The 56,977-nt window shown below is 71.4% G+C and carries 50 protein-coding genes, 1 tRNA gene and 1 pseudogene (1 of these 52 only partly in view); 26 read left to right on the top strand and 26 right to left on the bottom strand.

From position 1 onward, the window contains the following. Positions 1-4: 4 nt before the first annotated feature. The 3 genes from QFW96_RS09925 to QFW96_RS09915 all read right to left on the bottom strand — a co-directional run bounded on the left by QFW96_RS09925 (position 5) and on the right by QFW96_RS09915 (position 2,294). Complete coding sequence (locus tag QFW96_RS09925; RefSeq protein WP_281455289.1) at positions 5-748, bottom strand: hypothetical protein; 744 nt, start codon at positions 746-748, stop codon at positions 5-7. A gap of 109 nt (positions 749-857) precedes the next feature. Beyond that, the gene (locus QFW96_RS09920; protein WP_281455288.1) at positions 858-1,817 is read right to left on the bottom strand and encodes a hypothetical protein; all 960 of its coding nucleotides are present in this window, start codon (positions 1,815-1,817) and stop codon (positions 858-860) included. Between the two features lie 159 nt (positions 1,818-1,976). Further along, positions 1,977-2,294: a hypothetical protein gene (locus QFW96_RS09915; RefSeq protein WP_281455287.1), complete on the bottom strand. Its 318-nt coding sequence runs from the start codon at positions 2,292-2,294 to the stop codon at positions 1,977-1,979. Positions 2,295-2,419: 125 nt separating this feature from the next. On the opposite strand from QFW96_RS09915, the gene QFW96_RS09910 reads away from it, so the two are divergent. Together QFW96_RS09910 and QFW96_RS09905 are read left to right on the top strand one after the other, a co-directional pair. Further along, on the top strand, positions 2,420-3,181 hold the full coding sequence (locus QFW96_RS09910; RefSeq protein ID WP_281455286.1) for a 3-hydroxybutyrate dehydrogenase: 762 nt from the start codon (positions 2,420-2,422) through the stop codon (positions 3,179-3,181). A gap of 48 nt (positions 3,182-3,229) precedes the next feature. Further along, on the top strand, positions 3,230-4,546 hold the full coding sequence (locus QFW96_RS09905; protein WP_281455285.1) for an MFS transporter: 1,317 nt from the start codon (positions 3,230-3,232) through the stop codon (positions 4,544-4,546). 48 nt (positions 4,547-4,594) lie between these two features. Here QFW96_RS09905 and QFW96_RS09900 read toward each other — a convergent pair whose 3' ends face one another. After that, positions 4,595-4,903, bottom strand: a complete 309-nt coding sequence (locus QFW96_RS09900) for a chorismate mutase (protein WP_093414032.1) — start codon at positions 4,901-4,903, stop codon at positions 4,595-4,597. A gap of 316 nt (positions 4,904-5,219) precedes the next feature. Between QFW96_RS09900 and QFW96_RS09895 the strand changes: the two genes are divergently transcribed. Further along, a complete protein-coding gene (locus QFW96_RS09895; RefSeq protein WP_281455284.1) occupies positions 5,220-7,664 on the top strand; it encodes a UvrD-helicase domain-containing protein in 2,445 nt (814 codons plus the stop codon). 168 nt (positions 7,665-7,832) lie between these two features. Here QFW96_RS09895 and kynU read toward each other — a convergent pair whose 3' ends face one another. From kynU to QFW96_RS09880, 3 genes are all read right to left on the bottom strand, one after another. Further along, positions 7,833-9,071, bottom strand: a complete 1,239-nt coding sequence (gene kynU, locus QFW96_RS09890; RefSeq protein ID WP_281455283.1) for a kynureninase — start codon at positions 9,069-9,071, stop codon at positions 7,833-7,835. 146 nt (positions 9,072-9,217) lie between these two features. Further along, the gene (locus QFW96_RS09885) at positions 9,218-10,843 is read right to left on the bottom strand and encodes a class I SAM-dependent methyltransferase (protein WP_281455282.1); all 1,626 of its coding nucleotides are present in this window, start codon (positions 10,841-10,843) and stop codon (positions 9,218-9,220) included. Positions 10,844-10,941: 98 nt separating this feature from the next. Continuing rightward, entirely contained in the window at positions 10,942-11,598 is a 657-nt protein-coding gene (locus tag QFW96_RS09880) for a M23 family metallopeptidase (RefSeq protein ID WP_281455469.1), read from the bottom strand. 677 nt (positions 11,599-12,275) lie between these two features. On the opposite strand from QFW96_RS09880, the gene QFW96_RS09875 reads away from it, so the two are divergent. From QFW96_RS09875 to QFW96_RS09830, 10 genes are all read left to right on the top strand, one after another. Further along, complete coding sequence (locus QFW96_RS09875; protein WP_281455281.1) at positions 12,276-13,994, top strand: hypothetical protein; 1,719 nt, start codon at positions 12,276-12,278, stop codon at positions 13,992-13,994. A gap of 254 nt (positions 13,995-14,248) precedes the next feature. Then, positions 14,249-15,415, top strand: coding sequence for an ADP-forming succinate--CoA ligase subunit beta (sucC, locus tag QFW96_RS09870; RefSeq protein WP_281455280.1), 1,167 nt, complete (start codon positions 14,249-14,251; stop codon positions 15,413-15,415). A 7-nt stretch (positions 15,416-15,422) separates the two neighbouring features. After that, on the top strand, positions 15,423-16,307 hold the full coding sequence (gene sucD / locus QFW96_RS09865) for a succinate--CoA ligase subunit alpha (RefSeq protein WP_281455279.1): 885 nt from the start codon (positions 15,423-15,425) through the stop codon (positions 16,305-16,307). Positions 16,308-16,464: 157 nt separating this feature from the next. Next, positions 16,465-17,379 carry a DUF5336 domain-containing protein gene (locus QFW96_RS09860; RefSeq protein WP_281455278.1) on the top strand — a complete coding sequence of 305 codons (915 nt, stop codon included), beginning with the start codon at positions 16,465-16,467 and terminating at the stop codon, positions 17,377-17,379. Between the two features lie 273 nt (positions 17,380-17,652). Next, positions 17,653-19,047, top strand: a complete 1,395-nt coding sequence (locus tag QFW96_RS09855; protein ID WP_281455277.1) for a cell division protein PerM — start codon at positions 17,653-17,655, stop codon at positions 19,045-19,047. Positions 19,048-19,194: 147 nt separating this feature from the next. Beyond that, complete coding sequence (purN, locus tag QFW96_RS09850) at positions 19,195-19,812, top strand: phosphoribosylglycinamide formyltransferase (protein WP_281455468.1); 618 nt, start codon at positions 19,195-19,197, stop codon at positions 19,810-19,812. Beyond that, the gene (purH, locus tag QFW96_RS09845) at positions 19,809-21,374 is read left to right on the top strand and encodes a bifunctional phosphoribosylaminoimidazolecarboxamide formyltransferase/IMP cyclohydrolase (protein WP_281455276.1); all 1,566 of its coding nucleotides are present in this window, start codon (positions 19,809-19,811) and stop codon (positions 21,372-21,374) included. The genes purN and purH overlap by 4 nt, the downstream gene beginning before the upstream one ends. A 370-nt stretch (positions 21,375-21,744) precedes the next feature. After that, entirely contained in the window at positions 21,745-22,524 is a 780-nt protein-coding gene (locus QFW96_RS09840) for a hypothetical protein (protein WP_281455275.1), read from the top strand. Further along, positions 22,521-24,191, top strand: a complete 1,671-nt coding sequence (locus tag QFW96_RS09835) for a DNA polymerase Y family protein (protein ID WP_281455274.1) — start codon at positions 22,521-22,523, stop codon at positions 24,189-24,191. The genes QFW96_RS09840 and QFW96_RS09835 overlap by 4 nt, the downstream gene beginning before the upstream one ends. Positions 24,192-24,265: 74 nt before the next feature. Continuing rightward, positions 24,266-27,538, top strand: coding sequence for an error-prone DNA polymerase (locus tag QFW96_RS09830; RefSeq protein WP_281455273.1), 3,273 nt, complete (start codon positions 24,266-24,268; stop codon positions 27,536-27,538). Between the two features lie 256 nt (positions 27,539-27,794). Here QFW96_RS09830 and QFW96_RS09825 read toward each other — a convergent pair whose 3' ends face one another. Continuing rightward, positions 27,795-29,069: an ArgE/DapE family deacylase gene (locus tag QFW96_RS09825; RefSeq protein WP_281455272.1), complete on the bottom strand. Its 1,275-nt coding sequence runs from the start codon at positions 29,067-29,069 to the stop codon at positions 27,795-27,797. A gap of 149 nt (positions 29,070-29,218) precedes the next feature. Here QFW96_RS09825 and QFW96_RS09820 point away from each other — a divergent pair, with 149 nt between their 5' ends. After that, positions 29,219-29,680, top strand: coding sequence for a universal stress protein (locus QFW96_RS09820; protein WP_125092946.1), 462 nt, complete (start codon positions 29,219-29,221; stop codon positions 29,678-29,680). Between the two features lie 57 nt (positions 29,681-29,737). On the opposite strand, the gene QFW96_RS09815 is transcribed toward QFW96_RS09820, so the two are convergent. Further along, positions 29,738-30,088 (bottom strand): VOC family protein, encoded by a 351-nt coding sequence (locus QFW96_RS09815; protein WP_281455271.1) that lies wholly within the window; start codon positions 30,086-30,088, stop codon positions 29,738-29,740. A gap of 44 nt (positions 30,089-30,132) precedes the next feature. Between QFW96_RS09815 and QFW96_RS09810 the strand changes: the two genes are divergently transcribed. After that, positions 30,133-30,723 (top strand): pentapeptide repeat-containing protein, encoded by a 591-nt coding sequence (locus QFW96_RS09810; protein WP_281455270.1) that lies wholly within the window; start codon positions 30,133-30,135, stop codon positions 30,721-30,723. Positions 30,724-30,775: 52 nt separating this feature from the next. Here the strand turns inward: QFW96_RS09810 and QFW96_RS09805 are convergent, their stop codons facing one another. Beyond that, on the bottom strand, positions 30,776-33,370 hold the full coding sequence (locus tag QFW96_RS09805) for a glycohydrolase toxin TNT-related protein (RefSeq protein ID WP_281455269.1): 2,595 nt from the start codon (positions 33,368-33,370) through the stop codon (positions 30,776-30,778). Positions 33,371-33,703: 333 nt separating this feature from the next. Between QFW96_RS09805 and QFW96_RS09800 the strand changes: the two genes are divergently transcribed. Genes QFW96_RS09800 through QFW96_RS09790 form a run of 3 tightly spaced genes read left to right on the top strand, consistent with a single transcriptional unit; the run spans position 33,704 to position 36,110 of the window. Beyond that, on the top strand, positions 33,704-34,918 hold the full coding sequence (locus QFW96_RS09800) for an MFS transporter (protein ID WP_281455268.1): 1,215 nt from the start codon (positions 33,704-33,706) through the stop codon (positions 34,916-34,918). Between the two features lie 6 nt (positions 34,919-34,924). Further along, the gene (locus QFW96_RS09795; protein ID WP_281455267.1) at positions 34,925-35,776 is read left to right on the top strand and encodes a bifunctional methylenetetrahydrofolate dehydrogenase/methenyltetrahydrofolate cyclohydrolase; all 852 of its coding nucleotides are present in this window, start codon (positions 34,925-34,927) and stop codon (positions 35,774-35,776) included. A 43-nt stretch (positions 35,777-35,819) separates the two neighbouring features. Further along, the gene (locus tag QFW96_RS09790; RefSeq protein ID WP_281455266.1) at positions 35,820-36,110 is read left to right on the top strand and encodes a DUF3017 domain-containing protein; all 291 of its coding nucleotides are present in this window, start codon (positions 35,820-35,822) and stop codon (positions 36,108-36,110) included. Positions 36,111-36,278: 168 nt separating this feature from the next. Here the strand turns inward: QFW96_RS09790 and QFW96_RS09785 are convergent, their stop codons facing one another. Both QFW96_RS09785 and QFW96_RS09780 read right to left on the bottom strand, forming a co-directional pair. Then, a complete protein-coding gene (locus tag QFW96_RS09785; RefSeq protein WP_281455265.1) occupies positions 36,279-37,115 on the bottom strand; it encodes a DUF4253 domain-containing protein in 837 nt (278 codons plus the stop codon). Positions 37,116-37,211: 96 nt separating this feature from the next. Beyond that, entirely contained in the window at positions 37,212-38,216 is a 1,005-nt protein-coding gene (locus QFW96_RS09780) for a medium chain dehydrogenase/reductase family protein (protein WP_281455264.1), read from the bottom strand. 90 nt (positions 38,217-38,306) lie between these two features. Between QFW96_RS09780 and QFW96_RS09775 the strand changes: the two genes are divergently transcribed. Further along, the gene (locus QFW96_RS09775; protein ID WP_281455263.1) at positions 38,307-38,981 is read left to right on the top strand and encodes a TetR/AcrR family transcriptional regulator; all 675 of its coding nucleotides are present in this window, start codon (positions 38,307-38,309) and stop codon (positions 38,979-38,981) included. Here QFW96_RS09775 and QFW96_RS09770 read toward each other — a convergent pair. The 3 genes from QFW96_RS09770 to QFW96_RS09760 form a co-directional block, all read right to left on the bottom strand. Continuing rightward, the gene (locus QFW96_RS09770; RefSeq protein ID WP_281455262.1) at positions 38,978-39,178 is read right to left on the bottom strand and encodes a DUF1918 domain-containing protein; all 201 of its coding nucleotides are present in this window, start codon (positions 39,176-39,178) and stop codon (positions 38,978-38,980) included. The genes QFW96_RS09775 and QFW96_RS09770 overlap by 4 nt on opposite strands. 58 nt (positions 39,179-39,236) lie before the next feature. Beyond that, positions 39,237-39,665 carry a hypothetical protein gene (locus tag QFW96_RS09765; RefSeq protein ID WP_281455261.1) on the bottom strand — a complete coding sequence of 143 codons (429 nt, stop codon included), beginning with the start codon at positions 39,663-39,665 and terminating at the stop codon, positions 39,237-39,239. A gap of 126 nt (positions 39,666-39,791) precedes the next feature. Then, entirely contained in the window at positions 39,792-40,625 is an 834-nt protein-coding gene (locus tag QFW96_RS09760; protein WP_281455260.1) for a metal-dependent hydrolase, read from the bottom strand. Positions 40,626-40,861: 236 nt separating this feature from the next. Between QFW96_RS09760 and QFW96_RS09755 the strand changes: the two genes are divergently transcribed. Then, positions 40,862-42,082, top strand: coding sequence for an NADP-dependent isocitrate dehydrogenase (locus QFW96_RS09755; protein WP_281455259.1), 1,221 nt, complete (start codon positions 40,862-40,864; stop codon positions 42,080-42,082). A gap of 168 nt (positions 42,083-42,250) precedes the next feature. Here the strand turns inward: QFW96_RS09755 and QFW96_RS09750 are convergent, their stop codons facing one another. Next, complete coding sequence (locus tag QFW96_RS09750) at positions 42,251-42,448, bottom strand: MerR family transcriptional regulator (protein ID WP_281455258.1); 198 nt, start codon at positions 42,446-42,448, stop codon at positions 42,251-42,253. Positions 42,449-42,942: 494 nt separating this feature from the next. On the opposite strand from QFW96_RS09750, the gene QFW96_RS09745 reads away from it, so the two are divergent. From QFW96_RS09745 to QFW96_RS09735, 4 genes and pseudogenes are all read left to right on the top strand, one after another. Beyond that, positions 42,943-43,248, top strand: coding sequence for an SH3 domain-containing protein (locus tag QFW96_RS09745; protein ID WP_281455257.1), 306 nt, complete (start codon positions 42,943-42,945; stop codon positions 43,246-43,248). Between the two features lie 73 nt (positions 43,249-43,321). Continuing rightward, positions 43,322-43,396: transfer RNA gene (locus QFW96_RS09740), tRNA-Val, on the top strand. 420 nt (positions 43,397-43,816) lie between these two features. After that, positions 43,817-44,263, top strand: a pseudogene (locus tag QFW96_RS30210) (GDSL-type esterase/lipase family protein); the annotation flags it as partial. Between the two features lie 20 nt (positions 44,264-44,283). Beyond that, on the top strand, positions 44,284-44,514 hold the full coding sequence (locus QFW96_RS09735) for a hypothetical protein (protein WP_281455256.1): 231 nt from the start codon (positions 44,284-44,286) through the stop codon (positions 44,512-44,514). Positions 44,515-44,672: 158 nt separating this feature from the next. On the opposite strand, the gene QFW96_RS09730 is transcribed toward QFW96_RS09735, so the two are convergent. From QFW96_RS09730 to QFW96_RS09685, 10 genes are all read right to left on the bottom strand, one after another. Continuing rightward, positions 44,673-47,156, bottom strand: coding sequence for an MFS transporter (locus QFW96_RS09730; RefSeq protein ID WP_281455255.1), 2,484 nt, complete (start codon positions 47,154-47,156; stop codon positions 44,673-44,675). Further along, positions 47,153-48,115, bottom strand: a complete 963-nt coding sequence (sbnA, locus tag QFW96_RS09725) for a 2,3-diaminopropionate biosynthesis protein SbnA (RefSeq protein WP_281455254.1) — start codon at positions 48,113-48,115, stop codon at positions 47,153-47,155. The genes QFW96_RS09730 and sbnA overlap by 4 nt, the downstream gene beginning before the upstream one ends. A 251-nt stretch (positions 48,116-48,366) precedes the next feature. Continuing rightward, positions 48,367-48,849: a hypothetical protein gene (locus QFW96_RS09720; RefSeq protein WP_281455253.1), complete on the bottom strand. Its 483-nt coding sequence runs from the start codon at positions 48,847-48,849 to the stop codon at positions 48,367-48,369. 228 nt (positions 48,850-49,077) lie between these two features. After that, positions 49,078-49,950 (bottom strand): oxidoreductase, encoded by an 873-nt coding sequence (locus tag QFW96_RS09715; RefSeq protein ID WP_281455252.1) that lies wholly within the window; start codon positions 49,948-49,950, stop codon positions 49,078-49,080. Positions 49,951-50,084: 134 nt separating this feature from the next. Next, positions 50,085-50,843: an anti-sigma factor gene (locus QFW96_RS09710; RefSeq protein ID WP_281455251.1), complete on the bottom strand. Its 759-nt coding sequence runs from the start codon at positions 50,841-50,843 to the stop codon at positions 50,085-50,087. Then, positions 50,840-51,433, bottom strand: a complete 594-nt coding sequence (sigK, locus tag QFW96_RS09705; protein WP_281455250.1) for an ECF RNA polymerase sigma factor SigK — start codon at positions 51,431-51,433, stop codon at positions 50,840-50,842. Before sigK ends, QFW96_RS09710 begins: the two co-directional genes overlap by 4 nt. Before the next feature lie 39 nt (positions 51,434-51,472). Next, positions 51,473-52,726 (bottom strand): class I SAM-dependent methyltransferase, encoded by a 1,254-nt coding sequence (locus tag QFW96_RS09700; protein ID WP_281455249.1) that lies wholly within the window; start codon positions 52,724-52,726, stop codon positions 51,473-51,475. Further along, the gene (locus QFW96_RS09695; protein WP_281455248.1) at positions 52,723-53,451 is read right to left on the bottom strand and encodes a DUF1365 domain-containing protein; all 729 of its coding nucleotides are present in this window, start codon (positions 53,449-53,451) and stop codon (positions 52,723-52,725) included. Before QFW96_RS09695 ends, QFW96_RS09700 begins: the two co-directional genes overlap by 4 nt. Continuing rightward, positions 53,445-54,707, bottom strand: coding sequence for an NAD(P)/FAD-dependent oxidoreductase (locus tag QFW96_RS09690; protein ID WP_281455247.1), 1,263 nt, complete (start codon positions 54,705-54,707; stop codon positions 53,445-53,447). The genes QFW96_RS09695 and QFW96_RS09690 overlap by 7 nt, the downstream gene beginning before the upstream one ends. Continuing rightward, on the bottom strand, positions 54,704-55,270 hold the full coding sequence (locus tag QFW96_RS09685) for an alpha/beta hydrolase (RefSeq protein WP_281455246.1): 567 nt from the start codon (positions 55,268-55,270) through the stop codon (positions 54,704-54,706). The genes QFW96_RS09690 and QFW96_RS09685 overlap by 4 nt, the downstream gene beginning before the upstream one ends. A 187-nt stretch (positions 55,271-55,457) precedes the next feature. Here QFW96_RS09685 and QFW96_RS09680 point away from each other — a divergent pair, with 187 nt between their 5' ends. Further along, a complete protein-coding gene (locus tag QFW96_RS09680; RefSeq protein ID WP_281455245.1) occupies positions 55,458-56,741 on the top strand; it encodes a class I SAM-dependent methyltransferase in 1,284 nt (427 codons plus the stop codon). Beyond that, positions 56,738-56,977 carry the 5' end (the start) of a DUF1295 domain-containing protein gene (locus QFW96_RS09675; protein ID WP_281455244.1) on the top strand. The gene runs 519 nt beyond the window's last position, so 240 of the gene's 759 nt are visible here — the first part of the coding sequence; it begins with the start codon at positions 56,738-56,740; its stop codon lies beyond the right edge, outside the window. The genes QFW96_RS09680 and QFW96_RS09675 overlap by 4 nt, the downstream gene beginning before the upstream one ends.

Raw genomic sequence — 56,977 nt, 5'->3', positions numbered from 1 at the left:
CGGCTCAGCCGGGCGGCAGCTGGTGCGCGCTGCGCAGCTCGGCTCCGACGATGCGCGGCAGCGGCCCGGGGGAGACGTGCAGGTGCTGGTCGAGGAGCACCCGGCGGCCGTCCGGGTAGACGGCCTCGACCTGAGCCGACACCGACGCGTCGGACTCCCTCCGCAGGCCCACGACGCGCACCGCGCTGACGGCCTCCCACGCCCGGCGCAGCTCCTCGGCCTGCCCGAGCTCGGGCGCGATGAGTTCGCCGAGCCGGTCCGGGGCGTCCTGGGCGCGGCGGTAGAAGTCCTCGACGAGGCCGATGGTGGTCTCGGCGCTGCCCGCGGCCGGGTTGGCCAGGTGCGCGTTGTCCGGTTCGGCGGCGACGACGGCGCTGCTTCCCTCGGTGGCGGCGTTGAAACCGCCGTTGTCGTGGAACGGCCACGCGGCCTGCAGCACCAGGTCCGGGCGCAGCGCCAGGGCGCCGCTGATGGCCGCGGCGGAGTCGGTGGGGCGCGGCAGCTGCGCGGGCTTGGCCATGACCAGGGCGCCCGCTCCAGCGGCGGAGACCAGCAGGAGCACGCCGAGCACGGCCAGCGCGACCAGCCCGCCCAGCGGCGGCGAGGCGGAGGTGAGGTCGGGGCGCTCGTCGAGGTCACCGGCGAGCAGGCCCTGCTCGGGGGCGTGCGGTCCGCGCCGGATCAGCTCGGCGACCGTGACGGTGTCGCCGAGCCCCGGGTCGCTGAGATCGCTGGGGTGGTCGTCCACGGCCTGAAGACGTACCCGCCTGCTGCGGTCAGGGGAAGACTTCGCGCAGGAATCACCGGATGGGGTGGCACCGAAGATCACGAACGGAGTAGTCGATCACGATCCGTGGTCACGAGAGCTGCTCGTCGGACGCGATCAGCGGGCGATCGGCCATCTCGTAGCGCAGCACGCGGCGCTCGGTGCGCTGCGAGCCGTCGGGGAGCGTCAGCCGCAGCGCGTGCGTGGTGCTGGTGGGCGTCACGTAGACCTCCGTGACCTCGACCTTCGTCGCGTGCGAGTAGCGGGCGGCGAAGGACTCGTAGCCCTCCTCGCGCAGCCGACCGGTGGTCAGGGCGTAGGCGCCCGGCAGGTCGCCCGCGGCGATCGCGTCGTAGTACTGCTCGCTGCTGCGCTGCATCCCCTCGGTGTCGGTCAGCTTCAGCAGCTGCGGCGCCTCGGTGGTGGGCGGCCTGCTCGTGGTCGGCGGGCTCGGGACGTCCGCGCCGGGAACGCCGCCGCCCGGCGCCTCCGGCAGGTCGTCGCTCGCCTCCTCGCCGGGATCCGGGGTCGCGGTGCCGGTCGGCAGCGGGCCCGCGGCCAGGCGGTTCGGGCTGCTCGGCGGCCGCGGCGCGGCACCCGAGGTCGTGGGCCGGGTGGGGTCGCCGGTGAGGAAGTACGGGTCGCGCAGCAGCGGGGGGTAGGCGCCGCCGCGCGGCATGCTCGGCAGGTCCAGGCCCTCGATGCGGGTGGTGTGGCTGGACACGAGCGTCGTGGCGAACACCAGACCGCCCAGCGCCGCCACCGACGAAGCGATGGCGAACCAGGCCGCGCGGCGCCACGACCGCGGCGGCGTCACCGAGGCGGGCACCATGCCGAGGTCGAACTTGTGCAGCCCGCCCACGGGCGCGGTATCGATCAGCGGGTCGATCACCAGCCGTGGCGAGGAGTCCTCGGACGCGGTCCGCTGCGCGGGGACCGGAGCCCAGGCGGCTCCGGCGTCGGTCTTGCGATGCCGGCCAGGTGCCGGTTCCGGGGGTGGCGGCGGCCCATCGAGTGAGCCGCTCCAGCCGATGGTTCTGCCGCTGTGCATCGGAGTCTCGACTTCCTGCAAGTCGTGAGGGTTCACGGCGAGCTTCGCGTGAGGAAGATCGGTACTCCGAATGGAGCTCTTGATGCATCGAACGGGTGATATCAGCGCAGATCCACCCGGACGAACGTCACCGAAAGGCGCGTCCGACGTGCGGAGAGGTCAGAACTCGCCCTTGCGGAAGCGGCTCTGCGTGGTCCCCAGCGCCTTGAGCGACCCCGCGCCGCCGCCGAGCGCCAGCAGCGTCGCGAAGACGTCCGCGCCCACGCCACCGCTGCTGATCACCAGCGCCAGCAACGTGACGCCGAGGCCGACGCCCGCGACCGGGTAGCGCTTCTTGGCGAACTCGACGGCCGGCTGACCGCCGGGACGCTTCTTCGCAGCCGAGGTCAGCATCGCCAGATAACCCGCGTGCCCCGCCGCCGCGATCACCGCGGCGATCGTCACCAGGAGCGCGACCAGACCGATAACCATGCCCATGCCGACAGTCTGCTCCTTGACGAGGCATGTCCGATATGGGGGATCGCCCTGATTCCGGGATCGGTTCGAAAAGGTTGTGAATCAAGTCTGGTTTGAGATCGTCGTCACGCCTAGGTTCTGTCGCTATGAGCGAGCGAACCGGTCTCGATCTGAACGGCAAGCGGGTCCTGGTCACCGGGGCTGCCAGCGGTATCGGAGCCGCTGTGAGCAGGAGATTCGCCGCGGCGGGAGCCGAGGTGATCGCGGTCGACCGGAACGCCGATGCGGTCGCGGCGCTCGCCGACGAGCTGGGGGCGCGGGCCCGCGTCGTCGACCTCGCCGACCCGGACGACGCCGACGGCCTGGGCGAGGGTGCCGACGTCGTGGTCAACAACGCCGGGCTGCAGCACGTCGCGCCGCTGCACGAGTTCCCGACCGAGGTCTTCGGCACGATCCTGCGCGTCATGGTCGAGTCGCCGTTCCGCATCGTCCGCTCCGCCCTGCCGGGCATGTACCGCAGCGGGTGGGGGCGGGTCATCAACATCTCGTCGGTGCACGGGCTGCGGGCCTCGGCGTTCAAGAGCGCCTACGTCACCGCCAAGCACGCCATCGAGGGCCTGTCCAAGACGATCGCGCTGGAGGGCGCCTCCTACGGCGTCACCTCCAACTGCCTGAACCCGGGGTTCGTGCGCACCCCGCTGGTGGAGCGGCAGGTCGCCGAGCAAGCCCGGCTGCACCGGGTTCCCGAGGAGCAGGTCACCGAGGACGTGCTGCTGGCCCGAACCCCGGTGAAGCGGCTGGTCGAGCCGGACGAGGTCGCCGAGTTCGCCGCCTGGCTGTGCGGTCCCGGGACCACGTCGATCACCGGAGCGTCGCTGTCCATGGACGGGGGCTGGACGGCGAACTGACCCAGGTTTTCCCGAGGTGACCACGGCCCGTCAAGGAGGACGCCAGCCATGACAACCGAGCCCGCTCCCGCCAGATCCTCGACCACCCGGGTCGTGCTGGCGAGCCTCGTCGGCACCACCGTGGAGTGGTACGACTTCTTCCTCTACGGATCAGCCGCCGCGCTGGTGTTCAACAAGCTGTTCTTCCCGGCGGGCGACCCGCTGATGGGCACCCTGCTGGCGTTCATCACCTACGCCGTCGGCTTCGTCGCGCGGCCGCTGGGCGGGCTGGTGTTCGGCCACTTCGGCGACCGCATCGGCCGCAAGAAGCTGCTGGTGCTGAGCCTGGTCATGATGGGCGGCGCGACGTTCGCGATCGGCCTGCTGCCCACCTACCAATCGGTGGGCGTGCTGGCTCCGCTGCTGCTCACGGCCCTGCGGCTGATCCAGGGCTTCGCCATCGGCGGCGAGTGGGGCGGGGCGGTGCTCATCGTCTCCGAGCACGGGTCCGGCGACCGCCGCGGCTTCTGGGCGTCCTGGCCGCAGGCCGGGGTGCCGCTGGGCAACGTCTTCGGGACCGCGGTGCTGGCCGTGCTGGCGGCGGTGCAGTCCGACGAGGCGTTCATGGCCTGGGGCTGGCGGATCGCGTTCCTGCTCTCCGGCGTGCTGGTGCTGATCGGGCTGTGGGTGCGGTTGGCGGTGGCCGAGTCGCCGGTGTTCCTGGAGGCCCAGCGCAAGGCGCAGGAGGCCGGTGCCGAGCAGAAGCCGCCGATCCTGGAGGTGCTCAAGCGGTACCGGAGCGAGGTGCTGACCGCGATGGGCGCCCGGTTCGCCGAGAACGTCGTCTACTACGTGCTGACCTCGTTCGTGCTCACCTACGTGTCCACGTTCCTGGACCTGCCGCGCGGCGTGGCGCTCAACGCGGCGCTGATCGCCTCGGTGCTGCACTTCATCAGCATCCCGATCTGGGGCGCGCTGTCGGACCGGTTCGGGCGGCGGCCGATCTACCTGCTGGGCACGGTCGGCACGGGCGTGTGGGCGTTCTTCTTCTTCACGATGCTCGACACCAAGTCGTTCTGGGTGATCACCTTCGCGACCACCGTGGGCCTGGTGTTCCACGGCGCGATGTACGGGCCGCAGGCGGCGTTCTTCGCGGAGCTGTTCGGCACCCGGGTCCGCTACTCGGGGGCGTCGATCGGCTACCAGCTGGCGTCGATCGTGGCCGGGTCGCTGGCGCCGATCATCGCGACGGCGCTGCTGGCCGCGTTCGGCTCGTCGGTGCCGATCTCGATCTACGTGGCGCTGTGCTCGGTGGTGACGCTGTTCGCGGTGCTGCGCGCCCCGGAGACCCGGGAGCGCGACCTGGCCGCCGACCACGCGGTGTGACGACGCCGAAGGGCGCCTTCGACCAGGTCGGAGGCGCCCTTCGGGGTGTCAGGAGTGGCCCAGCCGACCCCGGCCGAGGCGGAGCAGGATCATGGCGATCTCGCGTCCCTCCGGCCCGAGCTCGCGGTAGCGGGCGAGCACGTCCATCTCGCGGTTGTAGACGATGCGCGGGCCGCCCGCGGCCATGCGGGCCTGCCCGACCTGCTGCGAGACCTCGGCGCGCCGCTTGATCAGGCGCAGGATCTCGGCGTCGAGGTAGTCGATCTCCTCGCGGAAGTTGGTGATGGCCTCCGCGGCGGCCTTCTCAGCCGAGGGCTTCTCGGACTGCGGTTGGTCACCGTCCACAGTGGCGTTCATCGGACGTATTCCTCCGGCTCCGGCCCCGTTCCCGTCCCGGAACGCGAAACGCCCCGAGTCCGAGGACTCCGGGGCGTCGTAGTGGTTTTCGTGCTCACGCAGCTACGGGCGCCGGAGTCCCGGGCCCGTAGAAAAACTCGTACTGCTGCGTCCGCACGACACCAGTCTGCCACAACCCGGACGACCGATCCACCACTCGGTCGTGGCGTCCCACGAGGTGGAATCCCTCACCCGGTCGAGGGGGCCTGGGCTTGATCGTGTTGCGAGCTCGGCAGATTCGGGGGCCGTCAGGGTGGTTCGGTAACGTTGTCAGGCGATGAGCACCCCTCTCGATCTCGAATTCCAGGGCGACGAGCCCGCGCAGCCCGCCCGCCGCTCCGGGCCGGACCCGGACGCGCTGCTGGCCGGGCTGAACCCGCAGCAGCGCGAGGCCGTGACGCACACCGGCTCGCCGCTGCTGGTCGTGGCCGGTGCCGGGTCGGGCAAGACGCGGGTGCTCACCAACCGCATCGCCCACCTGCTTGCCAGCGGCGCGCACCCCGGCCAGATCATGGCCATCACCTTCACCAACAAGGCCGCGGCCGAGATGAAGGAGCGGGTCGCCGACCTGGTCGGGCGCCGGGCCAACGTCATGTGGGTCTCGACGTTCCACTCGATGTGCGTGCGGGTGCTGCGCCGCGAGGCCAAGACGCTGGGCATGTCGTCGAACTTCTCGATCTACGACTCCGACGACTCCAAGCGTCTGATCACCCTGATCGCCCGCGAGCAGGACCTCGACTCCAAGCGCTACCCGGCGAAGACGCTGTCGATCCACATCTCGAACCTGAAGAACGAGCTGCTCACGCCCGAGGACGCCGCGCAGCAGGCGGGCAACGACGTGGAGCGCAAGGTCGCCCAGGTCTACGCCGCCTACCAGCGCAGGCTCGCCGAGTCCAACGCGATGGACTTCGACGACCTGATCATGCGCACGGTCGAGCTGCTGCAGCAGCACCCGGCGGTCGCCGAGTACTACCGCCGCCGCTTCCGCCACGTGCTCGTCGACGAGTACCAGGACACCAACCACGCGCAGTACGTGCTGGTCAGGGAACTGGTCGGGACGGAGCCGACGGAGAGCGGGGTGGAGCCGGCGGAGCTGTGCGTGGTCGGCGACGCCGACCAGTCGATCTACGCGTTCCGCGGCGCCACGATCCGCAACATCGAGGAGTTCGAGCGGGACTACCCGCAGGCCCGCAGCATCCTGCTGGAGCAGAACTACCGCTCCACGCAGACGATCCTGTCCGCGGCGAACGCGGTGATCAAGCGCAACCCGAACCGCCGCGACAAGCGGCTGTGGAGCGATGCGGGCGACGGCGAGCCGATCGTGGGCTACGTCGCCGACAACGAGCACGACGAGGCCGCCTTCGTCGCCGGTGAGATCGACCGGCTCGTCGACCAGGGCGAGGCCACGTTCAACGACATCGCGGTCTTCTACCGCACCAACAACCAGTCGCGCGTGTTCGAGGAGGTGTTCATCCGCCTCGGCCTGCCCTACCGGGTCGTCGGCGGGGTGCGCTTCTACGAGCGGCGCGAGGTCCGCGACGCCCTCGCCTACCTGCGGGTTCTCGACAACCCGGACGACACGGTGAGCGTGCGCCGGATCCTCAACGTGCCCAAGCGCGGCATCGGCGACCGGGCGGAGGCCGTGGTCGCGGTGCACGCCGAGCAGGAGCGGATCTCGTTCACCAGCGCCCTGCGCAGGGCCGCCGCCGGTAAGGTGCCGCTGCTCAACACGCGCGCCCGCAACGCGATCTCGGGCTTCGTGGAGCTGCTCGACGAGCTGAACCGGGTCGCCGCCGAGAACGACGTCGCCGAGACCCTCGACACCGTCCTGGAGCGCACCGGCTACCGGGGTGAGCTGGAGGCCAGCGACGACCCGCAGGACGCGACGCGGCTGGAGAACCTGACCGAGCTGATCACCGTCGCCCGCGAGTTCACCGAGGCCCGCGCGGGCGCGCCGCTGCCGGTGGACGCCGAGGCCTCGCCCTCGGCGGAGGCCGTGGTGTCCGGTGTCGGGCCCGACGAGGACGACGAGAACCCGATCGCCGACGACTCGCTGGCGGCGTTCCTGGAGCGCGTCTCGCTGGTCGCCGACGCCGACTCGCTGCCGGAGACCGGCGACGGCCTGGTCACGCTCATGACCCTGCACACCGCCAAGGGTCTGGAGTTCCCGGTGGTGTTCTCCGGCGGCTGGGAGGACGGCGTCTTCCCGCACACCCGCGCCCTGGGCGACCCGGCCGAGCTCGCCGAGGAGCGGCGGCTGGCCTACGTCGGCATCACCCGGGCCCGCCAGCGGCTGTACCTGTCGCGCGCCATGATGCGCTCGGCGTGGGGGCAGCCGATGACGAACCCGGCGTCGCGGTTCCTCACCGAGATCCCCGAGGAGCTGATGCACTGGCGCCGCATCGAGCCCGAGCGCGCCGCGCCGCAGGTCCGCAGCACGTGGGGCAGCCGCGGCGGCGGGGGCTTCGACCGCACCGGTGGGGACTCGGCTCAGGCGGGCCTGTCCGAGCGCGGCATGCGCAGCACCGGCATGAAGGGCTGGAAGGACACGGTCGCCCTCAAGCTCGAAGCCGGCGACAAGGTCACCCACGACAAGTACGGCCTCGGCACGGTCGTGGCCACCGACGGCGAGGGCCCCCGAGCCACGGCCACCATCGACTTCGGCACGGCCGGCACGGTCAAGCTCATGCTCATCGGCAGCGTCCCCCTCACCAAGCTCTGACCCCTGGTCCCTGGTCCCTGGTCCCGGGTGCCTGGTCCCGGATGGGCGCGCACGTCGCCTGGCGACAGTTTTAGCCATAATTGCGCATGATCAATGTCCGAAATGTCGGGACAATTATGGCTAAAACTGTCCACCGCCGGGGACCGTCGGGGCGGGGGAGCTCTCGGGTCAGGTCACCGCGCCGGGGCGGTTCGGGGTCGGGTCGTAGGCGCCCGTCGTGGTCGTGCGGTGGAGCCGGGTGCACGCCGCGAGGACGTCTTCGTGGGTGGTGTAGAGGGCGTTGACCCCGAAGCGGAGGACGTCCGGGGCGCGCATGTCGGCTATGACGCCCTCGGCGGCCAGGGCTTGGACGAGGCCGTAGGCGTGGGGGTGGCGGAGGGAGACCTGGCTGGCCCGGACGTCCGGGTTCGACGGGGTGATCGGGTCGAAACCCTCCGGCACCAGCAGGTCTTCCGCGCAGCGGAGGAAGAGGTCGGTGAGGGACAGGCTCTTCGCGCGGACCTGGGTGAGGTCGACGCCGTCGAAGGCGGTCAGGGCTGCTTCGAGGGCGAGCAGCGAGAGGATCGGCGGGGTGCCGATCCGGGCGCGGGCGATGCCCGCAGCGGGGGCGTAGTCGGCGTGCAGGCCGAAGGGTTCGGCGTGGCCGGTCCAGCCGTGGAGCGGGGTGCGCCAGGAATCGTGGTGGCGTGCTGCGGCGTAGAGGAACGCGGGGGCGCCGGGGCCGCCGGAGAGGAACTTGTAGCCGCAGCCGACCGCGAAGTCCACCTCCCACTCGTCGAGGTGCACCGGCATCGCCCCGGCCGCGTGGCACAGGTCCCACAGCACCAGCGCGCCGACCTCGTGCGCGGCGGAGGTCAGCGCGATCACGTCGTGCAGCTCGCCGGTGCGGAAGTCGACCGGCGAGTAGCTGATCACCGCGACCCGATCGCCGTGCGAGGCCAGGAACTCCGGCAGGTCCGCGGGCGCGACCCGGCGGACCTCGCGGCCGTGCAGCCGGGCCACCGAGTCCGCCAGGTACCGGTCGGTGGGGAAGTGCTCCGGGTCGGTGACCAGCAGCGACCGGTCGGGGCGCAGCTCGCACGCCGCGCTGAGCGCGGTGTACAGCTGCACGCTGGTGGAATCCCCGGCCACCACCTGACCCGGCGCGGCGCCGATCAGCGAACCGACGGCGTCGCCGACGCGCAGCGGCGACTCCCACCAGTCGTTGTCGTTCCACGAGCGGATCAGGTCGGTGCCCCACTGGCGGTGCACCACGTCCTCCAGCACCGGCGGCACCGCGGCCGGCAGCGGGCCCAGCGAGTTCCCGTCGAGGTAGATCACGCCCTCGGGCAGCAGGAAGCGGTCCCGGACGTGCGCCAGCGGGTCGGTGGCGTCGAGGTGGTCGGCGAGCTCGGCGAGTTCGGTCATCAGGAGCACTCTCCCGCATCGTCGTCGCGTTCCCGGGACAACCGCCGCAACACGTCGGCCACCGCGGCCGCGGCCGGGTTGTCGGGTTCGATCAGCGCGTAGTGGCCGGTGTCCGGCAGCCTGGCACCCCTCCGCCGCGTGAGCCGTCAGAAGCGGTAGTGGAGGATTCGGCCGAGGCGGTTCAGCGTCGGGATCTTCGACATGGCGCGGAAGACGAGCCGGGCCGGAAGCGGGTAGCCGGCCAGCTCCGGGGCGTCCAGGAACGAGATCTCCGAGACCAGCCGCAGGCCCAGGGGTTCCAGCCCGCGCGGGTCGTCGATGCCCCAGTGCAGGCGTGAGCCGGAGCGGGTCACCGCCGGGTTGGCCACGTTGTTGAGGTGGATGCTCACCGTGTTGAACGCGTCGAACAACAGCTGCCCGCTCGGGAAGCGGTCGACGATCCGGCGCACCAGCGATTCCCCGTCCTGCCTGGTCAGGTACATCGTCAGGCCCTCGGCGACGACGAGCACCGGCCGGTCCGCGGGGATCTCGTCCAGCAGGCCGGGATCGGTGACGGAGCGTCCCAGCGCGCGGCGGTTCGGCGACGACGCGAACAGCTGCTCGCGCAGCTCGATCACCGCGGGCTGGTCGACGTCGTACCACTGGACGTCGGCGGGCGGGTTCACCCGCTCGAAGCGGCTGTCCAGCCCGCATCCCAGGTGCAGCACCGCCATCCCCGGCCGCAGCGCGGCGCGCACCTGCTCGTCGAGGGCCTTGGCGCGGATCGCCACCGAGATCGCGTTGTTCGCGCGCAGTCCCAGCCGGGTGAAGTCGTAGTCGAGGCGCCGCACCGCCGCGTCCGCCCAGCGGTCGGCCAGCACCGGTTCCGGCGAGCGGTTGTCCAGGGCGCGCAGGTGCAGGGTCGCGAGCATGGTGGCCGCCGGGCCGGTCAGATCGACCGGGATGCGCTTCTCGCGCTCGAAGTCGAAGCGCAGCACCCGCATCGCGTCGCGCAGCGGCGGCACGGCGTTCATCGCACCGGCGATGCGCCGGTCGCGCGGCTCGACCTTCGCGACCCCGGGCAGCGCGGTGACCGGCACCGACCCGCGCAGGTGCAGCCCCGGCACCTTGATCTCCAGGTCGTGCGGATCGCCAACGCCCCAGTGGAAGCGGGCGCCGGTGCTGCGCAGGAACCCGGAGTGCTTGGCGGCGCGCACGGTCCACGGCGCCACCACGTCGAAGAGCATCGCGCCGCTGCCGAACCGCTCGACGAGCCGCCGCAGCAGCGCGATCCCGTCCTGCTCGGACAAGTACGGCGTGAGGCCCTCGGCGATGACCAGCGTCGGCCGGCCCGGGGGGACCTCGTCCAGCCAGCCGGTCTCGGTCACCGACGCGGCGAGGGTGCGGTGGTTGTCGCGCAGCTGCGGGTAGAGCCGGTCGCGGAGCTCGACGACGTCCGGCATGTCCACGTCGAACCACCGCGCCTCGTCGGGGATTTCGAGTCGGAACGGCCGGGAGTCCAGGCCGCACGCCAGGTGCAGCACGACCGCGTCCGGGTGCGCGGCGAGGAAGTCGCGGGCTCGGTCGTCGATCTCCTTTGCGCGCAGGACCACGGCCATCCGGTCGGCGGAGTCCATCCGCAACCGGCGGAAGTCGAAGTCGATGCGCGCGGCCAGTTCGTGGGCCGCGTGGTCCCCCAGCACCGGATCGGCGCGGAGGCTGTCGAGCGCGCGTGCGTGCAGAGGACCGAGGAGCGTCTGCTGCGCCCCGGTCAAGCGGATCTGTTCGGCCACGGTGCAACGCTACTGCCCGCCTGGGCGGCGGGAGCGTCAACATCGCGTGAAGAAGCGGCTCGGCGACCGCGCTGGTCGCCGAACCGCTCGAAGCCCGATCAGGTGGGGGAGATGCCCCGCTCGCGCATCCACGGCAGCGGGTTGATCTTCTTGCCGGACGAGTTCCACACCTCGAAGTGCAGGTGGGTGCCGGTGGAGAAGCCGCGGTTGCCCATGGTCGCGATCTGGTCGCCCGCCTTGACCCTGTCGCCCTCGTCCGCCGTGATCGTGTTGACGTGGCCGTAGACGGTGATCGTGCCGTCGTCGTGCTGAACCCGGACCCACAGGCCGAAACCGCTGGCCGGACCGGCTTCGATGACGACGCCGTCGGCGACCGACATGATCGGCGTGCCCTTGGAGTTGGCGATGTCGATGCCGTAGTGCGTGGTGCCCCAGCGGCCGCCGAAGCCGGAGGTGAAGTTGCCCAGCGCGGGCACGTGGAACTTCGGCTGCTTGGCGGCTTCCTCGGCCGCGCGGCGAGCCGCGTCGCGGGCCTCGGTGATGCGCTCGCTCTTGGTCAGCTTCTCCATCTCGGAGCTGACGTCGGAGGTCTTGGCGACCGGGAGCATCGCCGGCGCGGGAGCGCTGCCGCCCATCCCGTTGTAAGCGGGGGAGGACGAATTGCCCTCGGACATCGCGGTGTTGAACGACCCCGCGGCGTCGGAGGCGTTGAAATCATCGCTGTCGGGGGAGGCGTTTCCCTCGCCCGCTGCCAGCGACTGGCCTGCCGCTGCGAACGCACCCGCCGCTACTGCGGCGACGACGACGCGACCGCGCCAAGCCGATGCTGTCGATGCACCCCGGCTCCGATCCCGGGTGGAGGGGTCGTCGGGGGACGCCTCCGGGTGACCGGGAAAGGGTCGTGCGCCGCCGGGGGAGCGGTGGTGAGCCAATGCCTGCCCTTCCGTCTCGGGGAGCCTGATCGCGCGGGCCCGGAACGGGGAATTTCCGGGTGCCGGTCGGGGAACCGGCCGAAGGTTGTCCTTCGTGATCAGACCGTGACAACGGACCGGGGGACAGTAGCGAAGCCGATCCCCTAGGGGCAACTCCCGATCTGTGACGCGTCGGCGACCGCTCGTGTTCGAAAGGTCCGCTGCGAAGCGGATTGTCAGCCCCGTCCGGATACTGCGCGTGGTCGTCGCTCAGCGGAGCCACCTGCGGGTTCGTGATCAGGACGGGGTGTGCCGATCGGCCCAGCGGGGCTCGATCTCGGAACCGATTCGGACACGCGCGGGAACCGCGTTGTGCGGCACGTCACACCCCAAGAGCGTCTTGTCGGCGATCCGAAGATGCTCCGTTCGGGTGCTCCCCGGGCGTGTCGGGACGCACCGACCCCGAGGGAGGGCTCCGGGTGGTGTCCCGAAACGGTCACCCGGTTGCTAGCGTCTGGCCGGTGACTGCGCGGCCCGACCTCCCGTCCGGTTCGTCTGCCTCGGCCCCGGCCCTGGCCACGGACCCGCAGCCAACGCTCGGCACGCCGGCTCGCCTGCGCGCCGCGATCGGGCTCTCCCTGATCGGCGCCGCGCTCACCGGCCTCGGACCGCTGCTCGGGCTGACCAGCCCGGCCGTCCCCGCCGCCTACCCCGCCTGGCCGCTGCTGCTGGTGCTCGCGCTGCTCGCCCCGGTGGCGGCCGCGGTGTTCGCCCGGCGCGGGCGCCCGGTCGTGGCCGCCGCGCTGCTGGTCGGCCCGGCCGCCTTCGCGCCGGGCAGGCTCGGGCAGGACGTCCAGTTCGCCGCCGACGCGGGCATGGCCGCGCGCCCGGAGCTGCTGCGCGCCACCTCATTGCTGAACTTCGAACCGGGCGTCGGCTGGTGGCTGCTGGCCGCCGGGCACGTGCTCGCGCTGGTCGCGGGCGTGCTCGCCACCTGGGGCACCCGCGAGTCGGGCGACGGTTCGCACCGCCAGGGCCTGCTCGCGATGGCGCTGTGCGCGGGAGTGCTGGGCGCGGTCGCGGTGCTCATGGCCCCGTTCTCCTCCGACGACCCCTACCTGCCCGCCGAGACCGCCCTGGACGGGCCGCTGCCGGTGCTCATCGGCAGCGCGCTGCTGGCCGTCGCGGTGCCCTGCGCCGCCGGCCTGCTCGCCGGGTCCACCGACGCGGAGTTCGCCCGCGGCGGCCTGCTCGGCGTGGCGTTCTCGCTGATCGCGGTGGCCGTGCCGCCGCTGGTGTCGGTGCTGGTGCTCGACGAGCTCAGCTTCGCCTGGGGCCCGCTGCTGGGGCTGCTGGCCGCCGCGGCGCTGCTGGTGCTGGCGGTGCGGGCCGGGCGCGGCGAACCGGCCGAGGACGTCGACGACCTGCGCCTTCCCGCGCTGACCAGGCTGCTCACCCTCGCCGGGGTGTTCGCGCTGCTGGCCGGAGCCGTCGCGGTGCTCGCGGCGCTGACGCCGCACGTCGCCATGCCGTACGGGCTGCGCGACCCCTCGGAGTACCCGGCCCGGATGCTGGTTCCGGCCGGGATCCTGCTGGTCGTGGTGGGTGCCGGGATGCTGCTGCCGAAGCTCGCGCTGCCGCTGCGGCCGGTGCTGACCGTGCTGTGGGCGGTCGTGCCGCTGGCCGCGGCCGGATCGCTGGACGCGGTGTTCACCGCCGTGCAGGCGGCCGGAGCCGGAGCGGGCCTGGGAGCCTGGGCGGCCGGGCTGTCGGTGCTGCTGGCGGCCGTGTCCGCGGTGCTCGCTGCGCTGGCCGGGGCGGTCGAGCGCGACGACGTCGACCTCACCGAGATGGCGATGCGCCGACTCGTGCTGATCCCGTCGCTGGTCGCGCTGGTGCTCGGCGCCGGGGCGTTCAGCCTGCCGGTGCTCACCGCGCCCGACTACAGCGCGCCCGGCGTGTTCACCGACTTCGGCACCACCTCGTGGGGCCTGGTGCTGGCGCTGGCCGCCGTCGTCGGCGCGACCGCGCTGGCGCCGATGTGCCGTCCGGGCCCGGCCGCGGCGCTGCTTTTCGGCGCGGCGCTGCTGGTCGCGGTGCGCGCGCTGGAGTTCCCGCTGACCGCCGGTCGCCTGACCGGCGCCGCCCCGGGGCTGGGCCTGTGGTGCGCGATCGGGTGCGCGGTGGTGCTGCTCGGCACCGCTCTGGCGGCCCGCACGACCGCCGAACCGAGCAACTGAGTTCACTCGCCCGGACGTCTTGTGACCGCTCGCGCGGTGCCCGAGACTGGCTGCACGCCGTCACGGCGTCTGTTCCGTTCGTCACGCGAACGCAGATATCGCTCCTGCCGAAACAGGCGAATCCCCGTGTTGGACGGGTCGACCCAGGCAGACGCCCTACCTCAGGTGAGGCAGTTCACCAGGTGCGCCGCCCCATGCGTCATCGCAGGTCGATATCGTCACCGAGTCCGACACCGACGTCGCAGGAGAGTCGAGTGGACCTGTACGAGTACCAGGCGAAGGAGCTCTTCGCCTCCCACGGCGTGCCGACGCTGCCCGGCGCCGTGGCGACAGACCCGCAAGGGGCCAAGGCAGTCGCCGAAGAACTCGGCGGGCCCGTAGTCATCAAGGCCCAGGTCATGACCGGTGGCCGGGGCAAGGCCGGCGGCGTGAAGCTGGCCGAGAACCCGGACGAGGCCCAGGCCAAGGCCGAGGCCATCATCGGTCTCGACATCAAGGGCCACATCACCAACAAGGTGCTGGTCACGACCGCCTCCGACATCGCGGAGGAGTACTACTTCTCCTTCTTGCTCGACCGCGCGAATCGCAACTTCCTCGCGATGGCCTCGGTCGAGGGCGGTATGGAGATCGAAGAGGTCGCGGCCACCAACCCGGAGGCCCTGGCCAAGATCGCGATCGACCCGATCGAGGGCGTCGACCAGGACAAGGCGAAGGAGATCGTTTCCGCCGCCAAGTTCCCGGCCGAGGTCGCCGACCAGGTCGCCGACGTGATCGTGAAGCTGTGGGAGACCTTCGTCGCCGAAGACGCCACCCTGGTGGAGGTCAACCCGCTGGTGAAGGACCCCGAGGGCAAGATCATCGCCCTCGACGGCAAGGTCACCCTCGACGAGAACGCCGCGTTCCGCCAGGCCAAGCAGGCCGAGCTGGTGGACAAGGACGCGGAGAACCCGCTCGAGGCCAAGGCCAAGGAGAAGGGCCTCAACTACGTCAAGCTGGACGGCGAGGTCGGCATCATCGGTAACGGTGCCGGTCTGGTCATGTCCACCCTGGACGTCGTGGCCTACGCCGGTGAGAACCACGGCAACGTGAAGCCGGCGAACTTCCTCGACATCGGCGGCGGCGCCTCCGCCGAGGTCATGGCCGCGGGCCTGGACGTCATCCTGGGCGACCAGGACGTCAAGTCCGTGTTCGTCAACGTCTTCGGTGGCATCACCGCCTGCGACGCCGTGGCCAACGGCATCGTGCAGGCGCTGAAGATCCTCGGCGACGAGGCCACCAAGCCGCTGATCGTGCGTCTCGACGGCAACAACGTCGTCGAGGGGCGTCAGATCCTGGCCGAGGCCAACCACCCGCTGGTCACGGTCGTGGACACGATGGACGGTGCGGCCGACAAGGCCGCCGAGCTGGCTGCGGGGGCGTGAGGCGATCATGGCTATCTTCCTCAACGAGAACAGCAAGGTGATCGTTCAGGGCATCACCGGCTCTGAGGGCACCAAGCACACCGCCCGCATGCTGCGCTCCGGCACCAACATCGTCGGCGGTGTCAACGCCCGCAAGGCCGGGCAGACCGTCGAGATCGAGGGCAAGGAGCTCACGGTCTACGGCAGCGTTCAGGAGGCGATGAAGGAGACCGGCGCCGACGTGTCGGTCGTCTTCGTGCCGCCGAAGTTCGCCAAGGACGCCGTGATCGAGGCGATCGACGCCGAGATCGGCCTGGCCGTCGTCATCACCGAGGGCATCCCGGTGCACGACTCGGCCTACTTCTGGGCGCACGCCAACGCCACGGGCAACAAGACCCGGATCATCGGGCCGAACTGCCCCGGCATCATCTCGCCCGGCAAGTCCAACGCCGGCATCATCCCGGCCGACATCACCGGCCCGGGCAAGATCGGTCTGGTGTCCAAGTCGGGCACGCTGACCTACCAGATGATGTACGAGCTGCGGGACATCGGTTTCTCCAGCGCCGTCGGCATCGGTGGTGACCCGATCATCGGCACCACCCACATCGACGCGCTGCAGGCCTTCGAAGAAGACCCGGAGACCGAGGCCATCGTGATGATCGGTGAGATCGGTGGCGACGCCGAGGAGCGCGCGGCCGACTACATCAAGGCCAACATCACCAAGCCGGTGGTCGGCTACGTCGCGGGCTTCACCGCGCCGGAGGGCAAGACCATGGGTCACGCGGGCGCCATCGTCTCCGGTTCGTCGGGCACCGCCTCGGCGAAGAAGGAGGCCCTGGAGGCCGCGGGCGTCAAGGTCGGCAAGACGCCGAGCGAGACCGCCAAGCTGATGCGCGAGATCGTCAAGGGCTGACACCCTCCGACCTCGCTCGTTTCGGGGCCGGGTTCCCCTCGGGAACCCGGCCCCGAACGCTCTTCCGGCCCAAGCAGGCGGGCCGCCCTGGCCGTCGCCGGGGTTCGGTACCGTCGATCAGCACGCCCGATCGAGTGCTTTCGAGGAGTCCGATCCCATGTCCGCCCCGTATCCGCAACAGCCGAGCACCGGCGGCGACCGCCGATCGTTCGAGCTGAGAGAAATCCTCGCGATGGGGGCCGCCGGTGCCGGCGTTGTCGGCTACCTGCTCGGGTTCTTCGACGACGGCGTCGGCGCGCTGATGGGCAGCATGGCCGGTGTCGGCCTGATCTCCACCGCCGCGCTGGCGGGCATGCGGTTCCTGCCGAAGACGCCGGACGCGCTGTTCGTCGCCGTCCCGCTGTCGGCCTACGCGGCGCTGGCGCTGCTGCAGGACGTCGTCCGCAACACCGCGTCGGGCCTGGTCCCGGTGCTGATGGTGCTGGCGTTCGCGCAGCTGGCCGCCGTGCTGGGCGTGCTGCTCGTCGAGGGCGGTGTGATCAAGCCCGGCAGCAGGTCCGGCGACGGTTCCTCGCGCCCGGGGACCGGTCCGCAGCCGTACGGCCAGCCCCCGTTCCCGCAGGGTCGGCCGCAGCGCGGACCGGGCGGACCCGGAGGACCGCGACCCGGCCCCGGTGGCCCGGGCTGGAGCCCGCAGGGTCAACCCGGAGCTCAGTTCGGCGGTCCACCCCCGTGGAACCCGAACACCGGCGGCCAACCCGCTCAGCAGCAGTCGCAGTCACCGGCGGATTCCCAGCAACCGGGCGGTTGGAACCCGTCCTCGGGCGGCGTCCCCACCCCCGGCCCGGACTCGAGCGGCCCCCACCAGAACCGCCCCAACGCCCAGCCCGGCCCCAACGCCCAGCCCGGCCAGCAGAACGTCCAGCCCCCACAGCAGCCCCAAAGCAGCCCGAACACCCAGCCGCCCCCGAGCACCCAGCACGCTCAGCAACCGAAATCCGACCAGGACGGCGGCGGCCCGCAGGGAACCCGGCAGATGCCCCACCCGGGCACCAACCCACCCGCCTTCTGACCCCCCGCTTTCTGACCCACTCGCCTTCTGAGCGGCTCGCCTTCTGAGCCGTCCGTCTTCTAACTGCCCCGCGATCTCGCCGAGCGTCGAGCGGACGTTGCCAACGGTCGTTGGCAGGGGACAGTTTTAGCCATAATCACCCATGATCAAGATCCCTTTTGTCCGGGTAATTATGGCTAAAACTGTCCCGCTCCCAGCCCACATCCCCCGATGGGCGGATGCGCTGGCGTGTTCGAGGCCGTTCGGAGCAGCGGTGGTGCGACATTCGGTCGCGTGTCTGCGCTGGATCCGATCCCCCATGCCGTGGCCGCCGGCCCTTCCGACCGGAAACCGGGTCTCCGCCGGTGGCTGTTCATCGCCGTGGTCGGCGCGGTGCCGCTGATCGGCTTCCTCGCCGTCGCGGCGCTGCTCGCCCTGGTCGTCGGCATCGCCAGCGGCACGAGCTTCGACCCGCTGCTGGTCCTGATGGCCGCGCTGCCCGGCTGGCTGATGCTCTACCAGTCGCCGCTGGTGATCTCCGGCGCGCCGCTGAGCGTGCTGCCGATGCTGCCCACGATCGGCGTCGTGCTGCTGGTCGCGGCGGCCTCGGCGTTCGTCGCCCGCCGCTGCCGGCTGCGCCGCCCGGACCAGGCGTGGCCGGTGATCGCGACGATGGCGCTGGTGCACGCGTGCGTCGGCGCGCTGTTCGCCATGCTGCTCGGCGGCCCGTTCAGCGCGGTCCCGGTCGAGGCGTTCCTGAGCTGCGGCCTGACCGCCGCGATCGCCGCGACCGCCGGGGTGGCCAACCGCTGCGGCCTGTTCTACCTGCTGTGGGAGCGCACCGACGCCTACGTGTGGACCGGGCTGCGGATCGGTCTGCTGACGATCGCCACCGTGGTCGCGGCAGGCGCGTTCGTGCTGCTGGCCGGGGTCGTGCTCGCCGCACCGGAGATGGCCGCGTCGATGGAGCGGATGGGCGGCGCGGGCGACGCCGTCGGGGCCACCGTCCTCTCGCTGCTGTACCTGCCCAACGCGATCCTGGCGGGCTGGTCGTTCGCCGCGGGCAGCGGTTTCGCGATCGGGGCCCAGACCGTCCAGCCGCTGAACCACGCGCCGGGACCGCTGCCGGACCTGCCGCTGCTGGCGGTGCTGCCGCACGACGGACCGGCGGTGTGGTGGTCGGTGGTGCTGCTGCTCCCGCTGCTGGTCGGGATGTTCCTGGGCCTGGTCGCGCGACGCGTTCCCGGCCCGCTGGTGCGCCGTCTCGTCGTCGTGCTGGTGGCGGCCGGGGTGGCGACGCTGGCGGTGCTGATCCTGGCGGTGGTCGCCGGCGGTCGGCTCGGCAACGGCCCGATCGGCGACGTCTCGTTCCACCCGGTGGGCCTCGCGCTGGCGACGCTGTGCTGGCTGGCGATCCCCGCGCTGGCGATGACCTGGCTGGGCGGCGCGGAGGAGCCCGACGACCCGGCGCTGGCCGCCTTCGCCACCGACGCGTTCGACGACGAGGACATCGATCCAGAGCCGGATCCGGAGTCGCCGGAGGAGGACTTCGACTACACCGACCTCGACGACCTGGTCTCCGAAATCCCGGTCGCCCGCGCGGAAAGCGACGCCGAACCCGAGGTCGAGGCGGACGAGTTCGACGCCGAGCCGGACGAGGAGGAGTCCGCGCCGCGCGACCGGGGGTGAGCGCTGCGCCACTCGCCCGGCCCCTGCCGGAGCCGACCCCGCAACCAGGTCTTACGCTGCGGGGGAGATCGTGCCGAGGCATGTCAGGAGCGAACGCTGAACCCGAGTACGCCCGACCAGCCGAGCACCGCCGCGCACCCGAACCGGATCACGACCGCCACCCCGGCGCGGGTGGTCGTGCTCGTCTCCGGTTCCGGCACCCTGCTGCAGGCCCTGCTCGACGCCACCAGCGAACCCGACTACCCGGTCCAGGTGGTCGCGGTGGGTGCCGACCGCGGCGGCATCGAGGGACTGGCCCGCGCCGAGCGCGCCGGCATCCCCACGTTCGTCCGCAAGGTCGGTGACCACGCCTCCCGCGAGGAGTGGGACCGCGCGCTGACCGAGGCCTGCGCCGAGCACGAGCCGGACCTGGTCGTCTCCGCCGGGTTCATGAAGCTCGTCGGCGCCGACTTCCTGGCCCGCTTCGACGGCCGATACCTCAACAGCCACCCGGCGCTGCTTCCCTCGTTCCCCGGCATGCACGGGGTGCGGGATGCGCTGGAGTATGGAGTCCGCGTCACCGGCTGCACCCTGTTCGTGGTGGACGCCGGCGTGGACACGGGGCCGATCCTGGCCCAGGAAGCCGTCGAGGTGCTGCCCGAGGACGACGAGGCGAGCCTCCACGAGCGGATCAAGGCCGTCGAGCGGCGGTTGCTGGTCGGCACTCTGCAGAAGCTGGCGTTGCACGGGTGGACCGTGCAGGGACGGAAGGTGAATATCCCGTGACCGCGAACTCCCAGGAGCGGCGCCCGGTTCGCCGCGCGCTGATCGGCGTGTCGGACAAGTCGGGCCTGCTGGAGCTGGCCACCGGGCTGCACGCGGCCGGGGTGGAGATCGTCTCCACCGGCGGCACGGCGCGCGCGATCGCCGACGCCGGCGTGCCGGTCACGCCCGTCGAGGAGCTCACCGGCTTCCCGGAGGCGCTGGACGGCCGGGTCAAGACGCTGCACCCGCGGGTGCACGCGGGCCTGCTCGCCGACCTGCGTCGCGACACCCACGCCCGGCAGCTGGAGGAGCTGGAGATCGCTCCGTTCGACCTGCTGGTGGTCAACCTGTACCCGTTCGTGCGGACGGTGGCCTCGGGCGCCGCGCAGGACGAGGTGATCGAGCAGATCGACATCGGCGGTCCGGCGATGGTGCGCGCGTCGGCGAAGAACCACGCCAACGTGGCCGTCGTGGTCGACCCGAGCCGCTACGAGTGGGTTCTCGAGGAGGTTCGCGCGGGCGGTTTCTCGATGGCCGACCGGACCGAGCTGGCGGCCGAGGCGTTCCGGCACACCGCGTCCTACGACGTGGCCGTGGCGTCCTGGATGAGCAAGGTCCCGACCGGTGACGACGCCGCGTTCCCGGGCTGGATCGGCGAGACCTGGCAGCGCCGCTCCGCGCTGCGCTACGGGGAGAACCCGCACCAGCCGGCCGCGCTGTACGTCTCGGGCGGGGAGGCCACCGGCCTGGCCGCGGCCGCGCAGCTGCACGGCAAGGAGATGTCCTACAACAACTACGTCGACGCCGACGCCGCGTGGCGTTCCGCGCACGACCACGACGAGCCGTGCGTGGCGATCATCAAGCACGCCAACCCGTGCGGCATCGCGGTCGCCGACGACATCGCCGCCGCGCACCGCAAGGCGCACGAGTGCGACCCGGTGAGCGCGTTCGGCGGCGTGATCGCCACCAACCGCGAGGTGACGGTGGCGATGGCCGAGCAGGTCGCGGAGATCTTCACCGAGGTCGTGGTGGCCCCCGGCTACGCCGAGGGCGCGGTGGACGTGCTGAACAAGAAGAAGAACATCCGCATCCTGACCGCCCAGCCGCCGCAGAGCGGCCGGGTCGAGATGCGCGCGATCTCCGGCGGCATGCTGGTGCAGGGCTCGGACGCCATCGACGCCGACGGCGACGACCCGGCGAACTGGACGCTGGCGACCGGTTCCCCGGTGGACGCGGCGACGCTGGCGGACCTGAAGTTCGCCTGGCGCGCCTGCCGCGCGGTGAAGTCGAACGCGATCCTGCTGGCCGACGCGGGCGCGACGGTCGGCGTGGGCATGGGCCAGGTGAACCGGGTCGACTCGGCCCGCCTGGCGGTCGCCCGCGCGGGTGACCGCGCCAAGGGCTCGGTCGCGGCCTCGGACGCGTTCTTCCCGTTCCCGGACGGCCTGCAGGTCCTGCTCGACGCCGGTGTCCGCGCCGTCGTCCAGCCGGGCGGTTCGGTCCGCGACGGCGAGGTCATCGCGGCGGCGGAGGCGGCCGGAGTCCCGGTCTACCTCACGGGCACCCGCCACTTCGCCCACTGACGACGCTCATCCACGACGAGCCCCGAGGCCCTCGGCCTCGGGGCTCGTTCTTTTGCGCTCTGGGGCGGGCGGAGTGCGAAACGCACTCGTGGGAGGGCGGGAGCAGAGCCCCGGATCACTCTTTCGAACGAATGTTCCCTTGGTCCTTGACTTGGCTCTCCGAGCAGGGTTAACTGGACTTGTTCGAACGAAAGTTCGAGATTGGGGACGGCCGGTGTCGGGGTCGGCCGCTCCGATGGGGTTCGGCGCTGTGGTCCGGGTGCAGGCGCAGCGCTGACTCCACCGCTGCCTTCCCCGCAGCGGCTGTGTTCGTGGGTGCCCGCGCCGGGGTCGGGCACCCACCGCGGTCACGTATGTGGGGAGGGCGGCGATGTCCGCGATGGTGTCTTCGACGCCGCTGAGCGCGCCCACGGCTGACGGGGTGTCCGTGGGTGTGCCGCGCGTCGAGGCGGGCGGTGTCCCGGGTGCGGGCCGGGTGCTGCCGACGCGGGCGGAACTCGCCGCCGTGCTGCCGTGGCCAGGTTTGCGCCGCGGCAGCACGGTGGCGGTGCACGGATCGGTGTCACTGCTGTTCGCGCTGCTGGCGGAGGCCACGGCGAACGGTTCCTGGGCGACCGTGGTGGGCCTGCCCGGCATCAACCTGGTCGCCGCCGCCGAGGCGGGGGTGTCGCTGGAGCGGCTGGCGGTCGTGCCGCAGCCGGGATCCGATCCGGCGGGCGTGATCGCGGCGCTGCTCGACGGCGTCGACCTGGTCGTGGTCGGCGGGACCGGGTGGGTGCTCGACGCCGATGCCCGCAGGCTCTCCGCGCGAGCGCGCCACCGCGGTTCGGTGCTGCTGCCCTTCGGGCGCTGGCCGGGCGCGGAGGTGCAGCTGCGCTGTTCCGGGGCCCGCTGGCGCGGACTCGGGCACGGCCACGGTCACCTGCGCGAACGTGAGATCGCGGTGCACGCCGAAGGGCGTGGCGCGGCGTCGCGCCCGCGTTCCTGCCGAGTGCTGCTCCCCTCCCGCGACGGTGCGATCGCCCCTGTCGAAAGCTCCCTTGTCGAAACCTCGGCTGTCGAAACCGCCGCCGTTGCAACCGTTTCCGACGTCGCGGCTGCCGGAGAACGCCCGGCCGCTCGGGCTCACCTGCGCGCGGTGGCGGGGTGAGCGACGTGCCGGCCCGCAGGATCGTCGTGTGGTGCCCGGACTGGCCGGTGGTGGCCGCCGCGCGCGCCGCCGAGCTCGCGCCTCTCGTGCCCGCAGCGGTTTTCGCCGCGAACCGGGTCGTCGCCTGCTCGGCGACCGCCCGCGAGGGCGGTGTGCGCCGGGGGATGCGCCGCCGCGAGGCGCAGGGGCGCTGCCCGGAACTCGTCGTGTGCGAGCACGATCCGGCGCGCGACGTGCGGTTCTTCGAGCCCGTCGTGGTCGCCGTCGAGGAACTCGTGCCCGGGGTCGAGGTCGTCCGCCCGGGCCTGGTCGCCGTGCCCGCCCGGGGGCCTGCGCGCTACTTCGGCGGAGAGGAGGCCGTCGCGGAGAAGCTCGTCGACCACATCGACGCGCAGACCGGCGTGGAGTGCCGGATCGGCGTCGCCGACGGGCTGTTCGCCGCGATCCTCGCCGCCCGGCACGCCCGGCACGTCGAACCCGGTGGCAGCCGGGGCTTCCTCGCCCCGCTGCCGATCGAGGAGGTCGAGCAGCTCGCCGACCGGCTCGGCCCGAAGCAGGTCGCGCAGCAGCCCGAGCTCGTGGACCTGCTGCGCCGCTTGGGGATTCGCACCCTCGGCGAGTTCGCCGCGCTGGGCCCGGCGGACGTGGCGACCCGGTTCGGGCAGGCCGCTCTGCTGGCCCACCGGTCGGCGGGAGGGCAGGAGGAGCGCCCGGTCAAGCGGCGTCGACCACCGCCCGAGCTGATCGTCACCGAGGAGCTCGACCCGCCGGTGGACCGGGTGGACCGCGCGGCGTTCGTCGCCAAGGCGCTCGCCGACGACCTGCACGCCAAGCTGGGCGATCTCGGCCTGGCCTGCACCCGATTGGGCATCTCGGCGCGCACCGAGAACGGCGAGGAGCTGCACCGGGCGTGGCGCTGCGCGGAACCGCTGACCCCGGCCGCCACCGCCGACCGGGTCCGCTGGCAGCTCGACGGCTGGCTCAACGGCCGCACCGGTCGTCCCACCGCGGGCCTCGGCGAGCTGAGCCTGAGTCCCGAGGAGGTCGTGGGCGCGGGCGGTCTGCAGCTCGACCTGCTCAGCTCCGCGACCGGCGAGGCCACCGCCCGCGCGGGCCGGGCCTTCGCGCGAGTGCAGGGCATGCTCGGCCCGGAAGCGGTGCTGACCGGCGTGCTCGGTGGCGGCAGGGACCCTCGTGACCAGGTGCGATTCGTGCCCTGGGGCGACGAGCGCCGCGCGACGCTGCCCGCCGAACCGCCGTGGCCGGGCCGGATCCCGGCGCCGTCGCCGACGGTGGTGCCGGGCGAGCCGTGGCCGGCGCGGGTGCTCGACGCCTCGGGCGAGCCGGTGTGGATCACCGACCGGACCGGTCTGTCCGCCGCTCCGGACCGGGTCGAGGTGGCCGGCGGGAAGTCCCGCGCCGTGGTCGGCTGGGCCGGTCCGTGGCCGGTGACCGAGCGCTGGTGGGTCGAGCTGCTGGCCACCGGGTCCGGCCGGACCGCGCCGGAATCGCAGGTGCCGCCGCGGGCCCAGGTCCGCCTCCAGGTCGTGCTCGCGCCGGAATCCCCGGCGGGGCCCGGCGATGCGGGGTCCGGCGATGCGGACGAGGTCGCGCTGCTGCTGGTGCACGAGCGCGGTGACTGGTGGGTCCAGGGCACCTACCGGTAGCAGGGGAACACTCGTTCGAGTGGATGTCGTCCCAGCTGGTAGCGCCACGGTTCGAACAGGAGTTCACTAGGTCCATGAGTTGGTTCAACCCGCCCCAGAGCTGGTCCGAGCTGGAGAAGGCCCTCTCCGGCACGATGACGCCGCGCCGCGACGAGGGTCCCGCGGCACGCCCCCGCGCCGAACATCGACGACGAGGCCGCGGCCTGTCGCCGCCGGGCGAGAAGGTCCCCTACGCCGAGCTGCACGCGCACTCCAACTTCAGCTTCCTCGACGGCGCCGCGCACCCCGAGGAGCTGATCGAGGAGGCCGCGCACCTCGGACTGGAGGCCATCGCGCTCACCGACCACGACGGGCTCTACGGCGTCGTGCGGTTCGCCGAAGCCGCCAAGGAGCACGACGTGCGCACCGCGTTCGGCGCCGAGCTGAGCCTGGGGCTCACCCAGTCGCAGAACGGCGTCCCCGACCCCGAAGGCGGGCACCTGCTGGTGCTGGCCCGCGACCTCGACGGCTACGCCTCCCTGTGCCGGGCGATCAGCACCGCGCAGCTGCGCGGAGAGGAGAAGGGACGCCCGGAGTACCGGCTGGAGGAGCTGGCCGCCGACGCGGCCGGGCACTGGCAGGTCCTCACCGGCTGCCGCAAGGGCGCGGTCCAGGCGGCCCTGGCCGCGGGCGGGACGGACGCCGCCGCGGTCGAACTCGACCGGCTGGTCGGGCTCTTCGGTCGCGAGCACGTCACCGTCGAGCTCACCGACCACGGCCTGCCCACCGACTCGGTGCGCAACGACGCCCTAGCCGAGCTCGCCGACCGGGCCGGGCTGTCCACGGTGGCCACCACCGGCGCGCACCTGGCGCGCCCGGACCGGGCGCGGCTGGCGAGCGTCGTCGCGGCCGTCCGCGCGCGACGCAGCCTGGACGACATGGACGGCTGGCTGCCCGCCTGGGCCGGCAACCACCTGCGCTCCGGAGCCGAGATGACCGAGCGCTTCGCCCGCTACCCGGGTGCGGTGCAGCGGGCCGCCGAGCTCGGCAAGTCCTGCGCGTTCGACCTGAGCCTGGTCGCCCCCCAGCTGCCCCCGTTCGACGTGCCGCGCGGCCACACCGAGACCAGCCACCTGCGGGAACTGGTCTACCTCGGCGCGCTCGACCGCTACGGGCCGCCGCAGGCCGCGCCGGAGGCCTACCGGCAGATCGAGCACGAGCTCGCCGTCATCGAGGAGCTCGAGTTCCCCGGCTACTTCCTGGTCGTGCACGAGATCATCGACTTCTGCCGCCGCGAGGACATCCTGTGCCAGGGCAGGGGATCGGCGGCGAACTCGGCCGTGTGCTTCGCGCTGCGCATCACCAACGCCGACCCGGTGCGCTACCGGCTGCTGTTCGAGCGGTTCCTCGCACCCGAGCGGGACGGGCCGCCGGACATCGACATCGACATCGAATCCGGCCGCCGCGAGGAGGTCATCCAGCACGTCTACGCCAAGTACGGCCGCACCCACGCCGCCCAGGTCGCCAACGTCATCGGCTACCGCCCCAAGTCCGCGGTGCGCGACGTGGCCCGCGCGCTCGGCTACTCGCCCGGCCAGCAGGACGCCTGGAGCAAGGAGATCGAGCACTGGGGACCGCTGCCCGAGGACTCCGAGATCCCCGGCGCGGTGCGCGATCTCGCCGACGAGCTGATGGGATTCCCGCGCCACCTGGGGATCCACTCCGGCGGCATGGTGATCTGCCACCAGCCGGTCAGCGAGGTGTGCCCGGTGGAATGGGCGCGGATGCCCGGCCGGACGGTGCTGCAGTGGGACAAGGACGACTGCGCCACCGTCGGCCTGGTCAAGTTCGACCTGCTCGGCCTGGGCATGCTCTCGGCGCTGCACCACGCCATCGACATGACCCGCGAGCACCACGGCATCGACGTCGACCTCGGCGAACTGGACCTGTCCGATCCCGAGGTCTACGCGATGCTGCGCCGAGCCGACGCCATCGGGGTGTTCCAGGTGGAGAGCCGCGCGCAGCTGGCCACGCTGCCCCGGCTCAAACCCCGCGAGTTCTACGACCTGGTGGTCGAGGTCGCGCTGATCAGGCCCGGCCCCATCCAGGGCGGATCGGTGCACCCCTACATCCGCCGCCGCAACGACGAGGAGGAGTGGGACTACGAACATCCGCTGATGGCCGGTGCGCTGGCCAAGACGCTGGGCGTCCCGCTGTTCCAGGAGCAGCTGATGCAGCTGGCGGTCGACGTCGCCGGATTCAGCCCGGCCGAGGCCGACCAGCTCCGCCGGGCGATGGGTGCAAAGCGCTCCGCCGAACGCATGGAACGCCTGCGCGACAGGCTCTTCGAAGGCATGGCCGCCAACGGCATCGGCGAAGAGCTGGCCGAGCACATCTACCAGCGGATGCTGGCCTTCGCCAACTACGGGTTCCCCGAGAGTCACGCGCTGAGCTTCGCGCTGCTGGTGTTCGCCAGCGCCTGGTTCAAGCGCTACTACCCGGCCGCCTTCTGCGCGGCGCTGCTCAAGGCCCAACCGATGGGGTTCTACTCGCCGCAATCGCTGGTCGCCGACGCGCGCAGGCACGGCGTCGTGGTGCGCGGACCCGACATCAACGCCAGCCGAGTGCACGCCGATCTGGAACCCGACACCACCAGCGCCGGACGGCAAGCCGTGCGCATCGGTCTGTCCGCGGTGCGCAAGCTCGGCGAGGACCTCGCCGAGGAGCTGGTCGCCGAACGCGCCGAGAACGGGCCCTTTGCCGACATGGCCGACGTGGCGCGGCGCGTGCGCCTGACCGCGCCCCAGATGGAAGCCCTGGCCACCGGAGGCGCGTTCGACGGGTTCGGCCTGACCCGCCGCGAAGCGCTGTGGAACGCCGCCGCGGCCGCCCGCGAACGACCAGACCGGTTGCCCGGCACCACCGTCTCCTCCGACGCCCCTGCCCTGCCCGGGATGGACGGCGTCGAGAAGGCCGCCGCCGACGTGTGGGCCACCGGAGTCTCACCCGACAGCTTCCCGCTGCAGTTCGTCCGGGCGCGCCTCGACGAGCTCGGGGCGCTGCCCGCTTCTCGTCTGTCCGAAGTGGAGCACGGGACCCGGGTTCTGGTGGGCGGGGCCGTGACTCACCGGCAGCGGCCGGCCACCGCTGGCGGGATCACGTTCCTCAACCTCGAGGATGAGACCGGGACCGTCAACGTCGTGTGCTCGCCCGGGCTGTGGGCTCGGTACCGGAAGGTCGGACGTACCAGTGCTGCTCTGTTGGTTCGGGGGGTTGTTGAGCGGGCTGGTGAGGTGGTGAACCTGCGGGCCGATCGACTCCAAAAACTGGATATTCGGGTGCCTTCGGAGTCTCGGGATTTTCATTAGGTCTGTGGCTGTTTTTGGACGTCATCGGTGTGGTCGTGCGGGTTTTCGTCTACTGACACGACTCCGTGATCTTGTTGCTTGGCGGTGCCAGAAGCGGAACCTGAGCGGCTCTCTGGCTCCGGGATCCGAGGCTTGTGCCAATACACGACACGTCGGCTGTCCTCCCCAGAGAGCCGCTCAGAACCCGCGGCGGTGCCAGTTGCCTAGGTGGGGTGCTGAGAAACCGCCTGCGGCGGTTGCCTGACGGTGTTTGGGGTCAGGCGATTCCGCAGCGGTTGATTGCTAGGAGGACGAAGGTTCTGGCGCACTGCTCCAGGTCTGCGATGGTGACGTGTTCGTCGTCCGCGTGGGCGTAGCGGACGTCGCCCGGGCCGTAGGTGAGCGTGGGCATTCCGGTGGCCGCGTACTGGCGGAGGTCCGAGCCGTAGGGGGCGCCCAGGACCTCCGGGTCGGGGCCGCCCGCTGCGACGATCGCTTGCCGGGTCTCCTCCAGCAGCGGGTGACCCTCTGGGAAGCGGCCGCTGGCGAAGATGCCGCCCGGCCAGGTCACCCGGACCGGGTGCTCGGCCAGCCACGGGTCGGCTGCGCAGGCCTCGGCCACGGCGGCGGCGAACTCGGCCTTGGCCTGCTCGACGGACTCGCCGAGCCGCACCCCGTAGCGGCCCTCGGCGACCGCGAGGTCCGGGACCGTGCTCGCCCAGTCACCGACGTGGGCCTTGCCGACCGACAGCGGGTACGGGATCTCCAGGTGCTCCACCAGCGGGTCCGGGTCGACGTTGCGCCGGGACTCCAGCTCGCGCAGCACCGGCAGCAGCTCGGCCAGCTTGTCGAGCGCGTTGACGCCCCGGTAGCGGGTCGAGCCGTGCGTGCTCTGACCCGGGACCTCCAGCCGGAACGTCAGCGAACCGCCGTTGGCCGCCACGATGGTGTTCTGCGTCGGTTCGGCGATCACGCACGCCTCACCGCGGTGACCGCGCTGCAGCGTCGCGAACGCGCCCAGCCCGCCGTCCTCCTCGGCGACGACCGAGTGCACCGCGACCGGCCGGGCCAGCTCCACACCCGCCGCGCGCAGTGCCTGCAGGGCGCCGAGGAACGCCACCACGCCGCCCTTCATGTCGCAGGTGCCGCGACCGGCGGCGATGCCGTCGTCGATGCGCAGGGCGTACGGGTCGCGGTCCGGCCAGCGGTCCAGGTCGCCCGGCGGAACAACGTCGGTGTGCCCGCAGAACACCAGCGCCGGATCACCCTCGCTGCTGACCCCGACGCAGCCGTACGCCTCGTCCCGCTCGGCCTCCTGGCCGGGGAACTCGGGGTGCCGGGCGAGCTCGTCGACGTCGATGCGCCAGTGATCGACCCGGTGGCCCAGCCCGGCGAGCTTGTCGGCGCACCACTGCTGCGCGTCGTGCTCGGCCGCGGTGCCGCCGACGCTGGGGATCGCCACCAGTTCGCGGAGATCACCGACGATGGCGTCGACGTCCACGGCGTCCAGGGCGCGCTGCTCGGCTTCGGTGCGGGGTTCCACTGCGGTCACGTCGCAGAACCTAACGCGCGGCCCCCGGCACCGGACACCCCCGGTCGGCGCAGCACTCACGGCGCAGCACCCCGCACGGCGCAGCACCCCCGCACGGCGGAACGAACAGCGACGGAACAACGGTCCCGGGCACTGAGTACCATTCCGGCGTGGCCGAAGGCGACAGCACCGAGCGTGAATTCGAGATCGGCAAGGACGGCCTGGGCGGCATCGTCGTGGGCATGGACGGCAGCCCGGCCAGCTTCCACGCCGCCGCGTGGGCGGCGGGTCTCGCCCGCCGCGAACGCGCGCGTCTCGTGCTGGTCTACGTCGAGGCGGTGGGCGGCGTCGCCTACTGGTCCCCGATGGGTGTCGCGGTGGCCAGCGAAGCCGCCGAATCCCTCGTGGAGGAGCTCAAGCAGGAAGTCGTGTCGCACCTGAAGTGGGTGGACATCGACTGGGACTTCGTGCACCACCGAGGCGACCCCGCGGTCGGCCTGGAGCAGGTCGCCGAGCAGTACCGAGCCGACCTCATCGTCGTCGGCCGCTCCCGCCGCCGAGGCGGCCTCCTCGGCACGGTCCCGGCGACCCTGGTCGTCGAAGCGGTCCGCCCGGTGGTCGTCGTCCCGTAATCAGCGGTGGGACCAGCGACTGACGGTGGGACCCGCGACTACCGGTGGGACCCGCGACTACCGGTGGGACAGCGTGTTGACCACGGTTCCGCTCGGGTCGCGGTGGAAGAACCGCCGCACGCCCCACGGCTCGTCGGTCAGCGGGTGCACGATCTCCGCACCGGATTCCACCGCGGCCGCGTAAGCGGCGTCGACGTCGTCCACCTCGATCGAGATGTCCGGGTGCTCGGGCGCCGTGGCGTCCTCGGTGATCAGGCTGAACTGGCGCATCCGGTCCTCGGGCGAGCTGAGGGTGACGATCCAGTCCATGTCCATCACCACCTCGAAGCCGAACACCCGCACGTAGTGGTCCCGCGTCGCCGCGAGATCGGTGGTCTTGAGATTGGGCACTACCCGGTGGATTCGCATGGCGCCTTCCCAGGACGTCGGGCGCTCGTGCCAGGGTGTGTCCCATGACGAGCGCGGTCGGCGAGGACTTCCAGGACGCGATGTTGCCGGATCAGGAGTGGTCCGGCCGGGTTTTCGAGCAGTGCGATTTCACCGACGCCGACCTGACCGGGCTGAGCACCCGCAACTGCGTGTTCACCGACTGCGACTTCACCGGTGCCGATCTCAACGGTTCGCAGCACGTCGCGAGCGCGTTCCGGTCCTGCAAGTTCGAGCGCACGGTGTTCGGGAAGAGCTCCTTCGAGGGCTGCAGCCTGCTCGGCTCCAGCTTCGTCGACTGCCGGTTGCGCTCGCTGAAGGTCGGAGAGACCGACCTGACCCTGGTCGCGATGGGCCGCTGCGACCTGCGCGACGTGGACCTGCACGGCGCCCGGTTCCGCGAGGCCAACCTCACCGAGTGCGACCTGCGCCGCTGCGACCTCCGCGAGGTCGACTTCTCCGGTGCCCGGATGCTCGGCGCCCGGCTCGACAACGCCGACCTGCGGGACGCCCGCCTCGACGCCGACGCCCTCGTCCAGGCCCACCTCCGGGGCGCCCGGGTCGACACGACGCTGGCCCTGTCCTACGCGGCGGCCCACGGCCTCCAGCTCGACTGAAGCGCGAAAGAGGGCCCCTCCCAGGTGGGAAGGGCCCTCTCTCAGCTCTCGCTCACTCCATCGGCGGGCGCTCCGGCGACGGCACCTCGGCGAGCGTGCCGTCCGAGAGCAGGTCGCTGACCGCTGCCGGGAGCACGAACGCCGTGCCACCACCGGGCTGCTCGAACCACGCGACCGCGGTGCCCCGCAGCGCCTGGATCGGGCGCTGCACCCGGTAGGCCGCGTAGGTGCGGTTCGCCCACTGCGGCGGCAGCGAGCGGTGCGTGTACGGCGTGCGCACCGCGTACATCACGTTGCCGTTCGGCTCGCCGAAGCGGTCCAGCTCGGTGCCCGGCTGCAGCATGACGATCCGGCGGTCCCGGTACAGCGTCAGCGGCGGTTCGCCGTTGAGCGGCTGGATCTGCTGCCCCTGCGGCGGCTGACCGTTGGGCGAACCCTGCGGCTGGCCCTGCGGAGGCTGGCCCTGCGGCTGACCCTGCTGCGGACGCGGCGGTCCGGGCGGCGGGCCCTGCCGCTGCGGTCCGGCCATGCCGGGACCACCCGGTCCGGGACGGCGGTCGGCGCCACCGGACGGGCCCTGAGCGGGTCCGCCGTTGCCGGGACCGGCCGGGGGCACCGGCGCGTTGCTGTCCCGGCGGGGCTGGCGCTTGGGCAGCGGGTTCGAGCCCGGAGCACCGCCCTGCGGCTGCACCGGGTTGCCCACCGGCGGCGACTGCGGTGCCTGCGGCGGCAGCGGCCGGTCCATCGAGGGCGCGGGCTGGAACCGGGTCGCCTCGTCGGCGGGTGGCGCCGACGGGCTCTGCGGAACCGGGTCCTGCGGGGCGGATTCCTGAGCCACCGGTTCCTGGGCGGGCGGGGCCGCGTCCTGGTTCGCGGTGAACAGCGGGTTCCCGCCGGTGCTGGGCCCGGACTGCTCCGGCTCGCGCGCGGCGCGCTGGGGCAGTTCGGACGCCTGCGGCGTGCGCTGCGGCAGACCCGAGGACGGTTCCGGGTTCCGCTGCGGCAGGTCGGATTCCGGTGCGCCCCGCTGGGGGAGCTCGGCGGATTCCGGCGTGCGCTGCGGCAGATCGGTCGGCTCCTGCGCGGAGCGCTGCGGGAGCTCGGGCTCCGGAGCACCGCGGCGCGGCAGGTCGTCGACGGGCTCGGAGCTGCCGGGCAGCAGCTCGTCGACCGACGCGGCGTTGCGCTGCGGCAGGTCGTCGACGGGCTCGGAGGTGCGCTTCGGCAGGTCCGCCTCGGGGGCCACCGGGGAGGCCGGGACCGACGCGGGTGGCTGGTCCATCAGCAGCTGGCCCAGCAGGTACGCGGCGGCGTGGTCGACGCGGGCGAAGCGGACGTCCTCGGTGCCGGTGACGACCCAGTCGTCGCCGTCCTGCACGAGGCAGAGGGCGTCCGTGCTGCGGCTGCCCAGCCGGTAGGAGTCGCTGTCGATCTGGAAGTCGGTGAGCCGGTCGTGCAGCTTGGCCAGCACTTCCTGCGAGTCCGGGGCGTCGTCGTCCTCGTCGAGGACGTGCCGCGAACCGGAGGCGGCCGGCACGGCCTCCTCCTGGATCGGGGCGGCGGGCTCGTCGAGCTCCTCCGGCTCGTCCGAGGAGGACTCGGTCCCGGCACCCGAGATCCCGGCAGCAGCGGCCCCGACGGCGGCGGCGCCGACGGCAGCGGCCCCGGCACCCGCGGCGGCGGCACCGGTCGACACCGAGGAGTCGACCCCGGCCTCGTCGACCGGCTCGTCACCGGACTGGTCCGGGAGGGGCTGGTCCACGAGCTCGCTCACGGCCGCTTCGCGGGTCTCGTCGTCGACCTCGCCGACGGTGAAACCGCGGCTGCGGGCGTGCTCGACCAGCGCGGACTCCGGCGGCATGCCGTACTGCGCCAGGTAGTAGGCCACCGCGCCCGGCCACAGCCAGGTCCCGTCGGTGTGCCAGGTGCCCGGGACGGACTGGGGGCGCTCGGGATCGAGGTGGTCCTCCTCGTTCTCCCGCGAGGCCAGCACGACCGGGGCGTTCTCCAGGTACTGCCGCAGCGCGCCGACCTCGTCGGCGGGAACCGGGCGGCGCTCGGAGACGACCGGGCGGCCCTCGTCGTCGACGTCGTCGAAGACGTTGGTGATGCGGAAGCGGCCGGAGCCGATCTCCGCGGGCTCGGAGGCCTCGGCCTGGAGGCCCGCGACCGTGTCGGGCACCACGGGGGCGTCCTCGGCCTGCGGCGCGGAGGTGCCGTCGACCCGCTCCTGCATCCAGTCCGGGATGTTGTCCTCGGACCGCGGGTAGCGGCGAAGCTCGTCGACGTAGGCCGCGCGGGGCAGCGGGCGCTGCCACTGCGGCTCGGTGTCGAAGTTGATATCGATTCGGTAACTGGACGGGCGCTCGACGACGTAGAGCGCGCTCAACCAGGTGCCCACGTCGGGGCGGTACATGCCCTCGCGCAGGCGCTCGAAGATCTCCCGCAGTTCCGCCGGCGGCTCGACCGGGCGTGAACTGCCGTCCTGCGCGGTGAGCTCACCCAGCAGGTCGGTGTATTCGCCGGTGGCTCGGTACTCCACCGTGATCTCCTGCCAGTCCTCAGGAGCGCCTTGTAAAAGCAGAACACCGATCTTGCGGGCGATCTGCTCCTGCTCTTCCGGACTGATCGCTGTCGGACGCGACATGGGTGACATCCTCCCCCTCTCGACGAGGCAACCCGACTCCACCCCGCCGAAACGCTACTCGACGCGGGCCCGGCGTTGTGCGCTGTGTGTGACATCCGCGCCGCCGGTGATCGTCTTGTGGCGGTTTTCAAGATCGCCCCGGACGGGACCGATGATCTCGCCCCAGAGCTTGCCTGCTGAAAGTTCGAAAGAACATCACACCACCAGGTGTATTGGATCAGCGAGGGGGTTCTCCGAAAAACCAGTGGCACTCCGTCAGTGCCCAAGGACACAGTTGTGGACGTGCTTCGTCCGTACCGGCTCCTGGCCGCTGTCCCACACGCTCCGTCACTGATGACCTTCGGTCTGTTGGCGCGCCTCTACATCCCGGCCCAGGTGATGGTGGTGACGTTCCTGATGGCCGAGTGGACCGGTTCGTACGCGCTCGGGGGCGCGGTCTGCACCGCCATGACCATCGGGCACGCGATCGCCGGACCGGTGCGAGGACGTGCGGCGGACCGCAGCTCGGTGGCGAAGGTGCTGGTCGTCAGCGGTGCGGTCCAGTCGGTGGGCTTCGCGGCGATGATCGCGACCGCGGCCTGGGCGGACGCGGCGATGTGGTGGCTGATGCTGCCGGTCGCGCTGGCCACGGGCCTGTCCGCGCCGCCGCTGGGGCAGGTGACGCGCTCCATGTGGCCGATGATCGCCACGGGTCGGGCGCGGGAGGCCGCCTACGCGGTCGAGGCGACGATCGGGGAGCTGCTCTACGTCGTCGGACCGATGCTGGCCGCGTTCGCGGTCGCCGCCTGGGGTGCTCCGGCGGCGCTGGTGGCCTGCGCGGTGTGGGCGGTGGTCGGCCCGGCCCTGTTCGCGTCGGCCCTGTGGCGCGCCGGGATCCGGGGCGGACTGGGCGGTGGCTCGCGCGGGAGCGCCGGGAGCCTGGTGCGGACGCCGGGGTTCCTGACGCTGCTGTGCTTCTTCTGCCTGATCGCGGGTGCGCTGATCTCGGTGGACGTGCTGCTGGTCGGTTGGGCGCGCGGCCGCGGCGAACCGCAGCTCGCCGGGGTGCTCGCGGGCGTGTGGGCGGTGGGCTCGCTGGTGGGCGGGCTGGTCATGGGAGGTTTCCCGCGACACCGGTTGTGGGCGCGCGCTGGGGTGACGGCGCTGGGCCTGTGCGCGCTGGTCCCGGTGCTGCCGCCGATCTCCGGGGGCTCGCCGTGGGCGGTCGGGCTGATCCTGCTGATCGGTGGTTCGGCGGTGGCCCCGCTGCTGACGGCGGCGAACAACCGGCTGGCGGATCTCGCCCCGGTGGATCGGCGGGGCGAGGCGTTCGGCTGGATGTCGACGGCCGGGCAGGGAGGTGCGGCGCTGGCCTCACCTCTGGTGGGCGCGTTGCTCGACGGCAGCGGACCGGCGGGTGCCGGGGCGGGCATCGCCGGGATGGCGGTGGTCGCGCTCGCGGTCGTGCTGCTGCACCTGCGCCGCTCCGGGCCGGTTTCGCCCGTGGCGGAAGTGGTGGAAAAAACTGCGGACCGGCGAGGTCATGCGGTCGACGATCTGCCACGATGAGCAGCTGTGAGCGCGACGATTCTCGACGGCAAGGCCACCAAGGACGCGATCTTCGAGGAGCTGCGACCCCGCGTCGCCAAGCTCGTCGAGCAGGGTCAGGCCCCGGGCCTGGCAACGGTGCTGGTCGGTGACGACCCCGGCTCGCAGTCCTACGTGCGCGCCAAGCACAACGACTGCGCGAAGGTCGGCATCAAGTCCATCCGCAAGGACCTGCCCGCTGACGTCAGCCAGGCTGACGTCGAGGCGGTCATCGATGAGCTCAACGCCGACCCCGAGTGCACCGGTTACATCGTGCAGCTGCCGCTGCCCAAGCACCTCGACGCCGGTCCGCTGCTGGAGCGGATGGCCCCGGCCAAGGACGCCGACGGCCTGCACCCGATCAGCCTCGGCCGCCTGGTGCTGGGCGAGGAGGCTCCGCTGCCGTGCACCCCGCGCGGCATCATCGAGCTGCTGCGCCGGCACGACGTCGAGCTCAACGGCGCGCGCGTCGCGGTCGTCGGCCGCGGCATCACCGTCGGCCGCCCGATCGGTCTGCTGCTGACCCGCCGCAGCGAGAACTCCACGGTGACCCTGTGCCACACCGGCACCAAGGACCTGGCCGCGGAGATCTCCCGCGCGGACGTGGTCGTCGGCGCGGCCGGCGTGCCGAACCTGATCACCCCGGACATGGTCAAGCCGGGTGCGGCGGTGCTCGACGTGGGCGTCACCCGCACCGACGACGGGCTGGCCGGGGACGTGCACCCGGACGTCGCCGAGGTCGCCGGCTTCCTGTCGCCGAACCCCGGTGGCGTCGGCCCGATGACCCGCGCGATGCTGCTGACGAACGTCGTCGAGGCGGCCGAGCGCAACCTGGGCTGAGCGCCCGGTTCGCCGGAGTGGCGACCCGCTGGACTGGAGGATCGTGAGCGACTGGTTGCCGGACAGGTCCCGCCTGTCCATCCACGTGCCGTTCGGCCTGGTGTGCGGCATCGGGCTGATCGGGTTCCTGCTGGTGTCCCTGCAGCACTGGCGCCGCGGCACGGTCGTGCTGGGCCTGGCGCTGCTGGTCGCGGCGGGCCTGCGCGCGATGATCCCGGACGAGCGCGCCGGTCTGCTGGCCATCCGCAGCAGAGTCGTCGACATCCTCCTCTACGCCGGTTTCGGCGTGGTCATCATCTCCATCGCCATGACCATCAAGGGCCTCTTCGGCTGACCCGACCGCCAAAAAGGCAGGCACCCCGACCCGGGGGTGCCTGCCTCTTTCACGTCCACACCGGACACTCCACACCGGACCACCCGACCCCGCGACGAAAACCCCGGTTTTCACGCGACGAATGTTGCGGTTTTCGCGCGATGAATGTTGCGGTTTTTGACGGGAGGGTCAGTCCCACCAGAAGGACCAGGTCCGTCGGCCTCGGATCTCGTTCGCGTAGGCCGAGAGGGAACCGGATTCCTGCAGGATGCGGTCGGGGCAGAAGGTCCAGTGCTCGGCGGCGACGGCGGCCGCGTGCTCGGCGGTCTGCGGCGGGGCGGCGACGCTCATGTCGAGCCGGTCCGGTCCGAGCCGCAGGATGCGCGCGCCGAAGCGCTCCTCCCAGGAGCGCACCATCGCCGAGAGCCCGGCGGTGCGCGAGACGTGGTTGGCCGCGCCGGACCAGCCGAGCACCGTGAGCACGTCGGCACCGCGCTTGACCGGAACCAGCGCGAGCCGGGTGTCGTCGTCGACGAGCTTCGGAAGCTGTTGGTTGGCCAGCACGTCCGGGTCCGCCAGCAGGTTCCCGGCCTTCGCCGGCCCGGGGCAGCTGTAGTCGAAGGGCGCGAGCACGTCGAGGTCGTAGGCCGGGCCGAGCTCGTCGTCGACCTGCACGAGCCCGTCCCAGATCCGCGCCATCACGTCGTAGACGCGCCAGCGGTCGATGTGCTCCAGGGGTTCCGGCGAGACGACGCCGACGGTGCAGCGCTCGCCGAAGGTCTCGTCGCTGTCGCAGAGCAGCAGCGGCCACAGCCCGCTGCGCCGGTGCTCGGCGCGCAGCGCGGCGGCCAGTTGCGGCCCCGGGGTGTCGAGGCTGATCCAGCACAGCGGGGCCGGGTAGACCGCCATCGACATCTGCTCGGTGAGGATCTCGCCCGGTGGCAGCTCGGTCGAAACCCCGGCACCGATGCCGAAAACCGCAGAAAGATCGGCCGGTGCCCCCGCGTCCCGGTCGTCTTGCAACATCACCGCCTCCTAGCGATTCCCCGATGGGACCACCTTAAGGACGCGGGACGGTCGGGGGGAGCCCGGGATGGTGCAAACCAGCTAACATTTCGGCCATCACTCCCGGTGAGAGCCCGGTTGCAGCACGATGCGACCGGTCCGCTTCCCGGACAGGTGCAGGTCGAGCGCGCGTTCGGCGTCTTCCAGCGGCAGTCGTTCGGCGATGAGCGGGCGCAGCCGTCCCTGGGCGAGCAGCCCGAGCAGTTCGGCCAGATCCTTCCGCGACTGCTCGTCGGAACGCACGTAGTACAGCCGCGCGCGGCGTCCGCCGGTCCTGCCGAGGAGCCTGCGGATCTCCCACCCGGCCACCATCCGCACGATGCCGAGGTAGGGAGCGAACCACGGGCCGGTGTCGTCCAGCGTCGCGGAGCTGCCGTAGCTGACCAGCGTTCCGCCGGGCGCGAGCAGTCGCCAGGACGCGGGCAGGCTCGACGGTCCGAGCGGGTCGAAGACGGCGTCCACGCCGCCGGGGGCGAGCGCGGTGACCTGCTCGGCGACGTCGTCGGTGCGGTGATCGATCAGTTCCGCTCCGAGGTCGGTCAGGTCCGGGTGCCGGTGCGCGGAAGCGGTTCCGATGACCCGGATCCCGTCGAGGGCGGCCAGTTGTGCGAGCAGCGCCCCGACGCCGCCGCCGATGCCGTGCACCAGCACCGTCCGTCCCGTTCGCGCGTTCGCGGTGCGCAGCAGCTGGCGCGCGGTGACGCCGTTGAGCACCAGCGCGACGGCTTCGGCCGCGTCGACGTCGTCGGGGACGGCGACCAGGTCGCGATCGCGCAGCACGACGTGCTCGGCCCAGGCCCCGGTGCGCGTCATCGCCGCCACCCGCTGCCCGACCTGCCAGGGCGTTCCGGGTCCGGTGGCGACGATCTCGCCGACCAGGTCGTAGCCGGGCACGAACGGGAACCTCGGCTGGGCGGGGTAGCGGCCGCGCCGCATCTGCACCTCGGCGAACGCGACGCCGGTGGCTTCGGTGCGCACGAGCACCTGGTGCGGTCCGGGTTCGGGGGTCTCGGTGTCGCGGACGACGACCTCGTCGAGTCCGGTGAGCACGATCTCGGTCATGGGTCCCCCAGTGTGATAAGAAGTAGCGAAAGTGAGAAGCTCTAACTCAAATATGGACCTGTTACTCTCAGGCGTCAAGGGAGGGGGAGCATGTCCGCTGAGCCGCGCAGTCCGCGGGAGCGCTTCCGGGAGCAGACGCGCAACGAGGCCAAGCAGGTCGCGATGGAGCAGCTCGCCGCGTCGGGCCCGTCGGGGATCTCGGTGAACGCGATCGCCAAGCGGATGGGCATCACCGGGCCCGCGCTCTACCGCTACTTCGCCAATCGAGACGCGCTGCTCACCGAGCTCATCGCCGACGGCTACCGCGACCTCGCGGAGACGCTCGAAGGCGTCGCGCACGAGCACCGCCGGAAGACGCCGGAGAACCGGTTCCGCGAGGTCGCGGCGGGTTTCCGGGCGTGGGCGCTGGAAGGGCCGCAGCGCTTCCTGCTGCTGTTCGGCACCCCCGTGCCCGGCTACGTCGCTCCGGACGAGACCTTCGAACTCGCCGACCGCGCGTTCGCGCCGATCCTGGAGGCCCTGGCCGCGCTCGCGCCGGAGTCGCCGCCGAGCAGCGCGCTCGACCGGCAGCTGCTGGCCTGGCGCGACCGCCGGGGCGGCCCGCAGCCGCCGCTGCCCGCGCTGCGCAAGGCCGTCCGCGCCTGGTCACGCCTGCACGGCGTGATCAGCCTCGAGGTGATCGGCCAGTTCGGGGGCATGGGCGTCGACCCGGAACCGCTGTTCCGGGTCGAAGTCGAATCCGTCCTCGCCGACCCCTGGGACTAGTCGCCCCGGCGCTGCGAAGGGGCTTCGATCACGCAGTCCGATCCGGGGAAGACGATTCCCTCGTGGCCGTCGGTGTAGCGGACCTTGTACGGCGGTTCGCCGTCCTGGCCGAGAACCTCCAGGATCTCGGCGTACTTCTCGGCTTCGTCGACGTGCTTGCTGTGCACGTGGAGCTGGTCGCCCACGACTGCTCTCATCACCCATCACCTCCGCCCCATCAGGCTAGGCGAGGTGTGATGCAGATCGCAGCAGTCGTCATTCCGCCAGTCGTGAGCAGGTCGTGGTGACCGCCTGGTACTTGTCCAGCTGGGCGGAGGTCCACTCGGCGCCGGCCTCGATGTCGACCTTGCCGTCGGCGACCTGCTGCACCGATTCCTGCACGTCGAGCAGGTTCTGCTTGAGCGTCTCGTCAGCGGTCGCGCTGGTGAGCTGCTCCAGCTCGGCGACCTTGGCCTGGGCGTCGGCCTGGGCCTTCTGCGGGTCGGCGAAGTTCGGCACGAAGTTCGCGGCGTTGATCGCCCGCAGGCACGCCTGCGCGGAGTCCAGGGTCTGCTGCGCGCCCTGGAGCTGCTGGTTGGCGTCCTGCAGCCCCTGCTGGGCCTCCTGGATCTCGCCGCACGAGGCGAGTCCGGTCAGCAGGGGTAATGCCAGGACCGCCACCGCGATCCGCGTTCGAGCTCGCATCTTCCCTCCGGGGACAAGGCGCAGTGCCTCGGTGGCGCTGCACGTGCACCTTATCGGTGCGACCAGAGGGATTGTGCACTTTGTCTTGTTTTAGGTGCTAATGGTCTAAACCCTGCTCCGACTGGCTCAAGGGCCTGCCTCGATCCAGGTCATCACTGCGGGCGGCAGGTCCAGTCCGGCCAGCCAGGGAGCGGCGCCGATGCGGTAGAGGACGACGCAGGTCAGCGCCAGCGACACCAGGGTCAGGCCGGGGCCGACGATGGCGAGCTCGACGGCGCCGCCGGTGCGCATCCGCAGCTTCTTCGGCGGCGCGACCGGGTACCAGGTCTTGCCGCCCAGCGGCACCGGCCACAGCATCGGGCAGCCCTGCTCGGTGATGGCGTCGCCGATGAAGTGCGCGATGCAGCCGATCATCACCGCGACTCCGAACGCGGCGGCGTCGGTCGGCTGGTCCCCCGCCCAGGCCCAGCACGCGACCGTGAGCAGCAGCGACGTGCCCGCGATGAGCAGCGCGTCGCGGCGGGAGCACCAGGTGTGCATCAGCCCGCGCACGGCGAGGCCGGCGAAGAAGAACATCAGCACGCCCAGCGCGCTGCCCTCGCTGGTCTGCACGATCGCGGTGGTGATGAGCCCGGCGAGGATCGCGAAGACGACGGTGTGGGTGAAGCCGCGGTGCGTGCCCTCGCGGTCGCTGTCCTTCTTGGTGCGGGTGAGCCGGTAGAGGAAGCCGCTGAGCCCGCTCATGGCGGCGGAGAAGCCCTTGGAGATGGCGCCGAAGGTGGCCGCGACGGTCGAGGACGGGTGGTCGATGTCGGGCAGCAGCGCGGCGCCTGCGGAAAGAGTGGCTCCGACCACCCAGGTCTTGGGGGATAATTGCCCCAGCGCGTGCGTGTCGGCCAGGGCGGTCACCGCTGCCCATGCGGCCAACCCGCTCATCGCGTGCGTCGGTCCTGTCGCCATGTCTCTCCCGCATCGCCTGCCGCGCCGAACAGCTGCTCGACAAGATCACTCGTCTGTGAGTTCGAGAGTAGAAGAAGATCGCGGCGCGGCCGGGCATTGCCCTGGGGGTGGCAGCTGTGAATCTGACTTCGGATGCGCCGTGACCCTGGTGGCGGGCGACGGGGGCAAGGCACAATCGAAAGCGCTAGCAGTACGCTTGTACCGCTTGCATTCTCGCGAGAGGAGCACCCCGCCACATGAGCAAGATCAAGGTCCAGGGCACGGTCGCCGAACTGGACGGCGACGAGATGACCCGGATCATCTGGTCCTTCATCAAGGACAAGCTGATCCACCCCTACCTGGACGTCAACCTCGACTACTACGACCTGGGCATCGAGCACCGGGACGCCACCGACGACCAGGTGACCGTCGATGCCGCGAACGCCATCGCCAAGCACGGCGTAGGTGTGAAGTGCGCCACCATCACGCCCGATGAGGCGCGCGTGGAGGAGTTCGGCCTGAAGAAGATGTGGCGGAGCCCGAACGGGACCGTCCGCAACATCCTCGGCGGCGTCATCTTCCGCGAGCCGATCGTCATCTCCAACATCCCGCGGTACGTGCCGACGTGGACCAAGCCGATCGTCATCGGCCGTCACGCCCACGGCGACCAGTACAAGGCCAGCGACTTCAAGGTCCCGGGCCCGGGCACCGTCACCATCACCTACACCCCCGAGGACGGCTCCGAGCCGATCGAGATGGAGGTGGCGAAGTTCGGTGAAGACGGTGGCGTGGCCATGGCCATGTACAACTACCGCAAGTCGATCGAGGAGTTCGCGCACGCGTCCTTCCGGTACGGCCTGGACCGCGGCTTCCCGGTCTACATGTCGACCAAGAACACGATCCTGAAGGCCTACGACGGCATGTTCAAGGACGTGTTCCAGGAGATCTACGAGAACGAGTACAAGGCTCAGTTCGACGCCAAGGGCATCACCTACGAGCACCGGCTGATCGACGACATGGTCGCCACCGCCCTGAAGTGGGAGGGCGGCTACGTCTGGGCCTGCAAGAACTACGACGGTGACGTGCAGTCGGACACCGTCGCGCAGGGCTTCGGCTCGCTGGGTCTGATGACCTCGGTCCTGATGACCGCTGACGGCAAGGTGGAGGCCGAGGCCGCGCACGGCACGGTGACCCGCCACTACCGCCAGCACCAGCAGGGCAAGCCCACCTCGACCAACCCGATCGCGTCGATCTACGCCTGGACCCGGGGTCTGCAGGCCCGCGGCAAGATGGACTCGACTCCGGAGGTCATCGGTTTCGCCGAGGCGCTGGAGCAGGTCGTCATCGAGACCGTCGAGAGCGGCAAGATGACCAAGGACCTGGCCCTGCTGGTCGGCAACGACCAGCCGTTCCAGACCACCGAGGAATTCCTCGCCACCCTGGACGAGAACCTGCAGAAGAAGATGGCCGACCGCTGATCTTCGCCTGACGCGAAGCGCCGCTACCACCCCGGTGGAGCGGCGTTTTTGCGTTCGGGGCCGACGAAGTTCTCATGAGAACTTCGCCCCCAGCACGCTCCCGAAGAGCACGATCACCTCAGACGGCGGGCACCCGGTGCCGAGGTCTGCTGGTCTGATGCACCGAGGTCAGGAGCGCCCTTCACGGCGCTTCTCGGCGAGCTCGCGCAGCTCGTTCCGCACCACGTCCAGGTCGAACTTGTACCGACCCCCGGGTGCCACGAGAGCGACCGAGATCAACCCCTCGTCGGCGTAGCGGCTGATCGACCGGCGGGAGATGCCGAGTTCCACCGCCAGCTCACCCGACGACAGCAACCGCTTGCCCATGCCCCGAACGTATGGCCGTCGCGTGTCCTTTGCTGCCTAGCTGGCCTGTCTGGCCTTGTTGGCCTGAGTGTCCGAATTTTTGGAGGTGGAGGCGAGCGGTGATTTCTGGTTGCCGGTGGCGGTTGATGACGGCGGAGCGCGACACGCGTTCCGCGGGCGCCGTTGGGAGGGGGAGTCGGCTTCTGAAGCGGTCTGCGGTCGGACGGTCCCGCTGGCCCAGCCGTCCGAGATGGACTGGATCACCTTCATGACCTGCGACGAGTGCTGGCGGCTCCTTCTCGTGGAGGCAGGGGTCTCGCCGGGGGCGGTGGGCGCGTACGTCTCCGAGGGCGGGTGATACCGCTGTTCCCGGATCGCCGATTACTGGGCGCTGTGGGGCTCGGGCGGGTGTCCCTGGGGTTGTTGAATCGGTGGCGCGGTGGTGTGGCGGGACTTTCATGTTCGCCTGGAGGGTCGTTATAGCTGGGGCGACGTTCTTGACCTGGAGGTTCGGTGTGCTCCCAGTTCCCCGCCCGGTTCTGCTGGCCGGTGTCGGCCTGATCGCCGTCGTCTACGCGATGGGTGCTGATCGGGACGGCGATGCGGCCAAGCCGGAGGACTGCGCGTTCCAGGTCTCCGCCGACGCCCTCAACGTCCGCTCGGCCCCGGACGAGGGAGCCTCGCGCGTCGATCGACTCGGAGCGGGCGAGCAGGTCGAGGCGACGCCGAACGTCGTCGACGGTTTCCGCGAGATCGGCTCCGGCCGCTGGGCCGCCACCGAGTTCCTCGTGCCGTTGCCGGGAAGCGCCTGCGTTCCCTGACGGGCAGGGGTGGGTGTGAACGCCCGGAAACCGCTGAGATAAGCTCTCCACCGCTGGCGGCGAACACCGCCGAGCGCGATTAGCTCAGTGGGAGAGCGCTACCTTGACACGGTAGAGGTCACTGGTTCAATCCCAGTATCGCGCACCAAATCTTTTCGCAGGTGAGAAGCCCTGTCGGCGTTGTTGCCGACAGGGCGTTTTGCTGTTCGGGCACGGTGTTGACCGTGGGATGCGCGCCCTGGTTCCGCGGATTTCGCGTTCACTGTGCGGCTTTTCGGTGGTGGGTGGGGCGCTGATCTGGGTATTCGTGTCGGGTGGGCTCAGTTTGGTGGCTGGGGCGGGGTTGGGTTTGTGACCGTGAGTTGACCGGGTGCTGGGGTGCTGGGTGGGTTGGTGCGGGTTCGGTGGAGTGCGGTGAGGGCGGTGTTGTGGGTGTGGGGGAGGCCGGCGTTGGCGAGTGCGTGGCACCAGATGTTTTTGCGGAACCAGCTGCGTTCGAGGTGTTGGTCGTGGCGGGTGCGGCTGCGGGTGGGTCGGTCGTGGGTTGAGTTCGACGACGGCTCGGCTGATGGTGCGAGTTCGCCCACCGGATGTCGGTTTCGAGGGCGAGGTCGGCGCGCAGTTGTCAGCGGGCCGCGGCGTGTTTCTCGACACCGTCCGGATGAGGCCAGGGGTGCATCAGTGGCGGTTCGAGAAGGTCGGGGACGGGCAGAACGAGCTGGAGATTCGGGCGATGCCGCTGGGTGATTCGATCACCGCCGGCCGGGAGAGTTCGGACGACAACGGCTATCGCGATGAGCTCAACGACGAGCTCAAGACCAGGTTCGGTTCGGGTCAGGTGGACTTCGTCGGCTCGTCGCGGGCGGGGACGATGCCGGACCCGGACAACGAGGGACATCCGGGCTGGCGCATTGACGAGATCGCGTCGATCGCCGACTGCACCGTTCCCCGGTACCAGCCGAACGTGATCACGCTGCATGCCGGGACCAACGATTTCGACCAGGAGTACGAGCTTTCCTCGGCTCCGCATCGCTCATGGTCGGCTACAAGGGAGCCGTGCACGCCTACATCAACAACGGCGGGCGGGGCGAGGGCGGATTCACCGAACACAGGAACTTCGCCAACGAGACCGGGTATCCCGGCGACGAATCGACCTTCCGCGACATCAGCGGCGACGGTAAGTCCGACTACGTCGTCGTCTACGACGGTGGCTCCGTCCGCTGCTGGCTCAACCGAGGTGGCAACGTCCAGGGCTTCGTCCTGTGATCGATCCCCGGAAGGGTGCGCGGGTGGGTTCGCCTGCCCGCGCACCGTGCCGATTGTCCTTGGCAGCCCTCGTCTATCCGATCTCCGCGGTCGTCTCTGCGGTCGAGCACGGTGGGCGTTTTCGGTCTCTGGGCAGGTGTCCTTGTGGGGCATGACTCTCAGCGGTCGTCGAGCGTCCGAAATACCAACCCGGGGTGCGGTTTTGGTCCGAACGACGTGGACTTGTGCGGCAGGCGGATCCCGGAGGCGGCAGCGGCTTTGAGGTCTCGCCGGGTCGGTGGATTCGTGAGCACGGCGACGCCTCCGCTGTCCCGGGCCATGCGGAGGGCGGCGCTGGGGTTCGGCTCGTAGTTGATGTCTCCGGGACGGTTCGGGATCTGCCACAAGCGGTCGAGCAGCGCTGTGTCCAGGATCGCGACGTTCATCGTGCGCAGCGCTGAGGCCGTGCCATCGAGTGCTGCGTTCAGGAAGCGCGGTTGTGGTTCGGTGAGCAGGTAGCCACCACGTGGGGTGGCCAGGACGTAGGCCGGTCCGTTCTTCGAGTGGCGCTTCAGCTTGGTGATCCAGTCGGTGATCTCGCCGTGCATCGGGGTGACGCGGAACCGGGCGGAGGCCATCTGCAGTGCCTCGCGTGGGTCGAGACGGGGCAGCACGCGGTGAACAGGGGCGAGGCTCATCGGGGTCTTGGTGACGTCGACCAGCAAGGCGGGAAAGTAGTCCCACGGGCCTTGGCCCTGTCCGGCGGCATAGGCCGCGCGCCGGTACTGCCGTGCCGCGGCGTGGCGGTGGTGGCCGTCGGCGATGAAGGCGGCCCGTGCCTCCAGCTCGGCGATGATCTGATCCTGTTCCACGTGATCGGTGATGGGCCACAGGCGGTGGGTTTGGCCGTCGTGGGCCAGTACTTCGGCGACTGGTGGGTGGTGGGCGGCGTCGTCGATGCAGGTGGCGGTACGACCGTCACCGGAGAAGCCGAGCAGGGCGGGGTCGAGGTTGGCCCGCTGGCGTTCCATGACGTTGGTGAGCCGCTGAACGTGTTCGGGGATGACGTCCGCGTGGGGAAGCAGCCCGCTGTCCAGGTGCACCAAGGCCACCACGCCCCGGATGGTTCCGTGCGGCCCGAGTTGCTCGTAGGCGTAGAGAGCGGGACGCCGATCCTGGATGATCGCTCCGCTGCGCTGCCAATCCGCCAGGATGCCGAAACCCGGGTGCGGGAGTTCGCTCCACGGTGTCGCGTACCGGCCTGCGAGGGTGCTGTGGTTTCGTTGAGTGATGCGCCAGCCGCGGAAGGGGGCGATGGCGACCCCGTTGCGCGCGGACGCCACGACAGGGATGGGCCGGGTCGGCTCGACTTCCCCGGCCGCGCTCACGTCGTCCGGGTGCTCCTCGGGGGAGCGCTTCTCCTCCGAGGATGGTGTGAGGGCCAGCAGGCATCCCAGCGCGCACGCCCCGGCCATGACGAGCACGGCACCGGGGACGGGCATGAGACCGACCAGCGGACCGGCCAGCAGGGGGCCTGCGGATTGGCCGATGAGCAGGTAGCTGTTGGCCGTGCTGACGAACGCGCTTCTGCGGTCAGCGGGTGCGTGCTTGCTGAAGTGCAGGAACAGCGATTGAGCCAGCGCGGCGAAGCAGAAGCCCTGGACCAGGCGCAGCGGGATCATCGCGTAGGGATCCAGGGGCAGGGCGATGACCGCGATGGCGGCCGCGCACCCACCGGCGCTGAGCACGAAGGTGCGCAGCGGCCGTCCGGTGAGATCGTTGTGCTTGCCCCACCAGAACGAGCCGAGCAGGGTCGCGCCCCACATCACCGAATGCAGCACGCCGACCCACAGGCTTGCACCGCCCTGGTCCGTGACGACGCCTTCGACGTGTTCGGCGTAGACCGGGATCAGGCCGTAGACGCCGAAGTAGGCCGCGATCGCGGCCAGGGCCAGTGCTCCGGCCCCTGGGACTTCCCGCACCGAGGGGCGACGCCGTTGCCGCGTCGTGGTCTCGCCGCTGCCTGTGAGGGGCCGGCTGCGCGCAGGTTCGCGCAGGCCGACACCACAGGTCACCGCGAGCATCGCGGCGACCCCGGCGATCACGAGCATGAGTTGCTGCAGGCCGCCGGCGCCGACGAACAGGCCGCCTGCGACGGGGCCGGCCAAGGCGCCTGCTGCGGTGGCGCTGAACGATTTGCCCAGCGCTGAGCCGCGCTTCTGGTCCGAGCCGGTGGACCCGGCGAAGGCGGCGGCGGCTTCGACGACGCCGCCGAGCGTGCCCTGCAGCAGGCGACCGGCGACGAGCAGCAGCGGGCTGCTCGCGGTGGCCATGACGATCATGGCGATTGCCAGGCCCAGCAGTGCGCGCACCACCATCCACTTGCGACCGATGCGGTCGCCGAGGCGTCCCCACAGCGGGGTGGCGACGGTGAGGGCCAGGGCGGGTGCGGCGATGGCGACTCCGGCCCAGGTCTGGGTCTCGGCGAGGCTGCTGGTGCCGATCTGCCTCAGGTAGAACGGCATGATCGGCACCAGCATCATCAGCCCGGCGGTGTTGACGAACTGCCCGGCCCACAGCAGCACGAGGTCGCGGCCGCGAACGCTCTCCGACTCCGCGTGCTGCGGTGGAGGGCCGTGCGGCGTGCGCAGTGCGCGGGTCACCGTGTCACCGCCTCGGGCTCCTGCCACGGGTCGGGCAGGTTGGCGACCCATTCGTCGTCGTACACGAGGTCGAGGTAGCGCTCGCCGCGGTCGGGCAGCACGGTCACGATCCGGGCCGGGCCCTCCAGCCTGGAGATGAGGTGCTCGACCCCGGCGATCACCGCGCCCGACGATCCGCCGGCGAAGACCTTCTCGGTGGCCAGCAGCCGCCGGCACCCGGCGGCCGACTCGGCGTCGGCGACGTGCAGGACGTCGTCGATCTCCGCGGGGGCGTAGATCTCCGGCACGCGGCTGGCCCCGAACCCGGGGATCTGCCGCGGCCCGGGCGGGGTGCCGAAGATGACGGAGCCGACCGCGTCGACGGCGACCACCTTGAGGTCGGGGTGGTCCTGGCGCAGTCGTCGGGCGATGCCTTGGATGGACCCGGTCGTCGACACCGCCGCCACCAGGTAGTCGAGGGGGTCGTCGACGGCGTCGAGGATCTCCTCGCCTGCGGTCTCGTGGTAGGCGCGCCAGTTCAGCTCGTTGGCGTACTGGTTGATCTGGGTCGTGTTCGGGATCGAGCGCACGAGTTGCTGAGCCCGGCGCACGCGGGAGTGCAGGTAGCCACCGGCTTCGTCGGGCTCGGTGACCATCTCGACGTCGGCGCCGAACAGCTCCAGCAGGCGCAGGTTCGTCGGCGAGGTCTTGGGATCGACCACGGCGGTGAACGACAACCCGTGCAGCCCGGCTGCCATGGCCAGGGCGATGCCCAGGTTGCCGGAGGTGCTTTCCACCAGCCGCATGCCGGGACGAAGCGTCCCGTCGGCCAGGCCTTGCTCGATGATGAACCGCGCGGGTCGGTCTTTCATGCTGCCGCCGGGATTGAGCATCTCCAGCTTGGCGAGCACTTCCACGTCGGGTTCGGGGAAACACCGGCTGAGTCGCACCATCGGGGTCGATCCGACACAGCCGATCACCGAATCGTGGATCACTGCGAACCTCCAGGTTTCGGGGCGCACGTCGGTGCGCCACCGCGAGAAGAGAGCGGAAAGCGTGAACCGATGCGCGCACGACGACGCGAAACGCCGGAGGTCGGGTACGGCGTCATCGTCGCGCGAACAGGCACTGTCCGGTTTCGAAATTCAGAGAGGCGAATTCAGGAACGCATGAGTGCGTGTTCTGGAAAGAATCACCCGAAGATGAGAGGGACGAGTGCCCTGCGCGGAGATCAGGTTCTCGCGATGCACGCCCAGTGGAGGAAAGCGGTCCCGGATGGTCTCCACGGTGGTCGCGACAGCCAGTGCCGGAGCCGCAGTGCCCAGGCGGCCTGGGTGAGCAGCTGCGCCGCCGATGCGGTGAAGGTCAGCGCGAGCAGGAGGAAGTCCAGGTCAACCGAACTGTTCAGCGGCCTCGTGAGAACGGCCGCGCTGAAGTTCGGCCCGGCATCGCAGTGCGGCGCGCCGTGTTCGAGGCCGTGGTCATGAGCCGGATCGGCGACGGATGCTGCGGGTGCGGCATCACCAGCGTGTTCGTGCTCGGATGTTTCGCCGTGGTGACCGGTCGTGGAATGCGACGCGGACATCAGCTCGGCGTGCCCGGGAAGCGCGTGCGCGGGAAGGAGCACGACCGGCACGATGAGGAAGCCCAGCACAAGCAGGGGAAGCACGAGCAGCTTCCCCAGACCGTGTTGGCGTGTCATCGACTTCCTCACGGGCACCACACTAGAGATGACGTGGAAAAGCGGCGAAGCGGTATGCCCTCTCTCACACTACTGATTCGAAAGCCGGCGTCCTCGCTCGGGAATTCGCTCATCCCGATCTCGAATTGACGTGGTGGAAGGACTCGTGCTGTTCGAGCACTCGCCGCGCTGAGTGCGTCCTGCACGATTCGGCGTCCCGCCGGGTCGAAGGCCTGGGCATTGCCGTTCCCCGCTGGGATCTCACGACGTGGGGATTCCGGTGAGCCGTCTGGACATGTCCCACAGGCGCTTCGCCGCGTCCGCGTCGCTGGCCTGCAGGCTGCGCGCGACGAGCGTCGGGTGGCCGCGCAGCTCCCGCCAGCCGTCGGGGCCGACGTAGCTGGCTCCGGGCAGGTCCTGCGTCGCCGCGTACAGGCTCGGCAGCGCCCCCGTGGCGGGACCCTGCGCCAGCAGGGACCCCGCTAGCCGTGCCGCGCCGACCAGCAGGCGGTTGCGTCCGTGCGTTCCGAGGTTGGACGCGGTGTACCCCGGGTGCGCGGCCAGAGCGCGGACGGGGGAGCCGCGCTGCGCGAGCCGCCGCTGGAGTTCGAGAACGAAGAGCAGGTTCGCCAGCTTCGATTGCCCGTACGCCGCGACCGGCTGGTAGCGGCGGCGCTCGAAGTTCGGGTCGTCGAAGTCGATCGTCCCGAACCGGTGCGCCCCGGAGGCCAGGGAGACGACGCGGCCGGTGATGTGCGGCAACAGCAAGTTGGTCAGGGCGAAGTGGCCGAGGTGGTTGGTGCCGAACTGCATCTCGAACCCGTCGACCGTGCGCGCGGCGGGGACCATCGCCACACCTGCGTTGTTGACCAGCACGTCGACGTCTCCGCGCCAGGACGCGGCGAACTCGCGGACGGAAGCGAGATCGGCGAGGTCGAGGCTGCGCACCTCGTTGCTGCCGCGCACCGCACGAGCGGCCGCCCTGCCGCGATCGAGGCTGCGAACCGCGAGCACGACGTGCGCTCCGGCCCGGGCGAGCCCGCGTGCTGTCGCCAGTCCGACGCCGCTGCTCGCGCCGGTGACGATCGCCGTCCGCCCGTCGAGCCGCGGCATCTGGTCGAGTGTCCATCGCATGTGCGCCATCGTGCTGATCGTTGCTCCCGTTGTCGCGGCCGGGTGCGCGGTGGCCCGCGCACCGCGGACCACCGCGCACCGCGGCGGGGTCGACCGTCCACGTCGTCTCCGATGGCCCGGTGCTGGTGAAGCCCTCAGCTGGGCACGGCCATCACCATGATCGGTTCTGTGGTCGGTTGCGCCGAGCCGCCCCTGGGTTCGACCGTCACGGCGAGCTGCCGGGCGTCGGCGGGCATGGCCGTCATCAGCGGTTCGCCCGTCGGCGCCGACGGCAGCACGCCGGCCGACGTCGGACCGGCGCCGCCGATGAACCAGAGCTGGTAGGTCCGGTCCGCGGGAGCGGCGGGCATGTCCGCGGTCAGGAACGCGGCGCTGCCCAGACGCCGGGACACCACGCTCACCGCTCGCGCCTCTCCCGCCGAGCCGTGGACCAGGCGCGCGTCCGGGGACTGCAGGAGCCTGGCGACCTCCGCGTTGTGCGCCCCGGCCTGCTCCGCGAGCCGGTTCGCCTCGGCCAGCTGCTGCTGGCTCTGCCAGGCGACGCCGCCGAACGCAGCGGCCAGCGCGATGCCGACGGCCGCTGCTGCGACCGCGAGCCGGGTCGTCCAGCCCGTCATCGGCGGGAACCGGAACGCGCGCCCTCGGGGAGGTTCCGCCGACAGCGGCGGGAGCTGCCGGGTGCGGGCGATCTCCTCCATCACCTCGTGCTTGAGCGCTTCGGGCGGCGGGACCGCGGTGTCCGCGCCGAGCCGGGCGGCGGTTTCCCGCAGCTCTCGCACCTCCTGGGCGCAGTCCTCGCAGCGGTCGAGGTGCCGCTCGAACCGGTCGAGCTCCGTCCCGATCAGCGCGTCCACGGCGTAGGTACCTGTCAGCGCGGCCATCTCGTTGCTCATCGGGTGGTCACCCCCAGGCAGTCGCGCAGCCGGATCAGGCCGTCGCGCAGGCGTGTCTTCACAGTGGCGAGCGGAGCATCCAGCAACCCGGCCGCCTCGCGGTAGGTGTAGCCGCGGTAGTAGGTCAGCATCACGGACTCGCGTTGCAGGTCGGTGAGGGTGGCGATGCACCGGCGCAGCTGGCGCTGCTCGAACCGGGAGAGCACCGCTTCGGCCACTTCGTCGTAGGGCCGACCGGGCTCCTGGCGACCCGCCTTGGTCTCCCGGTCGGCGGCGGCCTGCGCGGTCCGAACCCGGTCCACCGCCCGGCGGTGGGCGATCGTCATGATCCAGGCCATCGCGCTGCCCCGATCGCTGCGGTACCTGCTGGCCGAGCGCCAGACCTCCACGAGGACCTCCTGGGTGACCTCCTCGGACTGCGCGGTGTCCCGGACGATTCGCTGAACGAGACCGTGCACGGGTGCGACCACGAGGTCGTACAACCGCGCGAACGCCTGCTCGTCGCCCTTCGCCACGGACACCAGCAGTTCGTGCGGCTCGGGCCGCTCCCCGGGTTCCGGCTGGTCGGCCGGTCTGCGTGTGCTCTCCATGTGCGCCTCTCTCGGGCCCGGCCCTCGCCGGGCCATTGTTCAGCCCTGCGCGGGTTTGCGGTATCCGAGCTGCCACACGTCGAGGTAGCCCGAGCGGAAGCCCGCCTCGCTGTAGGCGAGGTAGAACTCCCACATGCGGCGGAAGCGCTCGCTGAAGCCCAGCGCCCGGACGTCGTCCCACCGGTCCAGGAAGCGTTCGCGCCAGTGCCGCAGCGTCGTCGCGTAGCTGGGGCCGAAGGAGTGCCGCTCGGTGCGCCGCAGGCCGGTGTGCTCGTCGAAAGCCGCTTCCAGCGCCTCGATCGAGGGCAACTGCCCACCGGGGAAGATGTACTTGTGGATCCAGGTGTAGCTACCGCTTGTGGCCAGCATCCGGTCGTGCGGCATGGTGATCGCCTGCAGCCCGATCCGGCCACCGGGCGCCACCAGCCGGTCCAGGGCGCTGACGTAGGCGGGCCAGAACTCGCGGCCGACGGCCTCGATCATCTCGACGCTCACGACCGCGTCGAACCGGCCGGTGATCTCCCGGTAGTCGGCCAGCCGCACCTCGACCCGGTCCGCGAGACCACCTTCGGCAAGGAACTCCTGCGCGTACCGCTGCTGTTCGGCGGACAGGGTCAGGGTGGTCACCCGGGCGCCTCGCCGGGCGGCCCGCCCGGCCAGCGCTCCCCAGCCGGTGCCGATCTCCAGCAGCTCGGTCCCCGGGCCGACTGCGGCGAGGTCGAGGATCCGGTCGATCTTGCGGACCTGGGCGGCGGCGAGGTCGTCGCCACCGGGCGGGAACAGCGCAGCCGAGTAGGTCATCGTCTCGTCCAGGAACGTCGCGAAGACGTCGTTGGACAGGTCGTAGTGGCGGTGGATGTTCTCCCGAGCCCCCGCGACCGTGCCCCGCTCGGTGCTGGGCTGGCGGGCCTCGACCCAGCGCCGCGCGCCTTGCAGCGGTGCGGGCACGAGCGTGGCGATCCGCTCGGCGAACGGGGTCAGCAGTTCCGCCGGTTCCGGGCTGGTCCACTCGCCGGCCATGTAGGACTCGCCGAAGCCGATCTTGGCGTCCACGCCGAGGCGGTGGAAGAACGCCTTCGGATCTTCGACTCGCATGAGCGGCGACTCCGGGCCGCCCGCGCCCAGCACGCCGCCGCCCGCGAACGCCACGCGGACCGGCAACGCGCGCACCGCGTGCCGGAACAGCTGCTCGGCGATCGCGGCGCGGACCGGCGAGCTCGGTGCGGCGCCGAGCAGGTCCCACGGCGGAGCGGTCCCCGCGCACTCCTGCGCGCCGGTGGTCGTGGTGGTCATCGGACTCCTTCCTGGTGGATGTGGGGAGTGCGGCGGTAGCGGGGAACCCGCCGCAGCCACAGCGCGATGCCGTGGCGGCGGATCAGCGCGGAGGTCCGTCGCGGTGCCAGCGGGTGGCGCAACGCCGCGCGCAGCAGCTGCGCCGGGGTCGCCCGCCGGCGCCTGCCCGTCATCGCAGCGCGGAACGCGGTGCCGCCGCCGTGGACGAGCTCGACGTGCAGCCGCAGCCGCTCGCCCGGCGGTTCCAACCGCATCCGGTAGCGGCCCTCGGAGGGCAGGAAAGGGGAGACGTAGAAGCGCTTGTCGGTCTCGCCGACGCCGTCGGCGTCCGGGCGCAGCAAGTAGCAGTGCCGTTCGCCGTAGGTGTTGTGCACCTCGGCGACGACGCACTCCGGCGATCCGTCCGGGCGATGGCACCAGAAGACCGTGATCGGGTTGAACGCGTGGCCCAGCACCCGCGCGCCCGCGAGCATCAGGACCCGGCCTCCCCGGAGATCCACGCCGTTCAGCGCCAACCAGCGGTCGAGGTTCTCGCGGATGCTGCGCCGCGGGTCGCCGAGGTGGTCGCGCGCGTCGAAACGGACCAACCAGCGCAGGGCCCCGGGCAACCGGGGCAGGTCGGCGAGGTCGACCAACCAGGTGTGCGACCGGTGCCGGAAGGAGCGTCGCGGCTCGACCTCGCGGGAATGAGCGATGACGACGTCGTAGAGGTGCACGATCACCACCCCGCCCCGAAGGCCGCGGCTGCTCGCACGCCGGAAGCGCAGCCGTCCTCGTGGAAGCCCCACCCGTGGTAGGCGCCAGCGAACCGCACCCGCTCATCGCCGATCGACGGAAGTTCCGCTTGCGCCGCGACCGAATCAGGCGTGTAGATCGGATGCCGGTAGCGCATCTCGGCGAGCACCCGGCGGGAGTCCACGTCGGATCCGCCGTTCAACGTGACCACGTGGTCGACGGGCTCGGCGAGCCCCATCAGCCGGTTCATGTCGTAGCTGATCCGGGCCCCGCCCGAGACGTCCGCGCACCTGTTCTTGAGGTAGTTCCAGGAGGCCCTGGCGCCTCGGCTGCTCGGCAGCACCGACGCGTCGGTGTGCAGCAGCGTCGCGTTCTCCGAGTACTCGAAGGCACCCAGCGCGCGTCGTTGCGCGGCGGTGGGGGAGTCCAGCAGTCGCAGCGCTTGGTCCGCGTGGGTGGCCACGACCACGCGGTCGAACTCGTGCACCTCGTCGGTGGCGGAACGGACCTCGACCCGGTCGGACAGCCTGCGCACCGAGCGCACCGGCGTCGCGGTGCGCACCGCCTGCAGCTGCTTCCCGATCCGCAACACGTACTCCCGGGACCCGCCGATCACGGTGCGCCAGGTCGGGGAACCGCCGATCGACAGCATCCCGTGGTGCCGCAGGAACTCGAACAGGTAGCGCGCCGGGTACCGCCCGCTGGTGGCCGGTCCGGCGGACCAGACCGCGGAGACCAGGGGGATCGCGAAGTGCTCCGTGAAGTGGCGGGAGTACCGCCCGTCGGTCAGGAACTCGGCGAGCGTCCGCGCATCGCCGCGCGGCCGGTCGAGCAGTGCACCGGCTTCCCGGTGGAACCGACGCACCTGCGACAGCGTGCGCAGGTAGCGGAGGTCGCGGACGTTCTGCGCGCGCGGGAACAGCCCGCCGAGCCGCTTGGCGCCCGCGTACTCCAGCCCGCAACCCCGGCACCGCACGCTCATCGACATCTCGGTGTCCCTCGTGGACACTCCCAGCTCTCGGAACAGCCGGAGCAACTGCGGGTACGTGCGCGAGTTGTGCACGATGAACCCGCTGTCGACGGCGATCACGCGACCGTCGGCGGTGCGGACGTCGTGGGTGTGGGCGTGCCCGCCCAGCCGGTCGTCACCTTCGAACAGCACCACGTCGTGCGCGCGGGACAGCAGGTGCGCGGCGGTCAGCCCGGAGACCCCGGCGCCCACGACCCCGACGCGTTCCCGGCTCATCGCGGGCTCCACGCGGCGGCGCAGTCCAGGGCGAACGCGGCGACCTGAGCGTTCCACTCCTCGGCGCGGCGCAGCATCGCGTGGCCGGAGCCGCCGATCACGTGCCGCGAGACCGCCGCGCCCGCCCGCCGCGCGCGGCGAGCGTAGGCCAGCGATGTCTCCGGCGGGATCGTCCGGTCCCGGTCGCCGTGCACGATCCGCACGATCCGGCCGGTGAGCTGCTCGACCGCATCGTCCTCGGTCGTCCACGGCGCGAGCGCGCACACGCCCACCACGTCCGGTTCACCGGCCAGCCGCAGCGCGACCCGTCCGCCCATCGAATGCCCCAGCAGCGCGATCCGGGCACCCCTGTGCGAACCGCGGATCACCTCGATCGCACGGCGCGCGTCGCAGACCGCGTCCAACGCGGGCTCGTTCCAGCCCCGCACCCGGTTGCGCAGCACCCACACCGAGACGTCCGAGCGGTGCCCGGCGCGGGCGAGCGGGAACATCCGTCGGTAGGCGAGCCGCGTTCCCCGCACGGGCGCGCGGCTGACCGGCCGCCCGCCGTGCAGCGCCAGCAAGACTGTCCGCGGTGGCGTCTCAGACGATGTCAGAACGCGGAGGTTCGGTTCGTGCATGCCCTGGATTCGTGTCCCGCGCGCGTGCGGATTGCTCCTGTGACCACGAACACGTTCACCAGTCCGACCCCGCGCCCGCGACGAATGGACGAGGAGGAGGCATCCGACCCGGGAGGCGAGCGTGGCGCTGATGAGCACGACCCGCAGCGGAGCTGCGGACATCATGGAGGAGATCGTCGGTGGCACCTTCGGCGTGCCGCTGCCGATCGGGGTGCGCGCCTGGGACGGCAGCACCGCCGGTCCGGCGTCGGGACCGCAGGTGGTGCTGCGCAGGCGGGCGGCGCTGCGGCACTTCCTGTGGAGCCCGGGTGAGCTGGGGCTGGCGCGCGCTTTCGTCTCAGGGGACCTCGACGTCGACGGTGACCTCACCGACGGGCTTCGCCGCTGCTGGGCGGCGGTGCGCGAGCACGGGATCAGCGGATGGGGAATGGGTGCGCGCGAGTGGCGGGACGTCGCGCGGGCCGCACTGCGCCTGGGCGCGGTCGGCCCGAGGCCGCGCATCCCGGCAGCAGAGGCGCGGTTGTCCGGCCGGTTGCACACCCGGTGGCGCGACCGCGCGGCGATCGCGCACCACTACGACGTGGGCAACGACTTCTACGCGCTGCTGCTCGACCCGGCGATGGCTTACTCCTGCGGATACTTCCCGACCGGTGGGGAAGACCTGCCGACCGCGCAGGAGGCCAAGCTGGAGCTGATCTGCCACAAGCTCGGGTTGCGGCCCGGCATGCGACTGCTCGACGTCGGTTGTGGCTGGGGCTCCCTGCTGCTGCACGCCGCCCGGCACCACGGCGTCGAGGCGACCGGGATCACGTTGTCGCGCAGCCAGTTCGAGCACATCGAGCGCCGGGTGACGCAGCTCGGCCTGCAGGGGCGGGTGCGCGTGTGGCTGCAGGACTACCGGGAACTGGCGGGCGTGCCCTACGACGCGGTGGCCAGCGTGGAGATGGGCGAGCACGTCGGGGAGTCCCGGTACGACGAGTACGTCGCCACCCTGCACCGGATGCTGCGCCCGCGCGGTCGGCTGCTGCTGCAGCAGATGTCCCGCGCCGGCGCGGCGGCACCGGGCGGTGGCGCGTTCATCTGCTCCTACATCGCCCCGGACATGACGATGGTCCCGGTGGGGCGCACCCTCGAACGGCTCGAAGCGGGCGGTTTCGAGGTGCGCGACGTGGAGTCGATGCGGGAGCACTACGTGGCCACCGTGCGCGAGTGGGCACGCACACTCGACGAGCAGCACGAGCAGGCAGAGCGGATGCTCGGGCCCGAGCAGCACCGGGTGTGGCGGCTCTACCTGGCCGGCGGGCAGCTTGCCTTCGAGGAGAACCGGATGGGAGTGGACCAGATCGTCGCCGTGCGACCGGACGAGCGGGGAGCCAGCGGGATTCCGCCGGTGTTGCGGGAGGTCGTGCGATGAGCTCGGCCGTCGCCATCGCGCTGGCGCTGGCCGTCGCGCTGTTCGCGGTGACCGCGACGTTCGCGCTCGCCCGACCGCGCGGACGCTACGACACCATCGACACCACCTGGGGAGCGGGTTTCGCGCTCATCGCGGCCGTGTCGTTCGCGACCGGGCGGACCGGTGCGCTGCCCGCGGCGCTCGTGGTCGTGTGGGGGATCCGGCTGGCGGTGCACCTGCACCGGCGCAACTCCGGG

This window comes from Saccharopolyspora ipomoeae, assembly GCF_029952525.1.
Taxonomy (GTDB): domain Bacteria; phylum Actinomycetota; class Actinomycetes; order Mycobacteriales; family Pseudonocardiaceae; genus Saccharopolyspora; species Saccharopolyspora ipomoeae.
Note: the sequence above shows the minus strand (reverse complement) of the source record. Positions and strands in the feature narration are given on the sequence as shown.

Excerpts from the sequence above, each read along its gene's own strand:
- QFW96_RS09920 (WP_281455288.1), bottom strand. The coding sequence starts at position 1,817 with ATGCACAGCGGCAGAACCATCGGCTGGAGCGGCTCACTCGATGGGCCG.
- QFW96_RS09915 (WP_281455287.1), bottom strand. The coding sequence starts at position 2,294 with ATGGGCATGGTTATCGGTCTGGTCGCGCTCCTGGTGACGATCGCCGCG.
- QFW96_RS09910 (WP_281455286.1), top strand. The coding sequence starts at position 2,420 with ATGAGCGAGCGAACCGGTCTCGATCTGAACGGCAAGCGGGTCCTGGTC.
- QFW96_RS09905 (WP_281455285.1), top strand. The coding sequence starts at position 3,230 with ATGACAACCGAGCCCGCTCCCGCCAGATCCTCGACCACCCGGGTCGTG.
- QFW96_RS09900 (WP_093414032.1), bottom strand. The coding sequence starts at position 4,903 with ATGAACGCCACTGTGGACGGTGACCAACCGCAGTCCGAGAAGCCCTCG.
- QFW96_RS09895 (WP_281455284.1), top strand. The coding sequence starts at position 5,220 with ATGAGCACCCCTCTCGATCTCGAATTCCAGGGCGACGAGCCCGCGCAG.
- kynU (WP_281455283.1), bottom strand. The coding sequence starts at position 9,071 with ATGACCGAACTCGCCGAGCTCGCCGACCACCTCGACGCCACCGACCCG.
- sucD (WP_281455279.1), top strand. The coding sequence starts at position 15,423 with ATGGCTATCTTCCTCAACGAGAACAGCAAGGTGATCGTTCAGGGCATC.
- QFW96_RS09860 (WP_281455278.1), top strand. The coding sequence starts at position 16,465 with ATGTCCGCCCCGTATCCGCAACAGCCGAGCACCGGCGGCGACCGCCGA.
- QFW96_RS09840 (WP_281455275.1), top strand. The coding sequence starts at position 21,745 with ATGTCCGCGATGGTGTCTTCGACGCCGCTGAGCGCGCCCACGGCTGAC.
- QFW96_RS09830 (WP_281455273.1), top strand. The coding sequence starts at position 24,266 with ATGAGTTGGTTCAACCCGCCCCAGAGCTGGTCCGAGCTGGAGAAGGCC.
- QFW96_RS09815 (WP_281455271.1), bottom strand. The coding sequence starts at position 30,088 with ATGCGAATCCACCGGGTAGTGCCCAATCTCAAGACCACCGATCTCGCG.
- QFW96_RS09810 (WP_281455270.1), top strand. The coding sequence starts at position 30,133 with ATGACGAGCGCGGTCGGCGAGGACTTCCAGGACGCGATGTTGCCGGAT.
- QFW96_RS09805 (WP_281455269.1), bottom strand. The coding sequence starts at position 33,370 with ATGTCGCGTCCGACAGCGATCAGTCCGGAAGAGCAGGAGCAGATCGCC.
- QFW96_RS09800 (WP_281455268.1), top strand. The coding sequence starts at position 33,704 with ATGACCTTCGGTCTGTTGGCGCGCCTCTACATCCCGGCCCAGGTGATG.
- QFW96_RS09785 (WP_281455265.1), bottom strand. The coding sequence starts at position 37,115 with ATGTTGCAAGACGACCGGGACGCGGGGGCACCGGCCGATCTTTCTGCG.
- QFW96_RS09780 (WP_281455264.1), bottom strand. The coding sequence starts at position 38,216 with ATGACCGAGATCGTGCTCACCGGACTCGACGAGGTCGTCGTCCGCGAC.
- QFW96_RS09775 (WP_281455263.1), top strand. The coding sequence starts at position 38,307 with ATGTCCGCTGAGCCGCGCAGTCCGCGGGAGCGCTTCCGGGAGCAGACG.
- QFW96_RS09770 (WP_281455262.1), bottom strand. The coding sequence starts at position 39,178 with ATGAGAGCAGTCGTGGGCGACCAGCTCCACGTGCACAGCAAGCACGTC.
- QFW96_RS09765 (WP_281455261.1), bottom strand. The coding sequence starts at position 39,665 with ATGCGAGCTCGAACGCGGATCGCGGTGGCGGTCCTGGCATTACCCCTG.
- QFW96_RS09760 (WP_281455260.1), bottom strand. The coding sequence starts at position 40,625 with ATGGCGACAGGACCGACGCACGCGATGAGCGGGTTGGCCGCATGGGCA.
- QFW96_RS09755 (WP_281455259.1), top strand. The coding sequence starts at position 40,862 with ATGAGCAAGATCAAGGTCCAGGGCACGGTCGCCGAACTGGACGGCGAC.
- QFW96_RS09750 (WP_281455258.1), bottom strand. The coding sequence starts at position 42,448 with ATGGGCAAGCGGTTGCTGTCGTCGGGTGAGCTGGCGGTGGAACTCGGC.
- QFW96_RS09735 (WP_281455256.1), top strand. The coding sequence starts at position 44,284 with ATGGTCGGCTACAAGGGAGCCGTGCACGCCTACATCAACAACGGCGGG.
- QFW96_RS09715 (WP_281455252.1), bottom strand. The coding sequence starts at position 49,950 with ATGCGATGGACACTCGACCAGATGCCGCGGCTCGACGGGCGGACGGCG.
- QFW96_RS09710 (WP_281455251.1), bottom strand. The coding sequence starts at position 50,843 with ATGAGCAACGAGATGGCCGCGCTGACAGGTACCTACGCCGTGGACGCG.
- sigK (WP_281455250.1), bottom strand. The coding sequence starts at position 51,433 with ATGGAGAGCACACGCAGACCGGCCGACCAGCCGGAACCCGGGGAGCGG.
- QFW96_RS09700 (WP_281455249.1), bottom strand. The coding sequence starts at position 52,726 with ATGACCACCACGACCACCGGCGCGCAGGAGTGCGCGGGGACCGCTCCG.
- QFW96_RS09690 (WP_281455247.1), bottom strand. The coding sequence starts at position 54,707 with ATGAGCCGGGAACGCGTCGGGGTCGTGGGCGCCGGGGTCTCCGGGCTG.
- QFW96_RS09680 (WP_281455245.1), top strand. The coding sequence starts at position 55,458 with ATGAGCACGACCCGCAGCGGAGCTGCGGACATCATGGAGGAGATCGTC.